Origin of the sequence: Arthrobacter crystallopoietes (assembly GCF_017603825.1) — a bacterium.
Classification (GTDB): domain Bacteria; phylum Actinomycetota; class Actinomycetes; order Actinomycetales; family Micrococcaceae; genus Crystallibacter; species Crystallibacter crystallopoietes_B.
In genome coordinates this window covers 1,081,905-1,139,575 of sequence record NZ_CP072014.1, presented here as the reverse complement: position 1 = coordinate 1,139,575, position 57,671 = coordinate 1,081,905, and the positions used below count along the sequence as shown (strand labels likewise).

General features: G+C 66.0%; 51 protein-coding genes and 4 riboswitches (2 of these 55 cut by a window edge). Of the genes, 21 read left to right on the top strand and 30 right to left on the bottom strand.

Translation table 11 applies throughout. From position 1 onward, the window contains the following. The 5 genes from J5251_RS05310 to J5251_RS05290 all read right to left on the bottom strand — a co-directional run. Positions 1-620, bottom strand: partial view of an LLM class flavin-dependent oxidoreductase gene (locus J5251_RS05310; RefSeq protein WP_208575417.1) — the start only. 787 nt of this gene lie to the left of the window's left edge; only the first 620 of its 1,407 coding nucleotides appear in the window; its start codon is at positions 618-620; its stop codon lies off the left edge, out of view. Positions 621-706: 86 nt separating this feature from the next. Further along, positions 707-796, bottom strand: a riboswitch (SAM riboswitch). Between the two features lie 59 nt (positions 797-855). Further along, entirely contained in the window at positions 856-2,292 is a 1,437-nt protein-coding gene (locus J5251_RS05305; protein WP_208575416.1) for an APC family permease, read from the bottom strand. Further along, positions 2,289-3,536: an acyl-CoA dehydrogenase family protein gene (locus J5251_RS05300; RefSeq protein WP_208575415.1), complete on the bottom strand. Its 1,248-nt coding sequence runs from the start codon at positions 3,534-3,536 to the stop codon at positions 2,289-2,291. The genes J5251_RS05305 and J5251_RS05300 overlap by 4 nt, the downstream gene beginning before the upstream one ends. A 29-nt stretch (positions 3,537-3,565) precedes the next feature. Further along, positions 3,566-4,807: an acyl-CoA dehydrogenase family protein gene (locus J5251_RS05295; protein ID WP_208575414.1), complete on the bottom strand. Its 1,242-nt coding sequence runs from the start codon at positions 4,805-4,807 to the stop codon at positions 3,566-3,568. Positions 4,808-4,882: 75 nt separating this feature from the next. Beyond that, positions 4,883-4,996, bottom strand: a riboswitch (SAM riboswitch). An 89-nt stretch (positions 4,997-5,085) separates the two neighbouring features. Next, positions 5,086-5,502 (bottom strand): CoA-binding protein, encoded by a 417-nt coding sequence (locus tag J5251_RS05290; protein WP_208575413.1) that lies wholly within the window; start codon positions 5,500-5,502, stop codon positions 5,086-5,088. 92 nt (positions 5,503-5,594) lie between these two features. Next, positions 5,595-5,709, top strand: a riboswitch (SAM riboswitch). An 11-nt stretch (positions 5,710-5,720) separates the two neighbouring features. Between J5251_RS05290 and J5251_RS05285 the strand changes: the two genes are divergently transcribed. The 5 genes from J5251_RS05285 (at position 5,721) to acs (ending at position 12,276) form a co-directional block, all read left to right on the top strand. Continuing rightward, complete coding sequence (locus J5251_RS05285) at positions 5,721-6,932, top strand: cobalamin-independent methionine synthase II family protein (RefSeq protein WP_208575412.1); 1,212 nt, start codon at positions 5,721-5,723, stop codon at positions 6,930-6,932. 375 nt (positions 6,933-7,307) lie between these two features. After that, the gene (locus J5251_RS05280) at positions 7,308-8,147 is read left to right on the top strand and encodes an ABC transporter ATP-binding protein (RefSeq protein WP_208575411.1); all 840 of its coding nucleotides are present in this window, start codon (positions 7,308-7,310) and stop codon (positions 8,145-8,147) included. A gap of 141 nt (positions 8,148-8,288) precedes the next feature. After that, positions 8,289-9,335, top strand: a complete 1,047-nt coding sequence (locus J5251_RS05275; protein ID WP_208575410.1) for an aliphatic sulfonate ABC transporter substrate-binding protein — start codon at positions 8,289-8,291, stop codon at positions 9,333-9,335. Further along, positions 9,335-10,261 carry an ABC transporter permease gene (locus J5251_RS05270; protein WP_244250799.1) on the top strand — a complete coding sequence of 309 codons (927 nt, stop codon included), beginning with the start codon at positions 9,335-9,337 and terminating at the stop codon, positions 10,259-10,261. Before J5251_RS05275 ends, J5251_RS05270 begins: the two co-directional genes overlap by 1 nt. Beyond that, entirely contained in the window at positions 10,252-12,276 is a 2,025-nt protein-coding gene (acs, locus tag J5251_RS05265) for an acetate--CoA ligase (protein ID WP_244250798.1), read from the top strand. The genes J5251_RS05270 and acs overlap by 10 nt, the downstream gene beginning before the upstream one ends. Positions 12,277-12,437: 161 nt before the next feature. On the opposite strand, the gene J5251_RS05260 is transcribed toward acs, so the two are convergent. Then, entirely contained in the window at positions 12,438-12,857 is a 420-nt protein-coding gene (locus J5251_RS05260) for an endonuclease domain-containing protein (protein ID WP_208575408.1), read from the bottom strand. Between the two features lie 573 nt (positions 12,858-13,430). Beyond that, a riboswitch (SAM riboswitch) is annotated at positions 13,431-13,525 on the top strand. A gap of 119 nt (positions 13,526-13,644) precedes the next feature. On the opposite strand from J5251_RS05260, the gene sfnG reads away from it, so the two are divergent. The 4 genes from sfnG to J5251_RS05240 all read left to right on the top strand — a co-directional run bounded on the left by sfnG (position 13,645) and on the right by J5251_RS05240 (position 22,889). Further along, positions 13,645-14,829, top strand: coding sequence for a dimethylsulfone monooxygenase SfnG (gene sfnG, locus J5251_RS05255; protein WP_208575407.1), 1,185 nt, complete (start codon positions 13,645-13,647; stop codon positions 14,827-14,829). Further along, the gene (locus tag J5251_RS05250) at positions 14,829-16,304 is read left to right on the top strand and encodes an O-acetylhomoserine aminocarboxypropyltransferase/cysteine synthase family protein (protein ID WP_240792920.1); all 1,476 of its coding nucleotides are present in this window, start codon (positions 14,829-14,831) and stop codon (positions 16,302-16,304) included. The genes sfnG and J5251_RS05250 overlap by 1 nt, the downstream gene beginning before the upstream one ends. Beyond that, positions 16,301-16,801 (top strand): CoA-binding protein, encoded by a 501-nt coding sequence (locus tag J5251_RS05245; protein ID WP_074700122.1) that lies wholly within the window; start codon positions 16,301-16,303, stop codon positions 16,799-16,801. The genes J5251_RS05250 and J5251_RS05245 overlap by 4 nt, the downstream gene beginning before the upstream one ends. 358 nt (positions 16,802-17,159) lie before the next feature. Further along, positions 17,160-22,889, top strand: a complete 5,730-nt coding sequence (locus J5251_RS05240; protein WP_139003946.1) for a peroxidase family protein — start codon at positions 17,160-17,162, stop codon at positions 22,887-22,889. A gap of 69 nt (positions 22,890-22,958) precedes the next feature. Here the strand turns inward: J5251_RS05240 and J5251_RS05235 are convergent, their stop codons facing one another. The 6 genes from J5251_RS05235 to J5251_RS05210 all read right to left on the bottom strand — a co-directional run bounded on the left by J5251_RS05235 (position 22,959) and on the right by J5251_RS05210 (position 28,348). Further along, complete coding sequence (locus tag J5251_RS05235; protein ID WP_208575406.1) at positions 22,959-23,918, bottom strand: hypothetical protein; 960 nt, start codon at positions 23,916-23,918, stop codon at positions 22,959-22,961. Next, on the bottom strand, positions 23,915-24,469 hold the full coding sequence (locus tag J5251_RS05230) for an RNA polymerase sigma factor (protein WP_208575405.1): 555 nt from the start codon (positions 24,467-24,469) through the stop codon (positions 23,915-23,917). The genes J5251_RS05235 and J5251_RS05230 overlap by 4 nt, the downstream gene beginning before the upstream one ends. A 249-nt stretch (positions 24,470-24,718) precedes the next feature. Further along, positions 24,719-25,525, bottom strand: a complete 807-nt coding sequence (locus J5251_RS05225) for a carbon-nitrogen hydrolase family protein (protein ID WP_208575404.1) — start codon at positions 25,523-25,525, stop codon at positions 24,719-24,721. 76 nt (positions 25,526-25,601) lie between these two features. Further along, positions 25,602-25,745 carry a hypothetical protein gene (locus tag J5251_RS05220; RefSeq protein WP_208575403.1) on the bottom strand — a complete coding sequence of 48 codons (144 nt, stop codon included), beginning with the start codon at positions 25,743-25,745 and terminating at the stop codon, positions 25,602-25,604. 43 nt (positions 25,746-25,788) lie between these two features. Next, on the bottom strand, positions 25,789-27,015 hold the full coding sequence (locus J5251_RS05215) for a pyridoxal phosphate-dependent decarboxylase family protein (RefSeq protein ID WP_208575402.1): 1,227 nt from the start codon (positions 27,013-27,015) through the stop codon (positions 25,789-25,791). Positions 27,016-27,058: 43 nt separating this feature from the next. Continuing rightward, on the bottom strand, positions 27,059-28,348 hold the full coding sequence (locus tag J5251_RS05210) for an adenylosuccinate synthase (RefSeq protein ID WP_208575401.1): 1,290 nt from the start codon (positions 28,346-28,348) through the stop codon (positions 27,059-27,061). Positions 28,349-28,580: 232 nt separating this feature from the next. On the opposite strand from J5251_RS05210, the gene J5251_RS05205 reads away from it, so the two are divergent. Further along, complete coding sequence (locus tag J5251_RS05205; protein ID WP_432264419.1) at positions 28,581-29,456, top strand: DUF72 domain-containing protein; 876 nt, start codon at positions 28,581-28,583, stop codon at positions 29,454-29,456. Here J5251_RS05205 and J5251_RS05200 read toward each other — a convergent pair. The 6 genes from J5251_RS05200 to J5251_RS05175 form a co-directional block, all read right to left on the bottom strand. Continuing rightward, positions 29,420-30,046: a thymidine kinase gene (locus J5251_RS05200; RefSeq protein WP_208575399.1), complete on the bottom strand. Its 627-nt coding sequence runs from the start codon at positions 30,044-30,046 to the stop codon at positions 29,420-29,422. The two genes, J5251_RS05205 and J5251_RS05200, sit on opposite strands and share 37 nt — an antisense overlap. A gap of 83 nt (positions 30,047-30,129) precedes the next feature. Further along, positions 30,130-31,275, bottom strand: coding sequence for an LPXTG cell wall anchor domain-containing protein (locus J5251_RS05195; protein WP_208575398.1), 1,146 nt, complete (start codon positions 31,273-31,275; stop codon positions 30,130-30,132). A gap of 238 nt (positions 31,276-31,513) precedes the next feature. Further along, positions 31,514-31,933 (bottom strand): DUF3151 domain-containing protein, encoded by a 420-nt coding sequence (locus J5251_RS05190; protein WP_139003937.1) that lies wholly within the window; start codon positions 31,931-31,933, stop codon positions 31,514-31,516. After that, entirely contained in the window at positions 31,934-33,010 is a 1,077-nt protein-coding gene (fbaA, locus tag J5251_RS05185; RefSeq protein WP_139003936.1) for a class II fructose-bisphosphate aldolase, read from the bottom strand. It abuts the gene before it with no gap. Between the two features lie 40 nt (positions 33,011-33,050). Next, the gene (locus J5251_RS05180; protein ID WP_139004212.1) at positions 33,051-34,145 is read right to left on the bottom strand and encodes an FUSC family protein; all 1,095 of its coding nucleotides are present in this window, start codon (positions 34,143-34,145) and stop codon (positions 33,051-33,053) included. 164 nt (positions 34,146-34,309) lie between these two features. Next, complete coding sequence (locus J5251_RS05175) at positions 34,310-34,915, bottom strand: TrmH family RNA methyltransferase (RefSeq protein WP_240792959.1); 606 nt, start codon at positions 34,913-34,915, stop codon at positions 34,310-34,312. Between the two features lie 212 nt (positions 34,916-35,127). On the opposite strand from J5251_RS05175, the gene J5251_RS05170 reads away from it, so the two are divergent. Beyond that, positions 35,128-35,922, top strand: coding sequence for an HAD-IIA family hydrolase (locus tag J5251_RS05170; RefSeq protein ID WP_139003935.1), 795 nt, complete (start codon positions 35,128-35,130; stop codon positions 35,920-35,922). 4 nt (positions 35,923-35,926) lie between these two features. On the opposite strand, the gene J5251_RS05165 is transcribed toward J5251_RS05170, so the two are convergent. From J5251_RS05165 to J5251_RS05155, 3 genes are all read right to left on the bottom strand, one after another. Then, on the bottom strand, positions 35,927-36,937 hold the full coding sequence (locus J5251_RS05165; RefSeq protein ID WP_139003934.1) for an alpha/beta fold hydrolase: 1,011 nt from the start codon (positions 36,935-36,937) through the stop codon (positions 35,927-35,929). Positions 36,938-36,976: 39 nt separating this feature from the next. Beyond that, complete coding sequence (gene pyrE / locus J5251_RS05160; protein WP_139003933.1) at positions 36,977-37,540, bottom strand: orotate phosphoribosyltransferase; 564 nt, start codon at positions 37,538-37,540, stop codon at positions 36,977-36,979. 217 nt (positions 37,541-37,757) lie between these two features. Next, positions 37,758-38,957, bottom strand: a complete 1,200-nt coding sequence (locus J5251_RS05155) for an ROK family transcriptional regulator (protein ID WP_244250795.1) — start codon at positions 38,955-38,957, stop codon at positions 37,758-37,760. Positions 38,958-39,072: 115 nt separating this feature from the next. Here J5251_RS05155 and J5251_RS05150 point away from each other — a divergent pair, with 115 nt between their 5' ends. The 10 genes from J5251_RS05150 to J5251_RS05105 all read left to right on the top strand — a co-directional run bounded on the left by J5251_RS05150 (position 39,073) and on the right by J5251_RS05105 (position 49,896). Beyond that, positions 39,073-40,728, top strand: coding sequence for a sugar ABC transporter ATP-binding protein (locus J5251_RS05150; protein WP_208575396.1), 1,656 nt, complete (start codon positions 39,073-39,075; stop codon positions 40,726-40,728). After that, positions 40,725-41,777, top strand: coding sequence for an ABC transporter permease (locus tag J5251_RS05145; protein ID WP_208575395.1), 1,053 nt, complete (start codon positions 40,725-40,727; stop codon positions 41,775-41,777). Before J5251_RS05150 ends, J5251_RS05145 begins: the two co-directional genes overlap by 4 nt. Further along, positions 41,774-42,910, top strand: coding sequence for an ABC transporter permease (locus J5251_RS05140; protein ID WP_139003929.1), 1,137 nt, complete (start codon positions 41,774-41,776; stop codon positions 42,908-42,910). Before J5251_RS05145 ends, J5251_RS05140 begins: the two co-directional genes overlap by 4 nt. Further along, the gene (locus J5251_RS05135; protein WP_208575394.1) at positions 42,910-44,127 is read left to right on the top strand and encodes a substrate-binding domain-containing protein; all 1,218 of its coding nucleotides are present in this window, start codon (positions 42,910-42,912) and stop codon (positions 44,125-44,127) included. The genes J5251_RS05140 and J5251_RS05135 overlap by 1 nt, the downstream gene beginning before the upstream one ends. Positions 44,128-44,183: 56 nt before the next feature. After that, positions 44,184-45,035 carry a sugar phosphate isomerase/epimerase family protein gene (locus J5251_RS05130; RefSeq protein ID WP_208575393.1) on the top strand — a complete coding sequence of 284 codons (852 nt, stop codon included), beginning with the start codon at positions 44,184-44,186 and terminating at the stop codon, positions 45,033-45,035. Between the two features lie 24 nt (positions 45,036-45,059). Beyond that, positions 45,060-46,241, top strand: a complete 1,182-nt coding sequence (locus J5251_RS05125) for a Gfo/Idh/MocA family protein (RefSeq protein ID WP_208575392.1) — start codon at positions 45,060-45,062, stop codon at positions 46,239-46,241. Positions 46,242-46,271: 30 nt separating this feature from the next. Continuing rightward, complete coding sequence (locus tag J5251_RS05120; RefSeq protein ID WP_208575391.1) at positions 46,272-47,267, top strand: sugar phosphate isomerase/epimerase family protein; 996 nt, start codon at positions 46,272-46,274, stop codon at positions 47,265-47,267. 65 nt (positions 47,268-47,332) lie between these two features. Then, positions 47,333-48,157 carry an ammonia-dependent NAD(+) synthetase gene (gene nadE / locus J5251_RS05115; RefSeq protein ID WP_139003924.1) on the top strand — a complete coding sequence of 275 codons (825 nt, stop codon included), beginning with the start codon at positions 47,333-47,335 and terminating at the stop codon, positions 48,155-48,157. A gap of 105 nt (positions 48,158-48,262) precedes the next feature. Next, on the top strand, positions 48,263-49,066 hold the full coding sequence (locus J5251_RS05110; RefSeq protein WP_139003923.1) for an exodeoxyribonuclease III: 804 nt from the start codon (positions 48,263-48,265) through the stop codon (positions 49,064-49,066). Between the two features lie 2 nt (positions 49,067-49,068). Next, positions 49,069-49,896: a hypothetical protein gene (locus tag J5251_RS05105; RefSeq protein ID WP_139004210.1), complete on the top strand. Its 828-nt coding sequence runs from the start codon at positions 49,069-49,071 to the stop codon at positions 49,894-49,896. A gap of 13 nt (positions 49,897-49,909) precedes the next feature. Here the strand turns inward: J5251_RS05105 and J5251_RS05100 are convergent, their stop codons facing one another. The 9 genes from J5251_RS05100 to J5251_RS05060 all read right to left on the bottom strand — a co-directional run. Further along, positions 49,910-51,154 (bottom strand): RNA polymerase sigma factor, encoded by a 1,245-nt coding sequence (locus J5251_RS05100; protein WP_208575390.1) that lies wholly within the window; start codon positions 51,152-51,154, stop codon positions 49,910-49,912. A 26-nt stretch (positions 51,155-51,180) separates the two neighbouring features. Then, the gene (locus J5251_RS05095) at positions 51,181-51,624 is read right to left on the bottom strand and encodes a YciI family protein (RefSeq protein WP_208575389.1); all 444 of its coding nucleotides are present in this window, start codon (positions 51,622-51,624) and stop codon (positions 51,181-51,183) included. Between the two features lie 140 nt (positions 51,625-51,764). After that, positions 51,765-52,778, bottom strand: coding sequence for a LacI family DNA-binding transcriptional regulator (locus J5251_RS05090; protein WP_208575388.1), 1,014 nt, complete (start codon positions 52,776-52,778; stop codon positions 51,765-51,767). 7 nt (positions 52,779-52,785) lie between these two features. Then, entirely contained in the window at positions 52,786-53,751 is a 966-nt protein-coding gene (locus J5251_RS05085; RefSeq protein WP_208575387.1) for a carbohydrate ABC transporter permease, read from the bottom strand. Continuing rightward, positions 53,748-54,713 carry a carbohydrate ABC transporter permease gene (locus J5251_RS05080; protein ID WP_208575386.1) on the bottom strand — a complete coding sequence of 322 codons (966 nt, stop codon included), beginning with the start codon at positions 54,711-54,713 and terminating at the stop codon, positions 53,748-53,750. The genes J5251_RS05085 and J5251_RS05080 overlap by 4 nt, the downstream gene beginning before the upstream one ends. An 87-nt stretch (positions 54,714-54,800) precedes the next feature. Next, complete coding sequence (locus J5251_RS05075) at positions 54,801-56,159, bottom strand: ABC transporter substrate-binding protein (RefSeq protein WP_208575385.1); 1,359 nt, start codon at positions 56,157-56,159, stop codon at positions 54,801-54,803. Between the two features lie 214 nt (positions 56,160-56,373). Further along, positions 56,374-56,985, bottom strand: a complete 612-nt coding sequence (locus J5251_RS05070; protein WP_208575384.1) for a hypothetical protein — start codon at positions 56,983-56,985, stop codon at positions 56,374-56,376. After that, a complete protein-coding gene (locus J5251_RS05065) occupies positions 56,982-57,614 on the bottom strand; it encodes a hypothetical protein (RefSeq protein ID WP_208575383.1) in 633 nt (210 codons plus the stop codon). Before J5251_RS05065 ends, J5251_RS05070 begins: the two co-directional genes overlap by 4 nt. Further along, positions 57,611-57,671: the 3' portion of a hypothetical protein gene (locus J5251_RS05060; protein WP_139003914.1), read on the bottom strand. Its footprint extends 332 nt past the window's final position; the window shows 61 of its 393 coding nt (coding positions 333-393); its start codon lies off the right edge, out of view; its stop codon occupies positions 57,611-57,613. The genes J5251_RS05065 and J5251_RS05060 overlap by 4 nt, the downstream gene beginning before the upstream one ends.

The following is a 57,671-nucleotide window of genomic DNA, read 5'->3' as shown; positions in this document are numbered from 1 at the left end:
TCGTGGCCGATCTCGTGCACCTTGGCCGGATCCACAAAGACACCGGCCTCCCGGTCCTTGACCACGGCGTCTTCTTCCCAGGAACCTTCAAGCAGCTTGTAAATGACCTCGAGATATTCGTCGGCGTGGGCGTACCGCTCGTCGTGCTCCATCTGGTCCGTCTGGCCCATGTTGCGCGCGGCCGAGGGCAGATAGCCGGTGACTACGTTCCAGCCGACGCGGCCGTTGGTCAGATGGTCCAGCGTGGCCAGCCGGCGGGCGAAGGGGTACGGGTGCTCATAGGCGGTCCCCGCGGTGACGCCGAAACCGAGGTTCTCGGTCACGGCGGCCATGGCGGAAACCAGCATGAACGGATCATTGACCGGGACCTGGGTACCCGCACGGAGCGTCACTTCGTTGGAGCCGCCGAACACGTCGTAGGTGCCCAGCACATCGGCGATGAAGAGGCCGTCGAAGAGGCCCTCTTCCAGCACCTTCGCCAGGTGCGTCCAGTAGCCGATGGTCTTGTAGTCGGCGGACTTGTCCTGGGGATGGCGCCACAGACCGGGCGATTGGTGTCCAACGCAGTTCATGTCGAAGGCGTTGAAGCGGATATGGCGCTGCGGTTGGTTGAGTGTCATGTCAGGCTCCTTTTCTTGAAGAGAAGAGCCCGCGCCGGCGATCGACAGCGGCATCTGCCTGCTGCGAACCAACGAGAGATCAAACTTCTCCATCGGTCCTGGCGGTAGCACCTTCCTCAAAGAGGGGGTTGCTGCGGCGTCAACGAGCCAGGTCTCTCAGCCGCTCTGGATGGTTACTTGACCATTCCACCGCAGTACGGCGGCGGGGGCGAAATCAATACGTCACACCGGGTAATCACCTGGCCGCTTTTTGTCCACTCCGGTGCCTCGAAGCGATGACGGCACCGGCAGCAAAGCAGACCAGGATGAGAACGACGACGGCGACCGCCAGTGCGGTGCTGTTACCGACCAGCGACGGCAGATTCTGCAGGATCAGCGCCAGAATTGCCAGGAGCCCCACGAATCCGAGCGCCGGGGCGACCGAGCGCTTCCAATCGGACACAGCTGCCTGCCGGCGCCGGAAGAAGACGAGCACCGCCACACTGGTCAATGTCATCAGGACCATGATCCCGAGGGAGGCGAAACCGGCAAACCACGTGTAGAACTGCACGATCGGATCCCAGCCAGCGACAACGGCGGCCAGCAGAAACAGGGCCACTACCGCGTTGTCTGCCATGGAAGCCAGGTGCGGCGAGTTGTGCCGGGCATGTGTCCCTGCGAGCTTCCGCGGAAAGACGTCCCGTCCCGCCAGCTGGAAGAAGTAGCGCGATCCGATGTTGTGGAACGACAGGATGCAGGCGAATAGGCTGGTGGCCAGCAGCACCTGGACGATGTGGCTCCCCGCTGTCCCAAGGTAGAGGGCGGTCGTTTCGGACAACAATGTGCCAGGCGCGTCCGTGGCTTTTTGCACGATCGTTCCGTCTCCCCAGGCACTGATGAGCAACCATGTAGAGAGGGCATAGAAGCCGCCCACCATGATCAAGGCGAGATAGGTGGCCTTGGGAATTGTCTTATCCGGATCGCGGGCTTCATCACGGAAAATCGCGGTGGCCTCGAAGCCGATGAAGCTGAGGATGGCGAACAGCAACGCGATGCCCGGGGCGCCGGACAGGACTGTGGACGGCGTGACGAACCCCGTTGACAGGCCCTCCGGACCACCTCCGCCGAAGACGATGAAGGCGTCCAGCGCCAAGACGATCACGACTTCGGCGACCAGCAGGACGGCCAGCACTTTGCCTGAGACTTCGATGTTCCGGTGTCCCAGCCATGCCACGGCTGCAAGGGCCGCGGCGGCCCAGAACCACCAGGGCAGTGACGGTCCACCGTAGGCGCGCACCACTTCGTCGACGGCTGGTGCGAACAGCCCGTAAACCCCGGCTTCCAAGGCCAGGTAGGACAGCAGCGCCACGAACGCGCCACCCAAGCCTGCGCGTCGGCCCAGCCCCCGCTCAATGTAACTGTAGAACGCACCGGCCGTGGGAACATGCGGCGTCATCGTGGTGAAGCCGACGGAGAACAGCAGGAGGATGCCCGTCGCCAGCAGATAAATGAATGGCAGCCCGGCCCCGTTGCCGCCGGCTATGGCCAACGGCACGGTGCCGCCGATGACGCCGAGGGGCGACGCGGCGGCTACAACGATCAAGACGATGCTTGCAACGCCAAGACGGCCGGACAACCGTGGAGTGTCTGTCTTTGTCTCCGGGACAATCGTCGGCGGGCTGGAAAAACTCACTTCGCTGCTCCCACATGGTTGGCTTCGGCACGCGTGGCCGTAGCTTCCCGGCCTGCATCGGCGCCGGCGACACCAATGGTCCAGACATAGGGCGGTTCGGTGGCGTTGACCTCCCAGTCGCCGACGATCCGCGACTTGTAGATGAACGGGTTGTGCGTCGCCACGGTACGGGCGTTGCGCCAGTGCCGGTCCAGCGCTTTCCCCGTGCTGGTCGAGGATGCACCCAGCACATTGAACAGGGCTCCCGCCGCGTCGGGCACCAGAGCGCTCAGCACAATCTGCGCTTGGCCGGATTCAAGTTCGACGGCGATGTTGGCCGCCTTTTCGGCGTCGTCGTTTTCCAGTCTTGAAGCGAAGACCCGGTCGAGGCTCTGGGCCACGCGGAGGGTGGTGGCTTCCGCAGCGTAGGCCTTGGCGCTGATTTCGCCGACAACCTGCAGAATCTGGGCGTCGTTGCGCACCAGCGGGGCGTTGCCGTGGCCGAAGACGCGCTTTCGCTCGCGTACGTTCGCCGCGACGTCGGTGACCACGGCCTTGGCGATGCCGGCCAGGCTGACCAGCAGGATGTGCTGGTAGAGGGCCGTCTGGTAGGGGAAGCGGTCGGCAAACGCAGCGACGTTGGCCGGGTCCACTTCGGCGTCGGTGAACACCGTGGTCCCGCTGCCCGTCAGCCGCTGGCCGAAGCCGTCCCAGTCGTCGAAGGTCTCAACGCCTGCGGTCTTGGTGGAGATGATGACGGAGACGTCGGAACCGTCCGGACGCTTGGCGGTCACGTCGATCCAGTCGGCGAAGATGGTGCCGGTGGTGTAGAACTTGCGTCCGTTCAGCACCAGCTTGCCGGAGGCTTCGTCGAGCAGAGTTCCGGTGCCGCCGGCGCCGGGCTCGGTCCACGCGTTGCCGGCCAGCTGGCCGTTGGCGAAGCGCTGCAGCCAGACGCTGCGGTCTTCGCGGTGATGGTGGTAGAGGTGTTCCTCCGTCAGGGCGATGTGCGCGCGCAGGGCCTGCGGGATGTTGCTGTCGGCGGCCGCGAGCTCGATGAGCAGCTGGGTGAATTCTTCCCAGTTGAGGCCGTCCCCGCCGAATTCCGCAGGGATGCGGGCGGCGCCGAAGCCGGCTTCCTTCAGCCAACCGATCTGCTCGAACGGGAGTTCCCTGGCCTGTTCACGGTCCAGTGCGCCGGTGGCAATGCGGGCGAAGATCGGCCGGTACTTGGCTGCGGCCTTGGCGAATGCGTTCTCGGTCATGATGTGCTCCTGGGGCTCGTTCGGATCGTTTAGGTGTAGAGGGAGATGGGCTGAACTTCGCCGAGCAGGTAGTTCGCGCCCACCTCGACCTTTTTGTAGTCCACCGGGTCGTGCAGGGTGTGGGTGCGGACGTTGCGCCAGAAGATGTCTAGCCCGGTTTCCGTCTTTGCGGAGGAGGAGCCAGTGACCTCGAAGATCCTGTTGGCCACCTCGACTCCCACTTCGGTGGAGACAACCTTCAGTTGCGCGATGCTGATGGCGATGCGGGTGCGTTCTTCGGCGGTCAGTTCATTTCCGCGAGCAATGACGCCATCGAACTCCGTACCGATCTTGTCGGCGAGCGCCTCGACCGCGGCAATCCGCGAGGAGAGTTCCCCGTACACCCGCTGGGTCAGCGGATCCTGGGCATAGGTTTCCACGGAACTGAGGAACCAGGAGTTCCTGCGGGCCAGGGTGATCTGCCGGCCGCGCTCAAGCGCCCCTTCGGCGATGCCCAGATAGAGGTTGCCGAACGCCAGCTGGATGTACGGCGTGACCAAAGTCGAGAACGGCTCATCCCCCACTTCGCCGATGATGTCGGCCGAGGTGACGCGCACGCCGTCGTACTTTACGGAGCCGCTGGCCGAGAGGCGCTGGCCGAGCGCGTCCCAATCACCGAGGAACTGAACACCTTCGCGATCATGTTCCAGCGCCAAGGCGAGGAACTTCCCGTTATCCGCGCCGCCGTTGACAACGGCGTTAACCAGGATGGCGTCCCCCACCGATGCCCCCGTGGAGAAATGCTTGACCCCGGTGAGCCGGTAGCCGTCGCCTGCCGGTACGAGCTCCAGGTTCGGGTCGACGGGGTTGACCGAGTCACCCCAGGACCAGCGGCCCAGGGCCGAACGGCGAAGCCAGAGCTCCTGCACCTGCGGGCTGCCGTAGAAAACGACTGCGCCCAGATTTGCGTAGTGGTAGGCAAGGATCTGGCCAATGGAGGCATCTACCCGGCTAAGGATCCGCACGGCGTGCAGCGCGCTTTCCCAGTGACCGCCCTCGCCGCCCCATTCGCGCGGAATGATGAGGTTGATCAGGCCGGAATTGCGCAGCAACTCCACCTCGGTGTGGGGGTCTTCGTTCCGGCGGTCGCGCTCCAGCACGTCCGGGCTCAAGGCCGCCGCGACTCCTTGGGCGATCTGGCGCCAGTGGGCCAGTTCTTCCTTGCTTGCTTGTCCGGACCAGGGCGAACGCTGGACGGTGTGCGCGGTCTTTTCGATAACAGGGGAGGTCATGATGTGCTCCTGGGCAGAGGCTCCCGCCTGCCTGCGGCGCGCAGCAACCCAAAGGAAGGGGACGCAGCCGGGAGGGGGCCGTACTTGCCGGACACGGTTTGTGCACGGCCAGATCCTCATCTGGGGCACCCCACTACGGGAGAGGGTTGCCGCCCAACCAGCCAGAGCTTGTCGTTGGGACTCTTGATCTTGGAGTTCAGTATGCCGAGGAGCCGGGCTCCCCGAAACAAAGATGAAGTTATGTGAATCGGGCAGCCGCCCGCCGCAGCTGCACGCCGCTACAAGCCGAGGTACGGCGCCTCGATCTTCGGGCAGGTGTCCATCACGACGTCGAGCCCGGCGGCCTTGGCCCGTTCCGCTGCGGCTTCGTCGATCACGCCGAGCTGCAGCCATACGGCCTTCGCCCCGACCTCGATCGCCTGGTCCACCACGGGGCCGACCTTCTGCGAGTTCACAAAGCAGTTCACCACGTCGATCTCGCCCGGGATCTCCGCCAGCTTTTTGTACCCTTTTTGCCCGTGGACGTCGTCGCCCTTGAGGCTGACCGGAATGATCTCCATGCCCAGCCGGTCCATCATGTATCGGGACACGCTCAGCGCCACGCGGCGCGGGTTGTTGGAGAGGCCGACCACGGCCCAGCGTGCCGGGGTGCTCAGCAGCCGCCTGATGACTTCGGGATCATTCTGATGCGCCATGCCGCCAGCCTACCTGCGTCACATTCACTCGGGAATGGCGGGGCGCGGTTGACGGACTTGCGCCGGCAACTCGAAATGCCATTTAGTGGGAGGACCCATCCCGAGCGGCCGAGAGACCTGGATCGATGAAGCCGCAGCAACCCGCCCCCTTGAACGAGCCGTCAGGCTGAACACGGGCAACGGTGCTACTGCCAGGACCGATGGAAAGGAACTCCACCATGTCCTCAAACACCGACCACATCCGCGTCACCCACGCCGGTTCGTTGCCCCGCACGCCCGAGCTGCTGGCCGCCAACGAAGCCAAGGAAGCCAACGGAATCACGCCGGAATTCCTGGACCTGCTGGAAACCTCGGTGATCGACGTCGTCGCACGCCAGCGGAACCTGGGCATCGATATACCGAACGACGGCGAGTACGGGCATGCCATGGCCAGCTCGGTTGATTACGGCGCCTGGTGGAACTACTCCTTCGCGCGCCTGGGCGGACTGGAGCCGACCAATGTGGACCGCTGGGCCGACGCCGAAGTGCACCGCTCCTCCCCCGGCAACATTGTGCTCACGTCCTTCCCGGACCGCCGCGACCGGCAGAAGTTCAACGACGCCTACAACGATCCGTCCTCCGGCATCCTGGCGCACCGCAAGTCCGTCACCCAGCCCAAGATCGCCGGCCCGCTGACCTACACCGGGCATGATCTAGTGAAGTCGGACGTGACTAACCTGAAAAAGGGACTTGACGCCGCCGGGCTGTCGGAAGGCTTCGTGGCCGCGTTGTCCCCCGGGTCCTGCGCCCGCGTGGCCAACGAGTACTACAAGACGGACGAAGAGCTGCTGTACGCCTGCGCCGATGCCATGCGTGAGGAATACAAAGCGATTATCGACGCCGGCCTGACGGTCCAGCTCGATGACCCGTCACTGGCAGAGAGCTGGGACCAGATCAACCCGGAGCCCAGCCTGGAGGACTACCTGAAGTTCATCCAGCTGCGCGTCGAGGCCACCAACTGGGCGCTGCGCGACCTGCCGCAGGAGCAGATCCGGTTGCACGTCTGCTGGGGTTCCTGGCACGGCCCGCACACCACCGACATCCCGTTCGCGGACATCATCGATTCGGTGCTGCAGATCGACGCCGGCGCCTACTCCTTCGAGGCCGCCAATGTCCGGCACGAGCACGAATGGCGCATCTGGGAAGACACCAAGCTGCCCGAGGGCAAGTCCATTATTCCGGGCGTGGTCTCCCATGCGACCAACGTCGTCGAGCATCCCGAACTGGTGGCAGACCGGATCGAGCGCTTCGCCCGCCTGGTGGGCCGCGAAAACGTCATTGCCTCCACCGACTGCGGACTCGGCGGACGCGTCCACCCGCAGATCGCGATCGCCAAGCTTGAGGCGCTGGGCCAGGGCGCGGAACTCGCCACCAAGCGCCTCTGGAAGTAGCCTCCGCCGGAGCACGACGACGGCGTCTCCTTCCGGGCGGGAGGAGGCGCCGCCGTCGTTAGTCTTTTAGTCCCAGCAGAAGCAGAACGGATTCCCGGCGGGGTCCGCGTACACCTGGAACGCCAGCGCGCTTTTGTTACGCGGCATTGTTACAGCCGCCTTGCCGAATGGGCCCTGCGTGCAGTTTAGTTGGCCTTGACCATCCCGAGCGGCCGAGAGACCTGGATCGATGAAGCCGCAGCAACCCTGGTCGTTGGAAACCTCCCCCGGTTCCCGGCGATAACGAGGTGACAAGCCACGGGAACGGCTAAGCGAAAGCTGCGCCGCAAGGCTTGATCCGTAGGGTGCTACTGCCAGGATCGATGGAGTGATCTCATGACTGCAGTAATCCCGTCCGTGCGGCCGACGGCATCTTCCAGCAGCGTTGACCCGGCCCACCACGCCTCGGCCTTGCCGGTTTCCTTCCGCGGGCTGCGCCGCACCTTCGGCAGCGGGAACGCCGCCCACACCGTGCTCCGCGACATCAACTTCGACGTCCGGCGCGGCGAAGTCCTCGCCATCCTCGGCCCCAGCGGCTGCGGCAAGTCCACGCTGCTGCGCGCCGCGGCCGGGCTCGACGCCCCCAGCGCGGGCTCCGTGGACATCGACGGCACGCCGGTCCAAGGCATCGATTCGCGCTGCGCGTTCGCCTTCCAGGAACCGCGCCTGCTGCCTTGGCACACGCTGCAGGCCAACGTGGCTATCGGCCTGCCCACCGGCACCAGCGCGAAGCAGGGCAAGTCCAAGGTCGCCCGCCTGCTGGAGCTGGTGGGGCTGGACAAGTTCGCCAAGCACCGTCCGCGCGAGGTCTCCGGCGGCATGGCCCAGCGCGCCTCACTGGCCCGTGCCCTCGCCCGCAACCCGGGCGTGCTGCTGCTCGATGAACCGTTCGGCGCCTTGGACGCGCTGACCCGGATCAAGATGCAGGACCTGCTGCTGGACGTCCACGCCGCCGAACCAACCACTGTCCTGCTGGTCACGCACGACGTCGACGAAGCCCTGCAGTTGGCCGACCGGATCATCGTGCTGGGCAAGGAAACCGGCAAAGAGCACGACGGCGCCACCATCGTGCGTACGGTCGATGTCCCCGGCGACCGCCCGCGTGACCGTGGTTCCGTGGAGCTGGCCCGAATGCGCAGCTCACTGCTTGCCAGCCTCGGCGTCGACGGCCACTAACGCCGCCCGACTGGTGCGGCGGCCGGCCGCGCCGTTGTACTCCCCCTGCTTCCCCTGAGCTATGCCGGGTCCGTTGCGGCCCGGATCCACCCGTGTTCCGCGGAACGTCTCCTGTTCCGCACTACTTTTGAAGGATCAATCATGTCGCTTGCCAGCCGCTTTTCCCGCCGTTCCCTCTTCGGTGCCGCCGCCGTTGCCGCCTCCGCTTCCCTGGCCCTGACCGGCTGCGTGGCCGGCGAGGATTCCGAAGCCACCGCTGCCGCAGGTGCCGCCGGCGACGGTGTCCTGAACATCGACTTCGCCACCTACAACCCGTTGAGCCTGATCATCAAGGAAAAGGGCTGGCTCGAAGCCACCCTGGCGGAGGACGGCGTTGAGATCAACTGGATCCAGTCCGCCGGTTCCAACAAGGCCAACGAGGCGCTGCGTTCGGGCGCCGTCGACGTTGGATCCACGGCCGGTTCCGCCGCCCTGCTGGCCCGTGCCAACGGTTCGCCGATCAAGACCATCGATCTCTACTCCCAGCCGGAGTGGTCCGCCCTGGTGGCGCTGCCGGAATCCGGCATCGAGTCGGTCGAGGACCTCAAGGGCAAGTCGGTGGCCGCTACCAAGGGCACCGATCCGTACTTCTTCCTGCTGCAGTCGCTCGAGGAAGCCGGGCTGACCCCCGAGGACGTGACCGTGCAGAACCTGCAGCACGCCGACGGCTGGAGCGCGCTGAACAACGGCTCCGTGGACGCGTGGTCCGGCCTGGATCCGATCATGGCCGGCGCCGAGCAGGAGGGCGCGGAGCTGTTCTACCGGAACCTCGACTTCAACACCTACGGCTTCCTGAACGCCACCGAATCCTTCCTCGAAGAAGAGCCGGAACTGGCGCAGACCGTGGTCAACGCGTACGAGAAGGCGCGCGCCTGGGCCGCCGAGAACCCGGAAGAAACCGCGCAGATCCTCGCCGACGTGGCAGGACTGGATCTCGAGGTAGCCACCACGGTGATCACGGAGCGCAGCAACCTGGACGTCGACCCGGCGCCGGGCGAGGTGCAGCGCGCCGTGCTGGAGAAGATTGGCCCGGCCTTCGTCGAAACCGGCGACGTGGCCAGCCAGAAGCAGATCGACGACGCCGTCGACACGCTTCTCGTAGACTCGCTGGTGCTCAAGGCTGACCCGTCAGCCATCAAGGAATCCTGATGACGCATCTCGGAAATCCTGGAGCCACCGGCAACAGCGTTATCGCCACCAATAAAGAAGGCCTCGAGGCTACTGCCGTGACGATAACAACCGCAGGCGCAGCCCAGCCGGGTCCGGAGGGTCCTTCACAGGACCGCTCCCCGGCAAACGGATGGTCCCCGGCCGGGGTACTGGACAATGGCTGGGCGCGCCTGTTCCTTGGACTGCTCATTCCCGCCGCGCTCATCGCGGCCTGGCAGTGGAGCACTTCCGCGGGCCTCTTCAGCGTGGTCCAGCTGCCGCCGCCGGCCATGGTGTTCGAGGCCGCGGCCGACCTGATCCAGCGCGGCGAGCTGGCCATGCATATTGCGATCTCGACCCAGCGCGTGCTGATCGGCTTCGCCTTCGGTGCCGCTCTGGGCCTGGCGTTCGGCGCACTCGTGGGACTCTCCCGCTGGGCCGACGTCCTGCTGGCGCCGCTGATCGGCGCCCTGCGTGCGGTCCCTTCCCTGGCGTGGGTCCCGCTGCTGATCCTGTGGATGAAGATCGGCGAGGATTCCAAGGTCACGCTGATCCTGATCGGCGCCTTCTTCCCCGTCTTCACCACGGTGTCGCTGGCGCTGCGCCACGTGGACCGCAACCTGGTGGAAGCCGGCCGGGCCTTCGGGCTCAAGGGAGTGAAACTGCTGACCACGGTGCAGCTTCCCGCCGTCGTTCCTTCGGTCTTTTCCGGACTTCGGCTCGCGCTGGCACAGGCGTGGTTGTTCCTGGTGGCGGCGGAACTGATCGCGTCCTCGATGGGACTAGGCTTCCTGCTGACGGACTCACAAAATAATGGCCGCACGGACCGGTTGCTGCTGGCAATCGTCCTGCTGGCTGTGATTGGAAAGATAACCGACGCGCTCCTGGGAGTCGCGGAGAAATGGGCAGTAAAACGATGGGCATAAACGTAGCCGAAACCACCACCGGACAGACCCCCGCGCCGGAGCTCCCGGCCACCGTCTGGACTGAGCCGCAGACCGAGGCCGAGCGCATCGCCTTTTGGGAGGCGTCCGCCCGGCGCCTGGACTGGGCCGAGCCCTGGCACACCGCGCACTCCTCCACCCCCGTGGACACCGAGGCGCGCCGCGGGCCGGAGCTGCGCTGGTTCGACGGCGGCAAGATCAACGCCGCCTACAACTGCGCCGACCGCCACGTGGAGGCCGGCCGCGGCGACAAGGTGGCCCTGCACTTCGAGGGCGAGCCCGGCGACCGCCGCACCATCACCTACGCCGACCTGCAGCGCGAGGTCTCCAAGGCGGCCAACGCCCTGCTGGCCCTGGGCATCACCAAGGGCGACCGCGTGGTCATCTACCTGCCGGTGATCGTGGAGACCGTGGTCATCACGCTGGCGTGCGCCCGGATCGGCGCCGTCCACTCGCTGGTCTTCGGCGGCTTCTCCTCCGAGGCACTGAAGTTCCGTGTGGAGGACACCCGCGCCAAGCTGCTGGTCACCACCGACGGCCAGTTCCGCCGCGGCCAGGCCGTCCCGGTCAAGGCCAATGCCGATGAAGCCGTTGCCGGGGACAACGCTATTGAGCACGTGCTGGTAATCAACCGGACCGGCCACACGGACATCAACTGGGTGGAGGGCCGCGATGTCTGGTGGCACGACGTCGTCGACACCGCCTCTGAGGTCCACGAGCCCGAGGCGTTCGACGCCGAGACCCCGCTGTTCATCATGTACACCTCCGGCACCACCGGCCAGCCGAAGGGCCTGGTCCATACCACCGGCGGCTACCTGACCCAGGCCTCCTTCAGCCACGAGTACCTGTTCAGCAACCCGGATCCGGCCCAGCGCGACGGCGACGTCCACTGGTGCACCGCGGACCTGGCCTGGGTCACGGCGCACACCTACGAGATCTACGGCCCGCTGTCCAACGGCGTCACGCAGGTCATCTTCGAGGGCACGCCGAACACGCCGCACCCGGGCCGCCACTTCGAGATCATCCAGCGCTACGGCGTGACTAGCTACTACACCGCTCCCACGCTGGTCCGCTCCCTGATGGGCTGGTTCCCGGACGGCATCCCCGCCGACTACGACCTCAGCTCCATCCGCCTGTGCGGCACGGTCGGCGAGGCCGTGAACCCCGAGGCGTGGCGCTGGCTGCGCACCCAGGTGGGGCGCGATTCGCTGGTAGCCGGCGATCCGGCGTCGGGCGTTCCCATGGTGGACACCTGGTGGCAGTCCGAAACCGGCGCGACCATCCTCTCGCCGCGCCAGACGGACGCGTCCTTCAAGCCCGGCTGCGCCACCCGCGCCCTGCCCGGCGTTGCCACCGATATTGTCGACGACGCCGGTGCCCGCGTGGGCGCGAACGTCCAGGGCAACATCGTGGTCACCAAAACCGGGCCCTCGATGGCGCGGACGGTGTGGGGTAATCCCGAGCGCTACTTCACGTCCTACTGGGAGAAGTACGCTGACCAGGGCTGGTTCCTGGCTGGCGACGGCGCGCGTTTCGACGACGACGACGACACCTGGATCCTGGGCCGAACGGATGACGTGATCAATATTTCCGGCCACCGCTTGTCCACCATCGAGATCGAGTCCGCCTTGGTCTCGCACCCGGCGGTGGTGGAGGCCGGCGTGTGCCCCACGTTTGACGCGAAGACCGGCCACGCGGCCACCGCGTTTGTGGTGCCGGCGGACAAGTCATTGATCGCCGCGTCCACGGCCGCGGAGCCAACGGCTGAGCAGGCTGCGGCGGCTGCGGAGTTGCGCGCTCATGTTGCGACGCAGATCGGGCCGATCGCCAAGCCGCGCGAGATCGTGTTTGTTCCGGACGTGCCCAAGACCCGGTCCGGCAAGATCATGCGGCGCCTGCTGACCCAGCTGTTCGAGGGCAGCACGTTGGGCGACACCACGAGCCTGCAGAATGAGCCCTGCATCGCCGACATCAAGGAGATCTGCGAGGCGCGGTAGCCCCGGGGCCGGGCGTGGGGCCGGCCCCACGCCCTGCTCGGGCCCATGTTTTGAAGGAGGCTTTTGCATCATGCCTGATCAGAGAGCCAACGGATCCCAAAACATGGACCGTTACGCCTGAACTTGGGCTCGAGTATGCATCGTTCGCGCGTCAACTGGCTTCAGGCCGCTCGACGAACTGCCGCCTTCACTTCCGCCACGACTTTCTCCGGTGTGAATACCAGGTCCTCGAACACATAGCGCAAAGTAGGATAGCCGCTCAGGACTCCAGCATTGTTTCGCTTTCGGTCTTTTCGAAAGGATGCGCGGTCCCAGTGAAAGTCGAAGCCGTCTAGCTCGACGATGAGGCATCTTTCGACAATCATGTCCACGCGTCCAAGGCCACGGATTTGCACCTGCGTTTCTACATGAAGTCCTGCCGTGCGGAACAGATCCCGGGCAATGACTTCAAGCGGTGAGTCGGCATCGTCCCCGATGCCACAAACCACTTCCCGGCGGACACCGTTCCGTTTACCTGGCAAGAGTTCCAACAACTGATCTCGGGTTACTGCTTTTCGCCGCACCGCCGACTCTGCAATCACCAGTGCTTCCAGCCGGGGACGGCAACGAATGGCATGAAGGACGCAGTCGAGGACCGCGACGTAATTGCCCGGCCCTCGCTCGGCCAACAGTTGGCCACGGTGCTTGACGAAGGGGCCGGCGTGCCGTCCGTTGTGTGTCCAGACGTGAACCTGGCTCGGATCCTTAAGGGTCCATAAGCCGAGCTCCTTGGCGGCTGAGACGCAAGTGAGCAACCCGCCAGGCATTAGCGCAGCCCGGAGGACCGGGTCAGCATTTGGCGTTCCAACTAGTCCCCTCCTCAGCACAACGATGGCCCCACTCGCGATGGCCGCCCTGATGCGATCCGGCCCGAAGCCTGCCTTGGCCAAGTCCGCAACCTGGAGAGTACCCCCGTACCGGGTCACATGCTCAGCGATGGGATCCAACGTCTGCATGCATATGAGCATGGACTGAGGGGTAGTTCCACGGCCAGCACCTCTTCGGAAGTGTGGAAAACGGCAGAGGCCTGTCCAACGTTTTCGGCAAACCCACGGGAGAACGCAATGCGACTAAACATTCTTGGTAGCGCGCCGTAACAGTTGCGAGAATAGTCGGGACCATCCCGAGCGGCCGAGAGATCTGGCTCTTTGACGCCGCAGCAACCATCCGGACTCCACCGGAGAGGTGCTACCGCCAGAAGCGATGGAGAGAGCGCAAGCAATCTTTGATCCGGATGGCGCAAGGCTGTCCGGCCTGGCGCCCGATGGATCGTCATTGCCCGGGATTCCCGCACATCGCGCCGCGGCGCAGACTCTGAAGGAATTCGCCATGAGCACCAACACCTCGGTCAGCCAGGTAGCTGATCTCGAAACCCCGCTGAAATTCGCCTACTGGGTCCCGAACGTTTCCGGCGGGCTGGTGGTTTCCACCATTGAACAGCGCACCAGCTGGGACTTCGACTACAACAAGAAGCTGGCCCGGATCGCCGAGAACTCCGGCTTCGAATACGCCCTGACCCAGACCCGCTACGCCGCCAGCTACGGCGCGGACAAGCAGCACGAGGCCACCAGCTTCTCGCTGGCCCTGCTCGGCGCCACCGAAAAGCTCAAGGTCATCTCCGCTGTCCACCCGGGCATGTGGCATCCGGGCGTGCTGGCCAAGTTCATCATCACGGCGGACCACATCTCCGGCGGTCGGGCGGCCGTCAACGTTGTCTCCGGCTGGCTCAAGGACGAGTTCGTGAACTTCGGCCTGGAGTGGCTTGAGCATGACGAGCGCTACGTCCGCACCGAGGAGTTCATCCGTGTGCTGCGCGGCCTGTGGACCGAGCAGGAGTACTCGCAGTCCGGCAAGTACTACAACATCAACAACTTCACCCTGAACCCGGCGCCGCTGGACATCCCCGGCCGGGCGCACCCGGAGATCTTCTTCGGCGGCAACTCCACCGCCGCCCAGGCCGCCGCCGGCCGCACCGCCGACTGGTACTTCTCCAACGGCAAGGACCTGGCGGGCTTCGAGGACAACATCTCCGGCGTCACCGCCGCTGCGGCCGCCGTCGGCCACACCCCGAAGTTCGGCCTGAACGGCTTCGTCATCGCCCGCGACACCGAAACCGAGGCCAAGGACACCCTGCGCGAAATCGTGGAGAAGGCACACCGCCCCGCCGTCGAAGGTTTCCGCGCCGCAGTCCAGGAAGCCGGTGCCTCCACCAAGGACGGCAAGGGCATGTGGGCCGATTCGAGCTACGAGGACCTGGTCCAGTACAACGACGGCTTCAAGACAGGACTTATAGGTACGCCGGAGCAGATCGCCCAACGTATCGTGGACTTCAAGAAGATCGGCGTGAACCTGATGCTGACCTGCTACCTGCATTTCCAGGAAGAGGTCGAAGCCTTTGGCCGCAACGTCCTGCCGATCGTCCGCGAACTCGAGGCAGACCTGGCCCGCAAGAACGGCACGGAGCTGAACACGGACCTGCTGCCCGAAACCAACTTTGAAGGAGCCACTGTTTAATGGCTGAACGCACATTCGGCTTCCGCACCCGTGCCCTGCATGCGGGTGGAACTCCCGATGCCGAGCACGGTGCCCGCGCCGTACCGATTTACCAGTCCACGTCCTTCGTCTTCAAGGACACCGACGACGCCGCCAACCTCTTCGCGCTGCAGAAGTACGGCAACATCTACTCGCGGATCGGCAACCCCACGGTGGCCGCGTTCGAGGAGCGGATCGCCTCGCTCGAAGGCGGCATCGGCGCCGTCGCCACGTCCTCCGGCATGGCCGCGGAATTCATCACCTTCGCCGCACTGACGGGTGCCGGGGACCACATCGTGGCCTCTTCGAAGCTCTACGGCGGGACGATCACCCAGCTCGACGTCACCCTGCGCCGCTTCGGTGTGGAGACCACGTTCATCGACAGCAATGATCCGGCAGATTTCGCCGCGGCAGTGCAGGAGAACACGAAGGCCGTCTACACGGAGATCGTCGCCAACCCGTCCGGCGACATTGCCGATCTTGAGGGCCTGGCCAAGGTAGCGCACGACGCCGGGATCCCCCTGATCGTCGACGCCACCTTGAGTACGCCGTACCTGATCCGTCCGATCGAGCACGGCGCGGACATCGTCATCCACTCGGCCACCAAGTTCCTTGGCGGCCACGGCACCACGCTGGGCGGCGTCGTCGTCGAAAGCGGTCTTTTCAACTGGGGCAACGGCAAGTTCCCGCAGATGACGGAGCCGGTGCCCTCGTACGGCAATGTCTCCTGGTGGGGCAACTTCGGCGAGTACGGCTTCCTGACCAAGCTGCGCTCGGAGCAGCTGCGCGACATCGGGCCGTCGCTGTCGGCGCAGTCCGCGTTCCAGCTGCTGCAGGGCGTGGAGACGCTGCCGCAGCGGATGGACGAGCACCTGAAGAACGCCCGCCGGGTCGCTGAATGGCTCGAGGCGGACGAGCGCGTCTCCTGGGTCAACTATGCAGGCCTGCCTTCGCACCCGCACCACGAACGCGGCCGGAAGTACCTCCCGCAAGGTGTCGGATCGGTGTTCTCCTTCGGGGTCAAGGGCGGCCGCGTTGCGGGACAGAAGTTCATCGAGTCCCTGCAGCTGGCCTCCCACCTGGCGAATATCGGCGACGCGCGGACCCTGGTCCTGCACCCGGGCTCGACCACGCACCAGCAGCTGACCGGCGAACAACTGCTGGCCGCCGGGGTGCCCGAGGACCTGATCCGCATTTCCGTGGGTCTCGAAGACGTGGACGACATCCTGTGGGACCTGGACCAGGCCCTGGCCGAGTCCCAGCATGCCGGCGCCGAGCATGGCCCCAGCCGGGACCATGAAGACGACGTCTTCGATACCTCGGAGTTCGCGTCACCTGCCTATGCCGGTGAATCCTGCACCGTTCCGGCGGCCCGCAGTGCGCACACCGAGCCGGGCACGCGGGTGGTCGAGTCGGTCGAGGATCTCGTCGAAGCCGAAGAAGGAGCTGCCAAGTGAGCGTATCCGCGCCAGAGCGCAAATGGGTCGGGCCGTCCGCACCGGAGCGCCTGAACATTCTGCGCAACACCAAGACCATCGCCATTGTGGGCGCCTCGGACAAGCCGAGCCGGGCCAGCTACTTTGTGGCCACCTACCTGCTCTCGTCGAGCAAGTACAAGGTCTACTTTGTGAACCCGGTAGCCAAGGAGATCCTGGGCCAGCCGGTCTACGCCTCGCTGGCGGACCTGCCCGAGGTTCCGGACCTCGTGGAGGTCTTCCGCAAGCACGATGACCTCCCCGGCGTGCTGGATGAGTCCATCGCCGTGGGCGCGAAGACCATCTGGCTCCAGCTCGGTTCCTGGCATGAGGAAGTTGCGGCCAAGGCGGAGGCGGCCGGGCTGAACGTGGTCATGGACCGCTGCGTCAAGATCGAGCATGCACGCTTCCATGGCGGTCTGCACCTGGCCGGTTTCGATACCGGAGTTATCTCCTCGAAACGCCAGCTGACAGCCTGATTAACCCATCTGGAGGGGGCAAGCGGTGCCTGTGGCAACCGTTTGCCCCCTCTGTGTTTCCCTACAATCCAACCCGGAACGCGCCGGTCCCCTTATTTAGGGGATGCCGCAGACCCCCCATCTCTAGGTTTTTACCAAGGTCCTCCCTCGACGATTAACTCCGGCCCATTAACAATCGATGAAGTCCGCGTCGACTGATGAGCCGCTAATCGAGACCGAGGGGTCTTAGATGTTCACTCACAGGGTTATGGGGAATAAGCGGGAGGATGCGCGGGGGCGCAAGTCGTCCTCCCGTGAAGCTGGTGCCGGGCAACCGGCCACGAAACAAACTGGGTACCGGCGCCGCGGCGTCGCCGGTATGCTCGCACTTGTACTAACCACGTCGCTGGGCCTTCCCGCCCTTGCAGGTCCGGCCCACGCTGGGGTGGTGGGCCAGGGATTTACCGTTACGCCAGCGGATCTGGCGTTCATTCTCAAGCAGATCAAGATTTCCGAGGCCCATGTGGCCAACACGACGTCCGCCACGGGTCCCTGCGGAGCGCTGCTCGGCAACGGCCCCAACCAGGTGCCGGGCCCACTGGTCTCCTACGGCCTGCGCACAGTGGACGGTTCCTGCAACAACCTGCAGGAGGACCGCGAAAACTTCGGTGCGGCGCAGGAGAAGTTCCCGCGGCTCACCACGCCGGACTTCCGGCCGGCCGAAGACAGCACCTCGCCGTTCGTTACCGCCGCTGGCGACCCTGGATATGCGTCCAAGAAGGACGTTTGGGACTCGCAGCCACGCGTCATCAGCAACCTGATTGTGGACCAGACGTCCACCAACCCCGCAGCCGTCAAGGCGGCGGGCTTTCCTTTGCGCAGCCAGGGCACCGACGGCGTTGTCCCCTGCACCACCGATCCAACACCGACAACGGCGGGCCTTCCCGAGGGCTGTGTTCCATCGGGGGAAACACTGTTCATTCCGAATGTCACCACCGACGTCGGACTCTCGCCGCCATACAACGGGCTGTTCACACTCTTCGGACAGTTCTTCGACCACGGCCTCGACCTGGTCAGCAAGTCCGGCGGCACGGTCTATGTCCCGCTGAAGGACGATGACCCACTGATCCCCGGACGCGACGGGAAGCTGAACACGGCCGATGACCTGCCGCCGCATCTGCGCTTCATGGCAGTGACCCGGGCCACCAACCAGCCCGGCCCCGACGGCCAGATGGGCACCGCCGACGACATCCAGGAAGCCACCAACCGGACCAATCCCTACGTGGACCAGTCCCAGACCTACGCTTCCCATCCGGCACACCAGGTTTTCCTGCGCACCTATGCGAAGAACACCGCCGGCAAACCCGTCTCCACCGGCGAGCTGCTGACCTCGGCCGACGGCGGCATGGGCACCTGGCAGCTGCTGAAGAAGCAGGCTGCAGAGCAGCTCGGCCTGAAGCTGGTCGACGCCGACGCACTGAAAATCCCGGTGATCCTCACCGATCCGTACGGCAAATTCGTGCCGGGTCCCAACGGCCTCCCGCAGTATGTGACGGCGACCGGACTCGTGGAAGGCAACCTCGCCGCCCCCGTGCCAGCGCCCACCAACGTTGACCGCGTCAGCGAAGCCTTCATCGAGGACATCGCGCATAACGCGGTTCCCGCTCCGGGACTGATCGCGGACACAGACACCGCCATCACCCCGGCCACCGCACGCCAGACCGCCGGAACGTACGACAACGAGATGCTGGACCGGCACTTCGTCGCCGGCGACGGCCGCGTCAACGAGAACATCGGCCTGACCTCGATCCACCAGATCTTCCACTCAGAGCACAACCGCCTGGTGGATGACATCCAGAAGGTCCTCACCGAAGACACCGGCAATGCCCGGGGCGACGCCGCCCTCAAGGAATGGCAGCTGGCCGCCGGCGCTGGTGGCTGGCACGGCGAGCGCCTGTTCCAGGCCGCCCGCTTCATCACCGAGATGGAATACCAGCACCTGGCCTTCGAGGAGTTTGCCCGCAAGGTCCAACCGCTCATCGAACCGTTCTCCGGCTACCACGACGACGTGAACTCCGCGATCAGCGCCGAGTTTGCCCACGCCGTGTACCGGTTCGGCCACTCGATGCTCACCGACACGATCGCGCGCACCAACGAGGACGGCTCATCGAACGATACGCCGCTGCTGAACGGCTTCCTCAACCCGGTGGCCTATACCGACGGCGGTTCCGCCGGCGTCCTGGACTCCAAGTCCGCGGCCGGCAGCATCGCCATGGGCATGTCCAACCAGGTGGGCAACGAGCTCGACGAGTTCGTGACCGACACACTGCGCAGCAACCTGCTGGGCCTGCCGCTGGATCTGGCCGCCATCAACATGGCCCGGGCCCGGGAAACCGGCCTGCCCTCGCTGAACGACCTGCGCAAGGAGCTGTACGGCAAGACCAATGACAGCCAGCTGATGCCCTACAAGAACTGGATCGACTTCGGGCTGAACATCAAGCATCCCGAGTCGCTGGTGAACTTCGTTGCCGCCTACGGCACGCACGAAACCATCACATCCAAGACCACGCTGGCTCAGAAGCGGGAGGCCGCCCGGCTGATCGTGGATCCGCCGTTCGACACCGCGCCGGAATCCATTCCCGCCGATGCAGGCGACTTCATGGGCGCCACCGGAACCTGGGCGGACAAGCCAACCGGCCTGGACACCGTAGACCTCTGGATGGGCGGCCTCGCCGAACGCACCAACCTGTTCGGCGGCCTGCTGGGCTCGACCTTCAACTACGTGTTTGAAAAGCAGATGCTCGACCTGCAGAACGGCGACCGGTTCTACTACCTGGTGCGTACGCCGGGCATGAACCTGTTCTCCCAGCTGGAAGGCAACTCCTTCGGCGAGATGATCATGCGCAACACCAACGCGCACTCCATCACGGCCGACGTGTTCTCCACCGCCGACTGCAAGTTCCAGCTGGCCAACCTGGGCGGCACCGGCACGAACATCGCGGATGACCCGGCGTCGGAATGCAACGAGACCGAACTGCTGATCCGGATGCCGGACGGCACCATCCGCTACCGCACGATGAACTCGATCGACCCTCCGGGCATCAATGGCCAAAGCGTCTTCAACGGTACCGACGGCAGGGACCTGGTCTGGGGCGGCGTCGACAATGACACGTTCTGGGGCGGCCCGGGCAATGACCGCATCGAAGGCAACGACGGCGCCGACACCGCCCTCGGCGGCGAGGGCAACGACATCATCACGGACGCGGCCGGGGACGACGTTCCCAAGGGCGGCCCCGGCAATGACGCGATCGATGCCGGACCAGGCCTGGACATCATCCTGGGCGGCGACGGCAAGGACCTCCTCAACGGCGGGGCCAACACCAACGAGCACTTCGGCGGACCGGGCGATGACTTCATCATCGCCGGCGGCGGAGCAGACACCGTGTTCGCCGACTCCGGCGATGACTGGATCGAAGGCGGTGACGGGGCCGACCTGCTGCAGGGCGATTCCGGCGCTCCCTTCTTCGACGATCCCAACAAACCGGGCCACGACGTCATCAACGGCCAGAACGGCGATGATGATTACGACGCTGAAGGCGGAGACGACATTATGCTCGCCGGCCCCGGCATCGAGCGCAACGCGGGAGCGGCCGGGTTCGACTGGTCCAGCTACGAGTTCGACGAACTGCCCGCGGATGCGGACCTGGAGCTGAAGCTGCTGGGTGTCCCGCTTCCGGTGGACGTCCTGCGCGACCGCCATGCGGAAATCGAAGGGCTCTCGGGCGGCAGCAGGAACGACATCCTGCGCGGCGACAGCGTGGTGCCCCGGACCGCGGTGGCCGAGGGCTTCTCCGGAAGCAATTGGCTGGACGCTGACAGCGTCAAACGCATCCGCGGCTTGGAAGCCCTGCTGCCCGCCGGTGCAACGTCCGGCACGGCGGTCTGGGGCGAAGGCAACATCATCCTCGGCGGCGGCGGCAACGACACCATCGAGGGACGCGGGGCCGACGATATTCTCGACGGCGACAAGGAACTGAAAGTCCGGCTCAGCGTCCGGACCAATGCATCCGACGCAGCCACCGAGATCGGCTCGGCAACAGGCCTGACAAAGCCCTACATGGCCGGCAGCACGGAGACCCTGCAGCAGGCGGTCTTTGCCGGCAAGGTGGATCCGGGCAACATCGTCGTCGTTCGTGAAATCGTGGACAGCGCGACCCCGGGTAACGCGGACGTAGCGGTGTTCAGCGATATCAGCAGCAACTACACCGTCACCACCACCCCGGCCGGGGCCCAGCCGGGCGCGGCGGGCAGCGTCACCACCGTCACGCACAACGTGACTGATGGAGATGACGCAGCCCTGACCGGCGACGGCACCGACACCCTGCGCAACATTGAGCGTCTGGTGTTCGCCGACACGCAGGTACCGGCGGCGCCCACCGGCGTCACGGCCACCGGCGGCAACGCTTCGGCGACCGTGGGCTGGTTTGCACCGGCAGGTTCCTCCATCACCGCTTTCGATGTCCGGGTCCTGGATGCCAACGGTGCCCAGGTCGGCGCGCTTCGGCGGGTCGATGCCACCACGACGTCGCTGCTGGTGGACGGCCTGACCAACGGGACGGCGTACCGCTTTCAGATCCGCGCGGTCAACGAAGCAGGCGCTGGCGCCTACTCCGCTCCGAGTGCGCAGGTGACCCCGGCTCCGGTTGCGGCCGCTGCCCCGGCCATCGGCACCGCCACCGCCGGCGACCAGCAGGCCACGGTCCGCTGGAGCGCTCCGGCAACCAACGGCGGCTCGGCAATCACGGGCTACACCATCAAGGTGATCGACGCCGCCAATGCCCAGGTGGGTGCCCTCCGGAACGCCGGAGCCACCGCCACGAGCATGGTGGTCACCGACCTGCCGGCCGGCAGCTCGCTGCGGTTCCTGGTCGCCGCGGTGAACGCGGTGGGCACGGGAACCTTCTCCGCAGAGTCGAACGCAGTCACACCGGTGGAGACAGTAGCTCCGACGGTTACTGCCAAGACCCCGGCGGATGCGGCAACGGGAATCCTGATCGGCACCAATCCCACGGTGACCTTCAGCGAACCGGTGACCGGCGTCAACGGCACCACCATGGTGCTGCGCAACGCCGCCACCAACGCAACCGTAGAAGCCACCGTGACCTACACCGACGGGAACATGACGGCGGTACTCGATCCGGTTGCCGACCTGGCTGCCAACACCCAGTACCAGGTCACGGTGACTGGCGGCGCCACGGCCATCCGGGATGCCTTCGACAACCCGGTGGCAACCACCGCCTGGAGCTTCACCACGGAGGCCGGCAAGCCTGCCACGGTCAAGAACGTCGACTTCACCAGCGACGGTTTCGCCGATCTGGTGGCGCGCGACGGCAACGGCCGGCTGTGGCTGTACCGCAGCGACGGCGAAGGCAACCTGCAGGCCCGAACCGTGCTCGGCGCCAGCGGCTGGAACTCCATGAACGCCATCGCCAGCCCCGGCGACTTCGACGGGGACGGCAAGGCGGACATCATCGCCAAGGACAGCGACGGCTCCGGCCGGCTCTGGCTCTACCCCGGCGACGGCGAAGGCAGGCTCGGCACCCGGATCCTTATCGGCTCCAGCGGCTGGAACTCCATCAACGCCGTCTTCAGCGGCGGCGATTCGGACAACGACGGCGACACGGATCTGATTGCCCGTGACACCTCGGGCCGGCTCTGGTTCTACCCGGGCAACGGCGCGGGCCGCTTCGAGCCGCGCGAGCTGATGGGCTCCAGCGGGTGGAACTCCATCACCAGCCTGCACAGCCCCGGCGACTTCGACGGGGACGGCAACTCGGACCTGGTGGCACGGACCACGGACGGACGGCTGTGGATGTACCCGGGCACCGGCACCGGCAGGCTGGATCCGCGGATCCAGATCGGGACGGGGTGGAACTCCATGAGCGCCATCTTCAGCCCCGGTGACCTCAACGGCGACACCAACCCGGACGTGATCGCCCGGGATGGTGACGGACGGTTGCTGCTCTACCCCGGTAACGGGACCGGCAGGCTGCTCAGCCCGCAGGTCATCGGCAACAGCGGCTGGAATGCGATGAGCATCCTGTTCTGAGCCGAACCGGCCACCTAAAAAGCCAGGCTCCGGGAAACCGGGGCCTGGCTTTTGCCTGAGTTCTGCGGCTCAGTCCCTGTCTGCTACGTTGCCCATGGTTCTGCCCAACCGATCCGCGGTTGGGTCCACGCCTTTTTCCACGATCTTTTCGACCGGACCGGACTGCTTTTCCGCCGCTCCGCTGCCCTTGTCCTCGGCCTGTCCGGGCGCCTGCTTGTCCTGGCCCCTGTTGACGAGCGGGGCACCCTCGACGGCGCGCCGCACGAGCCGCTTCACGGGCTGCTGCGCCTTCCCGGCGTTCGGCACGGCGTTTCGGACTGCTTCGTCGGCAAGCTTCTGGGGCTTGGTTTCGGGCTTGTTGGCCTTCGGTTTGTCGTGGGCGTTGTCATCCGCCTTGGCCTTTTCCTTGGCCTGGCCGCCGGCCGGCTGGCCTTTGCCGCCCGAAGCCTTCGCTGCCGAATCCGGCACAGCGGGTGCGGCGGGAACAGCGGGCGGCTGTCCGCTGGCTCGGACCCGCGAGTCGGTACCGTTGCCGCGCGGGTTGCCCGGTTCCTTGGCCGCGGCCTGCACCGGACCGCCGGAGCGTTCTACGCGTTGCCCGGCTCCGGCGGAGAGGTCCGCTCCGCCCGGCGTAGCGACCACGGGCGGAAGTGCCGGCAGCGCATTGTCGGAGGCACCGCCGTCGTTAGCTTGGTTGGCCGGCTGGTGCTGCTCATCCGGCTGCACCAGCTCCACCGCGGTGTCCACGGCGGCGTACAGGTTCTCGCGGACCTCCTCGTTGGCTGCCACGGCACCCACGCCCAGGCTCATGGAGGCGGCGACGACGACGCCGACGATCGCGCCCCGGCGCTTGCGGCGCAGCGGGACGACTTTGGGCTTGAAGAAGGCGGCGAGCTCCGGGGACGGCTCGGGAGCGGGGCCCTGGCCGAGATCGCGGAGCTCGGCCAGCAAGGTATGCAATTCCGGATAGTCGCCTGCGTCGGCGAGCAGATCCGCATCCGGCGCTGTGCCGGGACGTTGCTGGTTCATGATGCCCCTCCTACCTTGCTGCCGATGACCATGTCCTTGAGTTTCGCGAGTGCCCTGCGCTGGAGCTGCTTGACCGAGCCCTCCGACTTGCCCATGACCCTGGCTACCTGGTCGATGGGCAGGTCCGCCACAATGCGCAGCGACAGGACGTCACGCTGGTCCGGATTCAGGGTCTGCAACAGCTGGACGACGTCGCCGCCGGAGCGGTCCACCACGACCTGTTCGGCCGAGGCGACCGTCCGGGTGTCGAAATCCGGGTCGTACTCGGCGAGATGGGGGTGGCGAGCACGGGCGCGGGCGGCGTCCACCACTCTGGCGTGGGCTATCGAGAACGTGAACGTCTTCAAACCTGCTACACCCCCGGTGACCTTGTCGAGTTTCTGGAATACCGTCAGGAAGACTTCCTGGGCGACGGCTTCGGTGTCCTCAACGCCCCTGGCCTGCAGGTACCCCATCACCGCGGGCGATAAAGAGCGGTAAATCTTCTCGGCGGAACGCCCGTCTCCGGAAACAGCGGCCAACAGATCCTCATCTGTCAGCAACCCATCCACGGTTTTTCCTTTAAGTAGCGACTGGCCCGGCGTCCCTTATCATAGCCGTGCCACTCGCTCCGCGCTGGATGCAGCACCCGGCATTCGGCCGGGCCCATCCAAAAGATGTGAAAGCCGCGCCACAGCTCGTTGGGGGGGAAGCTGTGGCGCGGCCTCTACATATAAGTAATCGAACCGGCTTGGGGAAAAGTTACGCGGTTTCAAAAAACTTTCTAAAAACTTTTTCCGGGCCGTTCCCGGTGCCTGGCTTTAGTGGGCCTCAACCACGTCCACCGTGCTGGCCAGGCGCCGGTTCCGCAGGACCGGAAGGAACTCGCGGACCTCGTCGATGCGGCGGCGGGTTACGTCCACGGTCACAATGCCGCGCGGCTCGTCGTTGAGGTAGTCCTGCACAATGCCCATCGGATCCAAAATCGCTGAATGCCCCACGGTGTGGCTGCTGGAGGTGCCGGCCGCGGCCACCCAGCAGGTGTTCTCGATGGCGCGGGCCTTGAGCAGCGTCTCCCAGTGCTCGATTTTGTGGTCCCCTTTGAACCAGGCGGCCGCCACGCAGATCAGATCCGCCCCCTGGTCCGCCAAGCCGCGGGCCATCTCCGGGAAGCGCACGTCGTAGCAGGTCATCACGCCCACGCGCAGCCCGCCGATCTCCACGAGCTTCAGGCCGCCGTCGCCCGGTTTGATCTTGGTGGACTCCTGGTAGGAGAACGCGTCGTACAGATGCAGCTTCCGGTAGGTATCCACAATCTGGCCGGTCGCGTCCACGATCACGAGCGTGTTGTAGGGGCGCTCTTCCCCGCTGGCCTCATAGCCGCCGGCGATCAGGGCGATGCCGGTCTCCGCAGCGATGAACGAGAGCTTCTGGACGAAGGCGCTCCAGTGCTCGTTGACGGCGGAGATCAGATTCCCTTCGACCTTGCCGACGGTGAACATGGACTCTTCGGGGAACAGGATCAGTTCGGCGCCCGCGGCCTTGGCCTCTTCGGCCTGTGCACGCATGACGCTGAGGTTTTCGTTGACGTCCCCGGAAGGATCGAATTGCCCAACACTGACCTTCATGATGCGCTCCCGTCTCGATGGCGGCGTGTCTCATTCCAGACTACATAACCCGCGGCACGGAATCTCTAAAGGGTTGTCAACGTCCGGCGCAGCGCAGGATCGCCTCCACGGAGCGGTCCGCGTCCTCCAGGGTGGTCGACCAGTTGCACACACTGATCCGCATCGCGGTCATGGCGTGCCAGGTGGTGCCGGAGAGCCAGAGCGTGCCGTCCTCCTGCACGCGGCGTACGACGTCGTGGGTAAAGTCGTCCGCGCCGGCGCCGCTAATGTTTCCATCCCCGCGGGGGGATAAAGCGGACCAGCACTTGGTTGAGCACCACGTCGTTGAGGATTTCGACGCCGTCGACCTGGCCGAGCTGGGCCGCCATGTGCCGGGCCAGCGCGCAGCAGTTCCCAACCATCTCCCGCACGCCGTCCCGGCCGAGGGTGCGCAGCGCCGCGTAGATCGGGAAGCCCCTGGCGCGGCGGGAGAACTCCGGCACCCAGGACACTTCGTCCCGTTCCTGCCCGTACTCAAGGTAGGAGGCCTGCGGCGGCGCCATGGCCTTGACGTGCGCATCGGCGTCGGCGACAAACGCCAGGCCTGAATCATAGGGGACGTTGAGCCACTTGTGCGCGTCCGTGGCCCAGGAATCGGCCAGTTCCACTCCATCGAGCAGGGGCCGCAGTCCGGGGCTCACGGCGGCCCATAGCCCGAAGGCACCGTCCACATGGACCCACGCTCCCTCGCGACGGCGGACCAAGTCAATGGCGGCGCGGATCGGATCAAAGGAGCCGGTGTTCACGTTGCCGGCCTGCAGGTTCACGATCAACGGATCCCGGTGCGGAATCCGCGCGAGGACCTTCTCGAGCTCCCGCAGGCGAATCCGGCCCTGGCTGTCCGTGGCCACGGTGTGCACCCGGTCGCGGCCGAGCCCCAGGTACTGCAGGGCGGACAGGACTGTGCTGTGCGCCTCGTCGCCGACTACCACTTCTACCTCCGGCGCGCCGAAGAGCCCGCGTCCGGTGACGTCCCAGCCCGCCCGCTCCAATACGGCGGTGCGGGCGGCGGCCAGGCAGGTGAAGTGCGCCATCTGGCAGCCGGTCACCAATCCGAATCCGCTGGCCGGCGGCAGGCCGAACAGCTCCAGCAGCCAGGCGCCCACGGCTTCTTCCACCACCGACGCTGCCGGCCCACCCGCATAGAGCCCGGCGTTCTGGTCCCAGGTGGAGGTCAGCCAGTCCGCGGCCAGGGCCGGCGGCAGGGAGCCGCCGATGACGAACCCGAAATAGCGCGGTCCCGCCATGGCCACCGCGGCACGGCCGCCCACCTCCGCCAGATGCTCGATCACGGCCTGTGGTTGCTCGCCAGCCTCGGGCAGCGCGGTGATCAGTTCGCGGCGCAGGTCCGCCGCAGCCATGCCGCTCTTGACCGGGCGCTCGGGCAGGGCACGCAGGTACTCGGTGGCAAGCTCGGCAGTGCGCCGCAGGATGCCGTAGTCATCCGCCATTCCTGCATGCTACGCCCAAACCCGGAGGCCGGACAGGGTACCGCTATTCGGCGATAAGGTCCCGCACCACGATGGTCTGGTCCCGGTCCGGGCCCACGCCGATGGCGGAGATCCGGGTGCCGGAGATGTCCTCGAGCGCCTTCACGTAGAGCTGGGCGTTCGGCGGCAGATCCGCGATACTCCGGGCGCCGGTGATGTCCTCGGTCCAGCCGTCGAAGTACTCGAAGATGGGCTTCGCATGGTGGAACTCGGTCTGGGTCATCGGCATCTCGTCATGCCGGACGCCGTCGACGTCGTACGCCACGCACACCGGAATCCGCTCGATCCCGGTCAGCACGTCCAGCTTGGTCACGAAGTAGTCCGTGAAACCGTTGACCCGCGAGGCATGGCGCGCCAGCACGGCGTCGTACCAGCCGCAGCGGCGAGGGCGACCGGTGTTCACGCCGAACTCGCCGCCGGTCTTCTGCAGGTACTCGCCCATCTCATCGAAGAGCTCGGTGGGGAACGGTCCGGCGCCCACGCGGGTGGTGTAGGCCTTGATGATGCCCACGGCACGGTTGATCCGGGTGGGACCAATGCCCGAGCCCACGGACGCGCCGCCCGCCGTCGGGTTGGAGGAGGTGACAAACGGGTAGGTGCCGTGGTCCACGTCCAGGAACGTGGCCTGGCCGCCCTCCATCAGCACCACCTTGCCGTCGTCGAGCGCCTCGTTCAGTACGAAGGTGGAGTCAATCATCATCGGGCGCAGCCGCTCCGCGAAGGACAGGAAGTACTCCACGATCTCTTCGACGTCGACGTCGCGCCGGTTGTAGACCTTGACCAGCAGCTCGTTCTTCTGGTGCAGCGAGCCTTGTACCTTCTGGCGCAGGATGGACTCGTCGAACACGTCCTGCACACGGATGCCCAGCCGGGCCACCTTGTCCATGTAGGCGGGGCCGATGCCACGACCGGTGGTGCCGATGGCCCGCTTACCCAGGAAGCGCTCCGTCACCTTGTCCATGGTCTGGTGGAACGGCGCCACCAGGTGGGCGTTGGCGGAGACGCGGAGCTTGGACGTGTCGGCGCCGCGTGCCTCCAGGCCGTCGATCTCCTCGAACAGGGCTTCCAGGTTCACCACGCAACCGTTGCCGATAATGGGGGTGGCGTTGGGGCTGAGAATGCCGGCGGGAAGGAGCTTGAGCTCGTACTTCTCACCACCAACGACGACGGTATGGCCGGCGTTGTTGCCGCCGTTCGGCTTGACCACGTAGTCCACGCGGCCGCCAAGCAAGTCCGTTGCCTTGCCTTTACCTTCGTCGCCCCACTGGGCTCCGACGATCACAATTGCTGGCATGGGATCCTCCCCCATTCGATGCGGCGGAAACCCTGCCAAGGGGAGAGGCAGGAAGCATCTGCCGCGCATGAGAACGCCCCGACTCCGGAGGAGTTCTGGGGCTCTTACCTGCCAAGTTTAGCCGATGCGCCGATTAACCGCGGATTCCTCCAGCCGCGGGAAGTCGCAATGGGTGTCCGGGCGGCTCTGGCCTCCCGTGTCCCCGCGGAGTAGCGTGCTGAGCGTGGGGACTTTGAAACCAGTTGCGAGGGTCGGCATCTCCGGGTGGCGTTACGCCCCGTGGCGCGGAACGTTCTATCCCAAGGGCCTCCCCCAGCGGCAGGAACTCGAATACGCCGCGACCCACCTCGACTCGCTGGAAATCAACGGCTCCTTCTACTCCCTGCAGCGCCCGTCCAGCTGGCTGCAATGGCGCGACGCCACACCGGAGCACTTCGTCTTCGCGGTCAAGGGCGGCCGCTTCATCACCCACATGCGCCGCCTTCGGGAGGCCCGCGGGGCGCTGGCGAACTTCTTCGCCTCGGGCGTGCTGGCGCTCGGCGGCAAGCTCGGCCCGTTCCTATGGCAGCTGCCGGAAAACCTCAAATACGACCCCGACGTCGTCGAGGAGTTCCTGACGCTGCTGCCCCGAACAACGACGGCGGCGGCCCGCCTTGCGTCCGAACATACGGACTTGATGCGGGACAGGACCTGGTTCGACGTTACCGAGGAGCGGCCGCTGCGCCATGCCATGGAGGTGCGCAGTTCCACCTTCGTCACCGAGGACTTCTACGCGCAGCTGCGCCGGCACAACATTGCCCTGGTCGTGGCCGACAGCGCCGGGACCTGGCCGATGGTGCACGAGATCACGGCCGACTTCGCCTACGTCCGGCTGCACGGCAAGGACGAGCTCTACGTCAGCGGCTACGGCGATGCCGACCTGGATCATTGGGCGGACACGGTCCGCGGCTGGCTGGACGGCAGCGGCTGCCCCGACGGGGTGGGCCGGGACGCCTACCTTTACTTCGACAACGATGTGAAGGTCCGCGCACCTTACGACGCGATGGGCCTGGCGAAGCGGCTGGCCGACTCTCAGCTGCCGAGCCGGCCGCCGGACGCCTCAAGATAGCAGTTCCCGCACAACGATTCGTACGCGATGTCCTGGCCGTCGATGGCCACCTGCTCGCCGTCGAAAACAATCTCGTTTCCGATCCGCCGGGTGTTGAAGACCGCTTTCCGCCCGCAGCGGCAGATCGTCTTCAGCTCCTCCAGCGAATGGGCCAGTTCAAGCAGCCGGCCGGCGCCGGGGAAGGCTACCGTGCGGAAGTCGGTGCGGATGCCGTAGGCGATCACCGGCACGCCGTCCAGCACTGCGATGCGGAACAGATCATCCACCTGGCCAGGTGTCAGGAACTGCGCCTCGTCCACCAGCAGGCAGGCTACCGGCTTGACCTCCACATGCTCCAGCAGGGCATCCGGATCATCCCCCGAGGCGACCTTCCCGAACAGCTCCCGGACGTTATCGCCCGGGCGGATCAGGAAGTCCACCTCCCGGGTCATGCCCAGGCGGGAGACGATCGCGGTGTCGCCCTTGGTGTCGAGCTGGGGTTTGGCCAGCAGCACGCGCTGCCCGCGCTCCTCGTAGTTGAAGGCAACCTGGAGCAGTCCGGTGGACTTTCCGGAATTCATCGCGCCGTACCGGAAATAGAGTTTGGCCAAAATCGTACCTTTCAAAGCGGTCCAGCAGTCGATTCTACTGATCCGCCATGACGGTCCGGTTCAGCCGCCGCAGCGCTGGACGTTCAGGCCGTCCGGCGTCGCAATGCAACCAGGGCGACGCCGAGCAGCAACAATCCTGCCCCGCCGGTGGCCAGCCAGACGGTGCCTGTGGCACCGGTTTCTGCCAGTTCGCCTGCCGGGGCGGTCACGGGCGCGGCAGGCTGTTCGGCGTGCCTCGAAGCGGGCACGACCGCGGCCGGAGCCACCTCGACGCTGGCCGGGGAGACGGCTGATGGTTCGGTGGCCGGCGGCGCGGGGAAGATCTCCTCGCCCATCGGCCATTCCCCGAAGTTGTCTGGCCATTCTCCAAAGCCGGCCGGCCATTCTTCGAGCCACTGGAACCATCCGTCCAGCTCCCGAATCAAGTCTTCCGCGGCAGCAGGATCGGAGGCGCCCAGTTCGCGGATCAGGGCTTCCAGACCTTCCCGGTCTCCCGTTTCGAGATAGCCGATCATGAGGTCAACGATGTAGATCATGCCCTCGGACTCGAGGACAAGGTCAATATTCTCTTCCATCCAGCGGGCGATGGTCTCCTCGTCGCTGGCGGCGATGTCATCGGGGATGTTGAAGTCTGTGTGGGTCAGGGTGCGGCCGCCCACAACGATGGACTCGAAGCCGGCAGGAACCGGGGTCTGAGGAGTAGAGGGCGTGGGGCCGGACGGGGTGCCGGGCCGGACCACAGGTATGGCCGGAGCAGGTTCAGCTTCGGCCACGGGCGCCGGGTCAGCTTCAGCAGCGGGATCCTCCCCCGCACCGCTGGCCGGTGCGTCGACCGCGCCGTCTTCCAGCGGGTCGACGGCCCCTCCAGCGCCACCGTCAACATCCTCAAGCGATTCCTCGACTGACCCGGTGGGCGTCCCGCCGTCGTCGTTGGTCTCGGTTTCCTCCACCAGCACGGGAATGACTGCGTCGGCCAGCAGCTCTTCCGGCTGCACCGGAGCAGGTGCGGGTTCGGCCGGCACAACTTCGGTGGCCGGGGCGGGTTCGGTGGCAGGTGCAGCTTCAAGGTCAGTGGCGACCAGGCCCGCAGCAGGCGCGGGGGCGGTTTGTTCCGCGGCGGGAAGGCCTGACGGATCCTGCTGGTCGTCGGCCTGGGCCGGTGCGGCCCCGAGGGCGAGTGTGGCGGCAACGGCGCCGGTGAGCAGCGCTGAGCGCAGTCGTGATGTCACGTGGATGTCCTGTCCCCAACTTGGCTGTGCAGGCAGGGCAGCACTCGCGCCAATCCGATGAATTCCGCGCCCTGCGGCCGGCTTCATCCGGACCTAAGCAGAAATATAAGTGATCCCGGACATATGCGCCAGTCGGAACGTTTTTCCTTCCGATTCACCTGTGTTAACGAGTGGCGGGAACAGGGGCGCTTTGTGCGCCGCTGCTCCCGCCTTTTCTCCACTTATTGCATCAGGAAGCTCAGGAGGCCTCGATGGCAGCCTTCGCCTCGGGGTCCGATTCATTGAGGAACTTGTCGATCCGGGCTACTTCCTCACCCTCGCCGATGGCTGCGGCCGCCCGGCCCAGCGCATACAAGGCGCGCAGGAAGCCGCGGTTCGGCTCGTGCTCCCACGGAATGGGTCCGGCGCCCTTCCAGCCGGCCCGGCGCAGGGCGTCCAGGCCACGGTGGTATCCCACGCGGGCAAACGCGTAGGACTCGATGGTCCGGCCCTCGCCGTAGGCCTCATCGGCCAGGATGGCCCAAACCAACGACGACGTCGGGTGCTTTGCTGCGAGGTCAAGGGCCTCGTCGCCGGCGTCCAGCCGCGCCAGGACTTCGGTTTCCTCCGGCAGCTTGGTGGCGTCCGGGCCCAGCAGGTTCCTGCGGAACTCGGCCATTTACTTCACGGACTTTCCGGCCGAACCCAGCCGCTGGGCGGCTTCGACCACGCGGGCGGCCATGCTCTTCTCGGCGGCGGCCCCCCAAACGCGCGGGTCATAGGCCTTCTTGTTGCCAACGTCGCCGTCCACCTTGAGAACGCCGTCGTAATTAGCAAACATGTGGCCGGCCACCGGGCGGGTGAACGCGTACTGGGTGTCGGTGTCCACATTCATCTTGATCACGCCGTAGGAAACAGCGTCCGCGATTTCCTGCTCGGAGGAGCCGGAGCCACCGTGGAAGACCAGGTCGAACGGCTTCTCCTTGCCGATCTTCCCGCCGACCTCGTCCTGGATCTGCTTGAGCAGCTCGGGGCGCAGCTTCACGCCGCCCGGCTTGTAGACGCCGTGCACGTTACCGAAGGTCAGGGCGGTGATGTAGCGGCCCTTCTCGCCCGCGCCGAGCGCCTCGATGGTTTTCAGGCCGTCGTCGACCGTAGTGTAAAGCTTCTCGTTGATCTCATTCTCGACGCCGTCTTCCTCGCCGCCGACGGTGCCAATCTCGACCTCGAGGATCATCTTGGCCGCGGCGGTGCGGGCCAGCAGCTCCTCGGCGATGCGGAGGTTGTCTTCCAGGGTCTCAGCCGAGCCGTCCCACATGTGGGAGTTGAAGATCGGGTCCTCGCCGCGCTTGACGGCTGCCTCGGATTCGGCGAGCAGCGGCAGCACAAAGCTGTCCAGCTTGTCCTTGGGGCAGTGGTCCGTGTGCAGCGCAACGTTGATCGGGTACTTCTTGGCAACCTCGCGGGCAAACGCCGCAAAACCCAGGGAACCGGCAACCATGTCCTTGACCCCTGCGCCGGACCAATAAGCGGCACCGCCGGTGGACACCTGAATAATGCCGTCCGAGCCCGCATCGGCGAAGCCCTGCAGTGCCGCGTTCAGCGTCTGCGAAGAGGTGACGTTGATTGCAGGGTAGGCGAAGCCGCCGCTCTTGGCGCGGTCAATCATCTCGGTATAGATCTCAGGGGTTGCAATAGGCATGCGGACTCCTTGATAGATAAGTGAGTTCTCGAGGGAGGTGGCCTCTGTCTCCATCCTATCCAGTCGCCCCCGGCAGCGGGCCACCCGGAGGGGTCTATGAAGCCGCCCCGATGTCCTTGCTGCCGCCTGTATCCACCCGACCGGAGCCCGCGGCACTCCGCCGCGCGTGGACGGTGACCACCACGAGGATGCCGATCGCCGCGCCCACAAGCGTTTCCACACCGCGCTCGGTGACCAGCAGGAGCGGGTCCTCCGGGAACGCCAGCTGTGTCATGAGCAGGATGACCGGGGTGAAGGAGACCATGGCGAGCCCGTAATGCCGGGTCATGAACAGTTCGGTGGTGAATTGGAAAATGATCACCAGGACAGCCAGCACGGCGGCTTCCCGGCCGGGAAAGAACTGCAGCGGCGAGGCGGGACCAGGAAAAAGTACGACGGCGACAACCGCCAAGCCGAGGAAGGTGCCGACAATCCGGTGCAGTCCGCGATGGACGCTGCTGGGCAGATCCGCGCCGGCCAGGGGGACGGCGGCCGCGGCCATGGCCCAGTGCGGATGCCCGCTGCCGCTCAGAACCCCGATGGCTCCCGCGGCGCCGACAGCCAGCACGTAGCGTGCAGCGTGCACCACGGTCTTCTGCCGGCCCAGGGGCGCCGCAGCCCGGACGGCAGCCGGGTTCCAGGTCCGCAGCCTGATCCAGCCGCCGAAGCCGATCGCGACGGAGAACGCGGCGGACCCGGCGCAAATCAGTACGGCGGCGAGCATCGGAACGGTGGTGGGAATGGAGGCACAAGCGCCCAGGGCCAGGATGCCGAAGAACGGCCCGTTCGGCCGGAGCCGCAACCTGTCTGCTACCACGGAGCCGACTCCGGCGAGCAGTGCCTCGACGACCACCAGGCCCCATGAATGGATGTGGGCGACCGACAGCAAGACTCCGACGGTCACGCCGGACAGGAGGAACAAAGCTGCCTGTGTCTGGTGCTTGAGCCGAAGCTGGTGCGGTTCGTTCCTGCCGTACATGCCCGTCAGCGCCCCGAAAACGGCGTAGATGATCAGGTCCGGCCACCCCAGGAACAGCAGGACGAGCGACGGCACGGCCACGCTGACGGCGACGCGGAGTGCCGCCAGATGATCGTTGCTGGCCGGACCGAGGGAATGAAGCGTGCGGACGTGGTGCTTGACCAGCTTCACCCGCACATCCCCTCTTTGAACCAACTATCGGAAGTTAGCAGAGCGCACGGCGGGCCACTACCGGCTCGTCATACAAGGTCCCAAAGCGACATAAAGCGCCGTGCCAAGTGCCTACCAGATCCCCTGGACGTGCGATGCTCGCCCGGGTGTGCCTGGCCTACCCCCTAGACGTGCTGCGCGAAGACGTGGCGGCGTACCCACGCGTGCATGGCGATGGCGGCCGCAGCCGAGGCATTGATGGACCGGGTGGAGCCGAACTGCGCGATGGACAGCGTGGCATCGGCCACCTCGTGGACCTCCGGCGTCAGGCCGGGGCCTTCCTGGCCGAACACCAGCACGCAGTTTTCCGGCAGGTCGTAGGTTTCCAGCGGCACCGAGTCGGGGAAGTTGTCGATCCCGATCACCCGCAGCCCCTCCTCCTGCGCCCAGCTGACGAAGTCTTCCACCGTGGGGTGGTGGCGGACGTGCTGGTAGCGGTCGGTGACCATGGCACCCCGCCGGTTCCACCGCCGTCGTCCGATGATGTGCACTTCCTTGGCCAGGAAGGCGTTGGCGCAACGCACCACGGAGCCGATGTTCAGGTCGTGCTGCCAATTCTCAATCGCCACGTGGAAGTTGTGCCGGCGGGAATCCAGCTCCGCCACGATCGCCTCGTGCTTCCAGTAGCGGTACTCGTCCACCACATTGCGGGTGTCCCCGTGGGCCAGCAGCTCCGGATCCCAGTGGTCGCCTTCCGGCAGCGGACCTTCCCATGGGCCGACGCCGACCACCGGGGCAGCCGGGGCAGCCGGGGCAGCCGGTCCGGTCCCAACGGTCGCTGCGGCAGTATTCCCGGAGTCATTCCCGGTGTCATTCCCGGGGTCCGCCGTCGGCAAGGCCACGGTGAGCTGGTTGTTCGTCTCTTCCACCTCTCAAGGGTAGGTGACAGACTGAGGCCAGCCACAAAGCGAATACCGCCCGAGCATCAAGGAGTCCTGCACCTATGGCCAAAGCCGAGAGCCGAAAGCCCGCCGACATCGAATGCTGGCTTACGGATATGGACGGCGTGCTGGTGCACGAGAACTCGGCCATTCCGGGTGCCGCCGAGCTGATCCAGCGCTGGGTGGACACTTCGCGGCGCTTCCTCGTGCTGACCAACAACTCCATCTACACACCCCGGGATCTGGCGGCGCGGCTGCGCCAGTCCGGCCTGGAGGTACCCGAGGAGAACATCTGGACCTCCGCCTTGGCCACCGCAGAGTTCGTCAAGGACCAGATGCCCGGCGCGCGCGTCTATGTCATCGGCGAGGCAGGATTAACGACGGCGCTGCACGCCGCGGGCTTCATCCTCACCGACCAGGACCCCGACTACGTGTTGCTTGGCGAGACCCGGACCTACTCGTTCGAGGCCATCACCAGGGCTATCCGGTTGATCGGCGAAGGGGCACGGTTCATCGCCACGAACCCGGACGCTACCGGTCCGTCGAGGGACGGCGTACTGCCGGCAACCGGCGCCGTCGCGGCCCTCATCAGCAAGGCCACTGGCCGCGCGCCGTACGTGGTGGGCAAGCCGAACCCGATGATGTTCCGCTCCGCGATGAACCAGATCGAGGCCCACTCGGAGACCACCGCCATGATTGGGGACCGGATGGATACGGACATCATCGCCGGCATGGAGGCGGGCCTGCACACGGTGCTGGTTTATACAGGCATTACCCGGCCCGAGGACGTCTCCGCGTTCCCGTTCCGGCCCAACCAGACGCTCAAGTCCGTGGCGGACCTGCTCCCCCAGCTTTAGGAACTCAGAAGAGCATCCGCCGCCCGCCGCCGGTTGGCAGCGGGAAGTGCTCTTCCTCCACCTGCAGGATCAGCGGCTGGTAAACACCGGGGTTCCACTGTGGCGAGGCGTGCGCCGGCACTGCGCCTGTGGTCACCAGGTCGGCGGTAAGCATGCACGAAGCGTAGTTCACGCTCCAGCTGCGGCGGGCGGTGTTGTAGTCCACGGTGCCGTCGTTCGGGTTCCCCATCCAGGAAATCATGGTGTCCCCGATGCTTTTCTGGAAGCGCTTGGCATCGAAGTGGTAGATGTACGAGGACTGGGACTGGACCAGCGTGCTGGAGACGGCCAGCGGGGAGAGTTGTTCCAAGGTCTGGTCCATGATCTGGCGCCAGCTGCGCTCGTCCTTGTGCACAATCCGCTCGCCCAGTTCGTACGTGCCGCGCAGGTAGCTTGGCACGCGGTAGCCCGCCTCGTAGAAGAACACCACGCTCTCGAACATGGCGCGGTCCAGCACATCGAACCGGCTGTAGGGGGTGCAATCCATCATGATCAGTTCAACCGGGATGCCCTTGGCCAGCATGCGTGCCGTCATCTCCACCGCCACCATGCCGCCAAAGCTGTGGCCGTAGAAGTAGAGCTTCTCCAGCCCGCGCTCTGCGACGTGCCGTTCCAGCACCTCGGCCATGTGCTGCAGATCCAGTCCCCGGTTGGAGTAGCCGGCCATCGCCATCTGTCCGCGCTGGGTCAGGGCCGGGCGCAGCGAGTTCAGGATGAACAGGCCCTCTTCCCAGCTTGTCTTGTACCCGGGGAACAGCACCCAGCTGGTCTTCGGGAAGCGCGTTTCGGCGTATTCGTCCGGGAGCGTGAGGATCTGCGGCAGTTCGCGCTGCTCCTGAATGGCCCGCGTGACCGTCAGGTCGGCCGCGGTGGCCAGGCCGAAGGCGGCACTGACCAGGAAGGACCGCCGGGAGACACGGTGCATTCCGGCGGCCAGTCTCAGCTGGTGGGCGTGCTCGCTGTCATGAATGTTCATCGTGCCGCCGGCCCGGCTCGTTGGCCGGGCCTCCCGGGCCTAGTCCAGGCCCAGCTCGTCCTTGCCGAAGACGAACAAGTAGGGAACGCCGGCTTCCTTTTCGATCCGCTCCTTGGCGCCGGTGTCCCGGTCCACGATGACGGCAACGGCCCTGACATCGCCGTCGGCCTTGCGCACGCCTTCCACCGCGGTCAGCGCGGAACCGCCCGTAGTCGAGGTGTCTTCCAGCACGACGACGCTGCGGCCGGAAACTCCCGGCCCTTCAACCTGGCGGCCCATGCCGTAGGACTTCTGTGCCTTGCGGACCACAAACGCGTCGACGGCGCGGCCTGCGTCACCCGCGGCGTGCATGACAGCGGTACCGACCGGATCGGCACCCATGGTCAGTCCGCCTGCGGTTTCGAACTCGATGCCGGCTTCATCCAGCATGGCGAGCATGACCTTGCCGACGAGCCGGGAGGCTTCGTGGTGCAGAGTGACCCGGCGCAGATCAATGTAATAGTCCGCCTCGGCGCCGCTGGAGAGGGTGACCTTCCCACGGACGACGGCGAGTTCTTTGATCAGTTCGAGCAGGCGGGCGCGGTCCGCGGAAGTCTGGGTCATGGGCACCAGTGTAGTAGGCGGGGGTCCGGCGACGGATTCGCGAGACGTGGGTCACTGCGCCCGGCGTTCGAGCCCATGTTTCGTTTCCCCCTCCGCGGGATTCCGCGGTTTTCGGCAACAAAACATGGACCGAAACGCCTAAACATGGGCTCGAAGCGGCAACCAGGCCCCCAGAAGCCGTGCGGCGGCCACGCCCACGCGACCGCCGGCGGATGCCTCAGCGCGCGGCGGCTTCGATGGCCTCCGGCGAAAGCACGTGGCTGATCGCCAGCGACGCGGCCCCCACCACTCCGGCCCGCTGGCCGGCGACGGAGGGCGCGATCCGCAGGTGCTCGGTGGCCAGCGGCAGCGAGCGCCGGTAGACCACCTCGCGGATGCCCGCCAGCAGGTGCTCACCGGCCTGGGCCAGACTGCCGCCGATCACGATCACGGACGGGTTAATTAGGTTCACGCAGGTCGCCAGGACGTCGCCGATGTCCCGCCCGGCCTGCCGCACCACCTGGATCGCCTGCAGGTCCCCGGCCCGGACCAGGTCGATCACGTCCTGGCTCGTCGACGCCGTCCGGCCTTCCCGGGACAGCACCGCGGCGAGCGCGGGGCCGCCGGCGAGCGCTTCGAGGCAGCCGGTATTCCCGCAGCGACACTGCACATCTTCGCCCCGCGGCACCCTGACGTGCCCCAGGTCCCCGGCCGTGCCCTGCGCGCCGCGCTGCAGCTGTCCGTTCGAGATGATCCCGGCGCCGATGCCCGTTGCCACTTTGATGAACATCAACTCCGGCACCTCGGCCCAGGCGGTGGCCTGCTCGCCGAGCGCCATGATGTTCACGTCGTTGTCCACCAGCACGGGCACGGCGAAATGCCGCTGCACCAGCCCCGGCACATCCACTCGGTCCCAGCCGGGCATGATCGGCGGATTGATGGGCCGGCCGGTATCGTGCTCCACCGGTCCGGGCAGACCGATGCCGATCGCGCCCAATTCCCGCGCCTCGCGTCCGGCTGCGTTAAGCAAGCGGCCCACCGCCGCGGCAAGCCACCCCAGCACCTCCTCCGGCCCGGCGGCGATGTTCAGGGCGGCCCGCTCTTCAGCCAAGACTGTGCCGGCCAGATCAGTGAGGATGACCAGCGCGTGCGTGGCTCCGAGGTCCGCCCCGACCACCACCCGCGCTCCGGAATTCAAGGCAAACAACGACGGCGGCCTGCCGCCGGTGGAGACCGCCCCGCCGTATGGAGCAATAAAGCCAAGCTTCATCAGGGTGTCCACCCGCAAGGCCACGGTGGATCTGGCCAATCCGGTCAGCTGCGCCAGCTCGGCCCGGGTCCGCGGCTGCCCGTCACGCAGCAACTGGAAAACGTCGCTGGCGCCGGGAGCCGGAACGGCTGCGTTTCGCGGCGGAGAAGCCACCTGGGAGTTCGACACACTTTCAGTAAAGCATGCAGTACTTGCGTTCGTCTCTACTCGACTAATAAATGTTTTGCACGCAACTTTTGCCAAACTATCGACAGAAGTATGTGAGCCATGCCACTCTTGGAGCGTGGGTGAAATCATCAGCAAACATGCCGGTCCCGGCGCCCTGTCTTCACCGGCAGGAACCGGTTCCAGGCCGGAAGCCGGCCCTGTTCTGGAAGTCCGCGGACTGACCAAGAGCTTCTTCGGCATTCCCGTGCTCGAGGACGCAGCACTGAAACTCCATGCCGGCGAGGTACACGGGCTCGTCGGCGAAAATGGAGCCGGCAAGTCCACCCTGATGAAAGTCCTCGCAGGCGTCTACCAGCGCGACGCCGGCACCATCCTGCTGGACGGCAAAGAGGTCCACTTCAGCCACCCCACCCAAGCCCACGAGGCAGGCCTCTCCACGGTCTTCCAGGAGTTCAACCTGCTGCCGGACCGCACCGTGGCCGAAAATATCTACCTCGGCCGGGAACCGCGCAAGGGTCTGCTGGTCAACAAGGCCAGAATGAACGCCACCACCGCCGAGCTGCTCGAATCCCTGGGCATCACCAGCATCCGGCCGACGACGGCGGTGCGTTCCCTTTCCGTAGCCGAGCAGCAGATCGTGGAAATCGCCAAGGCCATCAGCTACGACGCGCGCATCATCTCCATGGACGAGCCGACCGCTGCCCTGGCCGGACCCGAGGTGGAACTGCTCTACCAGATCGTGCGCCGGCTACAGGAACGCGGCACGGCCATCCTCTACGTCTCCCACCGGCTGCGCGAGATCTTCGATCTGTGCGACACCATCACGGTGCTCAAGGACGGGCGCATTGTCGATACCCGTCCCGCCGCGGAGCTCGACGACGCCTCCCTTGTCCGCCTCATGGTGGGACGCCCGATTTCCGCCTACTTCCCGGACAAACTCCCGCGCGACGAGGCCGCCGAGCCACAGACCGAGACCCCGCTGCTGGAACTGGACAACGCCGGCAACCACCAGCTGGACGGCATCAGCCTGAGCATCGCGCCCGGCGAGATCGTCGGCGTCGCCGGGCTGCAGGGCTCGGGCCGGACCGAGCTGGTCCAGGGTATCTTCGGCGCCGCCCCGTTCACCCGGGGCACCATGCGCCTGGACGGCACGGAACTGCTGCCCAAGTCGCCCCGGCAGGCCATCCGGGCCCGGATCGCGCTGATCACCGAGGACCGCAAGGCAGAGGGCCTGAGCCTGAACCAGTCCATCCTGGACAATGCACTGGGCGTCATCCGCTCGGTCTTCCCGCGCAGCACCAGCGCGGTCAAACAGGACATTCCCGGTGTGTTCTCCGCGCTGGAAGTCATCGCCCGGGACCTGGACCAGGAGGTGCAGTACCTCTCCGGCGGCAACCAGCAGAAGGTCGTGCTGGCCAAGTGGCTCGCCATCAGCCCCCGCGTAGTCCTGCTGGACGAACCCACCCGCGGCATCGACGTCGGCGCCAAAATCGCGGTCTACCGGCTGATGCGGCAGCTCGCGGCCGAGGACAAGGCCGTCCTGATGGTCTCCAGCGAACTGCCCGAGGTCATCGGCATGTCGGACCGCATCATCGTCATGCGGGACGGCCGTATCGCCGGGGAACTGCCCGCCGGCGCCACCGAAGAGCAGATCCTCCAGCTCGGGACGGGCGCGAGGCCGGCAGCCAACAGCACAAATAACGACGACGGCGTCGGCGCGGCCGGAAGCATCCAGCCCGCAGAGAGCAACGGAACCGGGGAGAGCGCATGAACAAGGCCAGTGGCGGCGGCAGCATTTTCAGCCGGTTGTCCTCCACGCACATTGTCTACTTGGTCGCCCTGCTGACCCTCGCCGTCGGATCCGTCCTGGTGGCCACCGCCGGACGCAGCTTCTTCAGCCCGGGCAATATCTCCAGTATCCTCACCGGCACCAGCGTGCTGGGCTTCATTGCGATCGGGCAGACCCTGGTCATCCTGGTCGGCAGCCTGGACCTGTCCGTCCCCTATGTCACCAGCCTGGCGAGCCTGATCGCCGCGGGAGTCATGGCGAACAACAGCGCCAACGTGCTCGCCGGCGTGCTGCTGGCGCTGGGCGTTTCGGCCCTGATCGGCCTGTTCAACGGACTCATCGTGTCCGGCCTGAAGGTCCACGGCTTCATCGCCACCCTCGGCATGGGCCTGATTATCAGCGGCTACCTGGCCACGAACTTCAAGGGCAGCTTCGGCCAGACGCCGTTTTCGTTCCGGCTGGTCGGCGCCACGGGATTGGGCCCGGTGCCGATCTCCACGCTGATCATGCTGGCCTGCGCGGGGCTGGCCATGCTGCTGCTCCACCGCACCCGGGTAGGCCACCAGATCTACGCCGTCGGCGGCAACCCCAGCGTCGCGAGGATGTCCGGCATCCGCATCCAGACGCCGGTCATCACCGCCCACGTCATCTGCTCGCTCATGGCCGGTATGGCGGGGCTGCTGCTGGCCAGCAGGCTCGGCGTCGGCAGCCCCACGGTGGGCTCCCAAGGCGGTTACGATCTGCTGTCCATCGCCGCGGTGGTACTCGGCGGCACCCTGCTGGCCGGCGGCAAGGGCAGCATCACCGGCACCCTTGGCGGCGTCCTGATCTTCGCCATGATGGACAACATCATGTCGGTCATGCAGGTCAATCCGTTCCTCAAGGACGTGGTCCGCGGGATCGTGATCGTGGTGGCCGTGGCGGTCTATGCGCGGCGCAGGATTGTGAACCGGCCGCCGCGCTTCGGGCACGACGGACACAGCCGGCAGGAAATGCCCGGCACGGAGGAAATCCAGGAGGTGCGGGCATGAGCCGGACCCTGGCCCCCAGCGACCGCAGCGCGGTGCTGCAGCAGAACCGGGCCGGCCGCGGCGAACGCTTCCTGCGAGCGCTGCGCACCCCGGGCGGCGCCGTTTTCGTCCTGCTGGTCGCGCTGCTGGCAGCCATCATCGCGGTCAACCCGTCCTTCGGGGAACCCGATTCCTTCATCCGCTTCATCGGCCGCACCGCGCCCATTGCCATCGCCGCCATCGGGCAGTACTTCGTCATCGTTTCCGGCGAGTTCGATCTGTCCATGGGCTCCGTGGTCACCATGCAGGTGATCACCGCCGGCAACCTCATTGGCGACGACGACGCCAAAGTCATCCCGGTCCTGCTGCTCATGTTCGTGCTCGGGGCCTTCATCGGGCTGGTCAACGGCCTGGTCACCACGCTGCTGCGGGTGCCGAGCTTCATTGTCACGCTGGGCATGATGCTGGCATTGCTGGGGCTGGTGCTGTTCTGGACCGGCGGCGCCGCGCAGGGCAATCCGGCAGACAGCTTCCGGCAGATCGGCCGCGGCGGTATCGAGGGCGTGCCGGTGCTGGAGGTCATCCCGTATCCGGTGATCATTCTGGCCGCGGTGGCCGCACTGGCCTTCTGGCTGATGAGACGTCCCTACGGGCGCACGCTGATCGCGGCCGGCGACAACCCGACGGCGGCGGCGTTGACGGGAGCCCCGGTGTGGTGGATCAAGACCCGCGCCTTCATGCTCTCCTCGCTGGCGGCCACCGTTGCGGGCATCCTGCTGGTCGGCTATGCCGGTGTCCACCCGTCCGTAGGGCGGGGTTATGAGTTCACGGCGATCACCGCCGTCGTACTTGGTGGTGTTGTCCTCGGCGGGGGACGCGGCTGGGTACTTTCCGCCGCGGCCGGTGCGTTTGCGCTGGAGTCGCTGTTCACGCTGCTGAATTTCGTGGGCGTGCAGTCGACCTGGCGGGACAGCGTGCAGGGCGCCATCATCATCGTCGCCGTGGCCGCCGCCGCCAAGACCTGGCAGCGCAAACGCAAGGGCACGGCAGCGCCCGCCCACGAAGCGCCGCCGCCGCAGAAGCCGAACAATCCGAACATCACAACGGCACCACCGCCCGCTGAGGGCACCGAACAGGGAGGAAACAGATACTGATGCGCAATCAAAGTATCCGTACCGCGGTAACGCTCGCAGCGGCAACATCGTTGCTGGCGCTGACCGCCTGCACCACCGATCCATCCGTGACCGAGGACCCGGGCGGCAGTGCGGCAGCGTCGCCGGAAGCCACCGAACAGGAGTGGTTCGACCAGGCGCTCTACGACGAACAGTTCGAACAGCGTACAGCGGAATTCGAGGGGGATCCGGAGCAGCCGTACCTGCAGTACATCGCCGGCGAGATGAAGGACACCTCGGACCTCGCGGTGGAGGGCGAGCAGAAGGTCTGCTTCGCCAACGCCTCCATTTCCAACCCATGGCGGCAGACCGGCTGGATCACCATGAACCAGCAGCTCAAGGTGCTGCAGGACTCCGGCGTGATCTCCGAGATGGAAACCCGCGACGCGAAGGACAACGACAACACGCAGATCGCCGACATCGACTACTTCATCAACGAGGGCAACTGCGACGCGTTCATCATCTCGCCCAACTCCACCGCGGCACTGACGCCGGCCGTGGAGCGTGCCTGCGACACGGGCAAGCCCGTGGTGGTCTTCGACCGCGGGGTGGAAACGGACTGCGCCACCACCTTCATCCATCCGATCGGCGGCTTCGCCTGGGGCATCGACACCGCGACATTCCTCTCCGAGCGACTGCAGGAAGGCGACAAGGTAGTAGCCCTGCGCATCCTGCCCGGCGTGGACGTGCTGGAACACCGCTGGGCCGCCGCGGAGAAGATCTTCACCGAGAACGGAATCGAGGCCACGGACTACTTCACCGGCGCCGACCCGACCGAAATCAAGAAGATCATCTCCGACGAACTGGCCACCGGGGACGTCCAGGGCGTTTGGATGGACGCCGGCGATGGCGCAGTGGCCGCGATCGAAGCCTTCGAGGACGCGGGCAAGGACCTGCCGGTGATGACCGGCGAGGACGAGATGAGCTTCCTGCGCAAGTGGAAGGAAACGGGCATCGACGCGCTGGCGCCGGTCTACTCCAACTTCCAGTGGCGCACCCCGCTGCTGGCGTTGGAGAAGATCTTCAAGGGCGAGGAAGTCCCGGCCGAATGGGTGCTGCCGCAGGAGCCCATCCCCGCGGATGAACTCGACCGGTGGCTGGAGCTCAACGAGGGCATGCCGGACGGCCACTACGCCAAGTTCGGCGGCGAGGACCTGCCCGGTTACCCGGAGGTCTGGCAGGAACGCCAGATGCCCTGACCGTTCCCGGACAGGCACAAAACCAGCACCATCCAGAACAGCAAAGGAGGCAGGACATGGCTACCCGGCTCATCGGAGTGAACACATGGGTGTGGGACTCCCCGCTGACCGACGCCAACCTGCCTCCTTTGCTGGAGAAGATCGCTGCGCTGGGCTTCGACGCGGTGGAACTGCCGCTGGAAAACGCGGGCGACTTCACCGCGGCAACCACCCGCGAGGCACTGGCGGCGACGGGACTCAAGCCCTTCATCGTGGGGGCGATGGCGCCGGGACGGGATCTTGTCGCGGCCGACGCCGCAACCGTTTCCGCCACCCAGGACTACCTCGCCGCCTGCATCAGGATGGCGCACGACGTCGGTGCGCCGGCTGTGTGCGGACCGTTCTACTCGGCCACGGGGAGAGTTTGGCGGCTGAGCGAGGCCGGACGGGCTGAGGCGTACCGCGAACTGCGCCGCAATCTGGCGCCGCTCGCCGCCCAGGCGGCGGAGGCCGGCGTCGTTCTTGGGATTGAACCGCTGAACCGGTACGAGACCTCGCTGGTCAATACCGTGGAGCAGGCGCTCGTCGCGCTGGAGCCGCTGCTGGGCCACGGCGTGGGGCTGGCGCTGGACAGCTACCACCTGAACATTGAGGAACGCTCCAACGCCGCAGCCATCCGCGCGGCCGGCCGGCACCTGGTGCACCTGCAGGTCTGCGGCAATGACCGCGGGGCGCCGGGCGGGGACCAGACCAACTGGCCGGAACTGGTGAAAGCGCTGGACGACGTCGGCTACACCGGCCCGCTGAACATCGAGAGTTTTACCGCGGACAACGCCGCCATCGCCACCGCCGCGTCCATCTGGCGGCCGCTGGCGCCCAGCCAAGACCGGCTGGCCGCGGATGGACTGGCCTTTCTGCGCGGGCTGTGACGCGCACGTGAGAAGAGGAAAAAGATGACCACAACCGTTCCGGATCCCGCTCCGGCGCGCTCCCCTGCCGCGGCCACCCCTGCGGCTCCGTTGGGGGTAGCCGTACTGGGGTATTCGTTCATGGGCAAGGCGCACTCCAACGCCTGGCGCAATGTGGGCGCGTTCTACGACACTCCCCCGGTGGCCCGGCAGGTGCTGGTGGGGCGGGACCAGGACCAGCTGAGTGCCGCCGCGCAACGCTACGGCTGGGCGGAAACGGCCACCGACTGGCGCGCGGTGCTGGCGCGGGACGACGTGCAGATTGTGGACATCTGCACGCCGGGTCATCTGCACGCGGAGCAGGCCATCGCCGCGTTGGAAGCGGGCAAGCATGTGCTGGTGGAAAAGCCGCTGGCCAACTCCGTGGCCGAGGCCGAAAAAATGGCCGCCGCCGCCCGGGAGGCATCCACCCGGGGCGTCATCGCGATGACCGGCTTCACCTACCGGCGGATTCCGGCCCTGGTGCTGGCGCGGCAGCTGATCGCGGACGGAAAGCTGGGGCAGGTCCGGCAGGTGCGCTTATCCTACCTGCAGGACTGGCTCGCGGACGAGGCCGCGCCCATGACCTGGCGGCTGCGGAAGGAAACGGCCGGTTCCGGCGCCATCGGGGATCTCGCCTCGCATGCGGTGGACCAGGTCCAGTTCCTGCTCGGCGAGCACGTGGCCAGCGTCTCCGCCACCATCAACACGTTTGTTCCGCAGCGCACCGGCCCCGCCGGTCCCGAGCCGGTGACGGTTGACGACGCCGCCTGGGCCACGCTGCGGATGCCCTCCGGCGCGGTGGCGAGCGTGGAGGTCAGCAGGTTCGCCACTGGTCGGCGCAACGCGCTGCAGATCGAGGTCTACGGCTCGGGCGGGCACCTGCGCTTCGACCTCGAGAACCTGAACGAACTGCATTATTACGACGCCGGGGCGCCGGCAGCGCTGCAGGGTTCAGCACGGATTCTGGTCACCGACGCGGAGCACCCCTATCTGGAGGCCTGGTGGCCGCCCGGACACACCCTCGGCTGGGACCACGCCTTCACTTCGCAGGCGGCGGACTTCCTGACCGCCATCCGGACCGGCACCCCGCCCGCGGCATCCTTCGAGGACGGCCTGGCCGTGCAGCGGGTGCTCGACGCGATGGAACGCAGCGCCGCCCAGGCGAGCACCGCCGTCGTTATGTGATCCTTGAGTCCAGACAGAAAGCGAGCAGCCATGGCACGCAACTACACGCTCTTCACCGGCCAGTGGGCGGACCTGCCCTTCGAAAAGGTGGCCGAACTGGCCGCCGGTTGGGGATACGACGGCCTGGAGATCGCGGTGTCCGGGGACCATCTGGACGCGTGGCGCTGGGACGATGACGCCTACATCCAGGACCGGCTGGACATCCTGGCGCGCAACGGGCTAAAGGTCTGGGCCATCTCCAACCATCTGAAGGGGCAGGCGGTGTGCGATGACCCGATCGACTTCCGGCACCGGGACATCGTTGGCCCGCGGGTGTGGGGTGACGGCGATCCGCAGGGCGTCCGCGAGCGCGCCGCGGAGGAAATGAAGCTCACCGCACGGCTGGCACAGCGGCTCGGGGTCAAGACCGTGGTGGGGTTCACCGGCTCGTCCATCTGGCAGTACGTGGCGATGTTCCCGCCGGTGTCCGCCGAGGTGATCGACGCCGGTTACCGGGACTTCGCGGACCGCTGGAATCCGATTCTGGATGTGTTCGACGAGTGCGGGGTCAGGTTCGCGCACGAGATCCACCCGTCCGAAATCGCGTACGACTACTGGTCCACGGTGCGCGCCTTGGAGGCGATCGGCCACCGGGAGGCCTTCGGGATCAACTGGGACCCCAGCCACATGATGTGGCAGGACATCGACCCGGTGTCGCTGATCTGGGACTTCAAGGACCGGATCTACCATGTGGACTGCAAGGACACGAAGCTGCGGATCACCGGCCGCAACACCCGGCTGGGCTCGCACCTGCCCTGGGGCGATCCGCGCCGCGGCTGGGACTTCGTCTCGGCTGGGCGCGGCGATGTCCCGTGGGAAGCGAGCTTCCGGGCGCTGAACGCCATCGGCTACGACGGGCCGATCAGCGTGGAATGGGAGGACGCCGGGATGGACCGGCTGCGCGGCGCGCCGGAAGCGCTGGCGTTCCTGAAGCAGTTCGACTTCACCCGGCCCGAGGCTTCCTTCGACTCCGCCTTCAAACAGTAGCGTGCACCGGTTCAATGTCGGCGCGGGCAACACGCCGGAAACAGAGTGCAGGTAGGCTGGCTTCCATGCGTGAACTCCAGGCGAAAATCATTGCAGAAATGGGCGTGCGGCCCTCCATTGATCCCGAGGAAGAAGCCCGTCGGCGGGTCACCTTCCTGAAGGACTATCTGAAGGCCAGCCGCACCAAGGGCTTTATCCTGGGCATCAGCGGCGGGCTGGACTCCACCGTGGCCGGAAAGCTGGCCCAGCTGGCCGTCGACGAGCTCGAAGCCGAAGGCGTGGAGGCCAACTTCGTAGCGGTCCGCCTGCCCTACAAAGTGCAGCATGACGAGGAAGACGCCCTGGCGGCGCTGAAGTTCATCGACCCGAAGACGTCGTGGACCTTCAACGTGGCTGCGGCGGTGGACGGTTTCGAAACCGAATTCACCACCACCACCGGTGAAAAGATCACCGACTTCAACAAGGGCAACATCAAGGCCCGGACCCGGATGATCGCCCAGTACGCCCTGGCCGGCCAGCACAACTACCTGGTCATCGGCACCGACCATGGCGCCGAATCAGTCACCGGCTTTTTCACCAAATTCGGTGACGGCGGCGCGGATATCCTGCCGCTGTTCGGACTGAACAAGCGCCAGAACCGCCAGCTCCTTGAACACCTCGGCGCCGAGGAACGGCTGTACAAGAAGGCACCGACGGCGGACCTGCTTGATGACCAGCCCGGCCGCACGGATGAGGACGAACTCGGCCTCTCCTACGACCACATTGACGACTACCTCGAGGGCCGCGATGTGCCGGAAGAAGTCGCCGAGGCGATCGAGCACCGGTATCTGATCACCCGGCACAAACGCACGGTTCCGGTGACCATCGCGGACGACTGGTGGCGGAACTAAACTCCGAGCTGGCCGGCTACCGCACCCTGCCGGTCGATTTTTTCGACCCCGTCGGTCCCGGCACCCGATGAACAACCCGGCTGCCAGTTCGGTAACGTAGTCAGCGTGAAGATTGCTACGTGGAATGTTAACTCGATCCGTGCCCGCGCCGACCGTATCGAGGCATGGTTGCTGCGCTCCGACGTGGATGTGGTGGCCATCCAGGAAACCAAAGCCACCGATGAGAACTTTCCGTGGGAGCTGTTCGAAAATAACGGCTACGAGGTGGCCCACTTCGGGCTGAACCAGTGGAACGGCGTCGCCATCGCCTCCCGGGTGGGGCTCGATGACGTGGAGCGCACCTTTATGGACCAGCCGCACTTCGGCAAGACCGATGATGCCGTCCATGCCGAAGCCCGTGCCATCGCGGCCACCTGCGCTGGGGTCCGGATCTGGAGCCTTTATGTACCGAACGGCCGGGCGCGCAATGACCCGCACATGGCATACAAACTGCAATGGCTCGACGTGCTCAAGAAACACGCCGCGGACTGGCTGCAGGCTGACCCGCAGGCACAGATCGCCCTGACCGGGGACTGGAACATCGCCCCGCGGGACGAGGACGTGTGGGACATCGAAAAGTTCCAGCGCGAAGAACTGACCCACGTCAGCGAACCCGAGCGCGCCGCCTTCCGCGCCTTCGAGGAAGCCGGCTATATCGACGTCGTCCGCCCGATCCACCCGGGTCCGGGCACCTATACGTACTGGGACTACACCCAGCTGCGCTTCCCGAAGAAGGAAGGCATGCGGATCGACTTCGTGCTGGCCTCGCCGGCGCTGGCCTCGCGCGTAACCGACGCGATCATCGACCGCGAGGAACGCAAGGGCAAGGGCGCCTCCGACCACGCGCCCGTGATTGTGGAACTGGACTAATGATGACCAGCTTCCCGTACGTTTCCTACCTTCGGGTCTTCGAGCCCCTGGATGCCTTCTCCGATGATGAGCAGCTGCTCATCATGGAACAGCGCAGCCGGGACCGCCGGATCACCGAGGAGCTGGACCGCGGGGAGTCGCTGCGCCGCATCACCCGGACGGTCTCCGACCCGTTCCCGCACGACAGCGAGGATCTGGTGCGCGTGCTGCACTACCCGTCGCCGGAGGGCCTGACCACGCCGTACTACTGCCCCAACCAGCTGGCCGTGCGCAGCACGTTGGCGGCGGAGTCTATTTCGCACAGCCTGCACAACCCGCTGCTGGGCTTGCTGCTGCCGGAAGCGGCGCGGGATGCCCAGCAGCAACGGCTGGATCCGGACACCTTCGCGGATTCACTGGCCAAGCTGCACACCAGAAGTTCCACCTGGGGCATCCCGTTCGGCTGGTTTGTCCTCTTCCGCGAAGACGACCACGCCGAAGTGATCGAGGGCCGCCACGGCGTGGAAACCGTGCGGCTGAGCGCGCCGCTCATGCAGTGCATCGACCGCGCCCGGTATGCCGCGGCCAGCCTCGCGGTGGCGGCGCCGGGACTTGACCTGCTCGACGAACTCACCGAAATCACGGAGTGGATGGAAACGTTCACACTGACGGGCATGCTGGAACTGGACTACGGCCGCGTGGCGGACATGGTCTACCCGGACGATTCGCCCTCCGATGTCCAGGCCGGCATCGAATCGCTCGCTGAGGGCGATATGACCGGGGCCGCTGCCGCTTACCGGCGCCTGGCCACCCGTTGGATCAAGATCCGGCAGCTGGCGCGCGCCTCCTGAGCCTTCCGGGCCGTCAGACCTCGGCGGCCTTGCCTTCCAGAACCGCTCGTTCACGGTCATTCCTGGCCAAAGCCGCGGCCACGGTAAACTCCGCGCGGGCCTCCTCCCGCCGGCTGAGACGGGCCAGCAGTTCGCCGCGGACGCTGGGCAGCAGGTGCGATCCGCGCAGCGCGCCGTCGGAGCTGAGCCGGTCCACAATGGCGAGCGCCGTTGCCGGCCCGGTAGCCATCGATACGGCGACGGCGCGGTTGAGTTCCACCACGGGACTTGGCGCGATCCGGCCGAGCGCCTCGTACAGCAGCACGATGGCCGGCCAATCTGTGTCATCGACGCTCGCTGCAAGGGCGTGGCACTGGGCTATCGCGGCCTGCAGGGCATAACTGTTCCTTCCCCGGCCCATTGCATCGGCCCGTGCCAAGGCGGTTTCGCCCCGCCTGATCTGGGCCCGGTCCCACCGGCTCCGGTCCTGGTCTGCCAGCAGGACCGGGGTCCCGTCCGGCCGGGTGCGGGCGGCGAAACGGGAGGCCTGGAACTCCATGAGCGCCACGAGAGCATGGGCCTCGGGCTCACGCGGCACCAGCCCTGCGAGGATGCGGCCGATCCGCAGTGCCTCGTTGGCGAGGTCCGGCCGGAGCCAGCGGTCGCCCGACGTCGCTGCATACCCCTCGGTAAACATGAGGTACACGACGCCGAGGACCGCGCCGAGCCGTTGGCCCCACTCGTTCGGCTCCGGGACCTCGAAGGGAACCCGGGCGGCCGCGAGGGTCTTCTTGGCGCGCACGATCCGCTGCTGGATAGTGACGACGGGCACCAGGAACAGCCGCGCGATCTCCTCCGTGGTCAGGCTCCCGACAATCCGCAGCGTCAGGGCCACCTGCGCCTCGCGCGGGAGGACGGGGTGGCAGGCGGTGAATACCAGCCGCAGCACGTCGTCGTCCAGCGGTTCCCAGGCCACCGCGTCCTCGTCCTGCAGCCCGCGGGCTATCTCGCGGTAGCGCTCGTCGAGCCGGGCGGCCCGGCGCCACCCGTCGATGGCCTTGCGTTTGGCCACTGTGGTGAGCCAGGCGCCGGGATTGCGCGGAATGCCGGATTCGGGCCACTGGGCCAGGGCATCGGTCACAGCCTCCTGGGCCAGGTCCTCCGCGAGCCCGACATCCCCGGTCGCCCGCGCCAGGACCGCCACGATCCGAGCGCCTTCGATCCGCCACAGCGCATCAATCCGGCGCTGGACCTTGTCCGCTTCCTCCGCACCAGGCATGACGGGCTCCCGCCGCGCGGCTTGTCCTAGCCGATCTCGCTGTTCAGGTCCGCTTCCTGCTTGCGCCATTCGGATTCCTTCTGGATGTATTCGTTTTCGGCAAAATCGGCGAAATCTGCCTCCTCGGTGATCCGGCGGACTTCGAGCTTGGAACCGGGACCAAGCGGGCAGCGGCTCGCCCACTCGACGGCCTCTTCCTTGGACGAGACCTGGATGATCCAGAACCCGTTGAACAGCTCATGGGTCTCTCCGTAGGGGCCGTCCGTGACGACCGGCGGTTCACCCGAGAAGTCGACAACGAAGTTCGCGTCCTCGGACACGTCGGCCAGACCGTCCCCGCCCAGCATGACTCCGGCCTTGATGAGCGATTCGTTGTAGGCGCCCATCTTATTGATCATCTCCTCGAAGGGGATCTCCTTCGAGGCCGCAAGAGTTTCGGCGGTGCTGCGCATGATGAACATGTATTTCATGGTTCTCTCCCTATCTGGATGAAGGCGCCGTGCGCGTCCTTCTACTATTGCGTCGAACCGGGCACGTGGGAATCGACACGGCGCCGAAAATTTCTTTGACGTCTTTACGTCGCCGTCTCTTCGGCCACGCCGGACAATGATTACGACGACGGCGGCGGTGCGGTGGAGCGGCGGATGATCAGCTCATGCGGCTGGTAGGGCGGCGTGTCCAGCCGCGGCGCCCCCCGTAGTTCGCCGAGCAGCAGCTCCGCCGCGTAGCTGCCCTGGCTTTCGGGGCTTTGGCGCAGCGTCGTCAGGCCCATCGGCTCGGCAAACTCATGGTCGTCGATACCGATGACGGACAGTTCCTCGGGGACACGGATGCCCCGCTCCTGCGCAGCCAGCAGCACACCGAAGGCCATCTCATCCGAGGATGCGAAGACTGCTGTGGGGCGCTCCGCCGGCTGGTCAAAGAGCCGGGCGGCAGCCAGCTTGGACTCCCGGACCCTGAATTTTCCGGTGATCAGCCACTGAGGCCTGGCCTCCAGCCCGTGGCGTTCCAGCGCTGCCCGGTAGGCTTCTTCACGCTGCTTCGGGACGGCGAACTCGATCCCGTACTCACCGCCTCCGCGCACATGGCCGATCCGGGTGTGGCCCAGGCTGATCAGGTACTCCATGGCATCCGTGGCCGCGCCGCGGTCGTCGATGCTGACGTTACGCAGCCCGTCCACGTAGCCGCCGATGGTGACATTGGGATAGTCCAGCTGCTGCAGCGCCGCCAGCTCTTCAGGGGTGAGCTCCATGCACATGACCAGCAAGGCGTCGATCCGCTTGCGCAGCATGGTGCGGTGGAAAACTCGGTCCCGGTTCAGGCCGGTGCCGCCGAGGCTGAAGACCACCATGTCATAGCCGGCGGCCCGCAGCGCCCGGTCAACACCCTCCAACGCGGAGGAAAAATACCAGCGGTCGATCAGCGGAAGCAGCACACCCATGGCCATGGTCCGTCCGGAGGCTAGATGCGCGGCCGAAGACGAGGCCACGTAGCCCAGCTCCTCCGCCTTCGCCAGCACCTTGCCGCGGGTGGCCACCGAGACCCCGGGCAACCCGCGCAGCGCACGGGAGACCGTGGCCGTCGAGACGCCCAGTGCCCGGGCGACGTCGTCGATCCCGGTCATGGCAGCCTCACCCCTTGAGGCCACCAGCGAGCAGGCCGCGGACAAAGTAGCGCTGCAGGCCGAAGAACACCGCCAGCGGAATGATCATGGAGACGAAAGCGCCCGCGGTGAGCCGGTGCCATTCGTTGCCCCGTGTGCCCGTCAGCTCGGCCAGCCGCTGCGTAATCGGGGCGACATCCGCGGTGCCGCCGGAGAAAACCAGCGCGACCAGGAGATCGTTCCACACCCATAGGAACTGGAAGATGCCGAAGGAGGCAATCGCCGGCACCGAAAGCGGCAAAATGATCCGCCAGAAAATGGTGGCGTGGCCCGCGCCGTCCACGCGTGCCGCCTCGATCACCTCGCCCGGGATCTCGGAGATGAAGTTGTGCAGCAGGAAGATGGCCAGCGGCAGGGCGAAGATGGTGTGCGCTATCCACAGCTGCGCGTACGTGCCTGCTGGCAGCAGCTGGAATTCGCCGATTTTCAGGTTGATGAACAGGGACAGCAGCGGAATGAGGGCCATTTGCAGCGGAACAATCTGCAGGGCGAAGACGAAGATGAACAGCGTATCTTTGCCCCTGAACCTGCCCCAGGCGAAGATGTAGGCTGCCATGGACGCGAGCACCAGCGGGAAGATGGTTCCCGGGATAACGATGGCCAGCGAGTTCAGGAAATACTGGCCCAGGTTGGGCGACGAGCTTCTGCCCGAGGCCAGCACGTCGCCATAGTTCTCCAACGTGAACTGGAAGTCCCCGAGGAAGTTCCACCAGCCGCTGTTCTGGATGCTGTCTTCGGGCCTGAAGGAGGAAATAAACAGGCCGAAGGTCGGAATGGTCCAAATGGTGGCGATGATGATGGCGGCCGCCGTGGCGCCGCGGGAAGTTAGCCGCTGCCGAACCCGCCGGGCCATGGGTTCCGGCCGGCCGGTCTCGATGGCATCTTCGGTCGCCACCGCCGTCGCCGCGGACGCATCTGCTGGTATGGCGCTCATCGGATCTCCCTCTGCATCTTCAACTGCCGTGCGTTGTAGACGACGATCGGCAGGACCATCAGGAACAGCACCAGCGCGAGCGCGGCACCGCGGCCGGGCTCGTTGGCGCGGAACGCCTGGGTGTACATCTCATTGGCGATGACCGAGGTTTCGAAGTTGCCGGCGGTCATGGTCCGGACAATATCGAACACTTTCAGTGTGCCGATCGTGATGGTGGTGATCACGACGATCAGCGCGCCGCGGATGGACGGGATGGTGATGTTGCGGAACTGCTGCCAGGCGCTGGCACCGTCCAGCCGGGCCGCCTCGACAATCTCGTTCGGGATGCCCTTGATCGCAGCGGACAGGATGACCATGGCAAAGCCGGTCTGGATCCAGATCATCACCGCGATCAGGAAGAATGTGTTCTCCGGCGCGTCCAGGAGGAACTGTTTGGGCTCGCTGCCGGTCCACACCAGGATCTGGTTGAGCAGGCCGATCTGTTCCTGTTCCGCGCCGCGGTAGGCGTACATGAACCGCCAGATCACGCCCGCACCGACCATCGAGATGGCCATCGGCATGAAGACCAGCGCCTTCAGGCCTTTTTCGCCCCGGGCCCTGTCGATAAAGACCGCATAGGCGAGCCCGATGGCGGTCGAGAGCAGCGGCACCAGGATGACCCAGAGCACCGTATTGCGCAGCGTGACCAGGGCCTCGGGCTGCGTGAACATCCAGACGAAGTTGTCCAGCCCGTTGGGGTCGCCATTACGGTCCGTAAAGGCCAGGAAGGCCGTCAGTACGGCCGGGCCGACCAGTCCGATTGCCAGCAGAACGGCCGCCGGGGCAAGGAATCCGATGATCGTGGCCTTGTCCCGGAACGACTTGGGCGCCCTGTCGACCAGCAACATGATCAGACCGATGATCGCGGCGAAGATGGCAAGGGCAATCACCACCTGGAAAAACTTCTCGCCAAGATCCTCCATGGCGCAGCCTCCTTGATGCGGGGAATGAAGCGGATGAGGCCCGGCCGGCGCAGCTGTTCAGGCGGACCGGCCGGGCCGTGGACTCAGTTACTCACTGGGCCAGCTGGATTCGATGGAATCCAGTACTTCCTCGGTGGACTTGCCGTTGATCCACTCGACGATGCCGCTCCAAAAGGAGTTGGCTCCGACCGCTCCGGGCATCAGGTCCGAGGCGTCAAAACGGAACACCGTGTTTTCATCCTGCAGCAGCTCAATGGACTGCTGGTCCAGCGGGTTCTGCGCCAGCGACGCGTCCAGACCCTTGTTGGCGCTGATGGCCGCTCCCTGCTGCACGCGGTTGTTGGCAAATTCCGCCGAGGCCATGTACTGCTGGAACGCCGAAACTTCTTCGCGATCCGCGTAGGCAGCAACAAATTCGCCGCCTCCGGTGATCGCCCCGGCGCCGGCTTCCTCACCGGGAGTGATGAAGGCCCAGACGTCGCCGTCCTCGGCCACGGTGGTTCCCTCCGGCCAGTTGGCGGCCTGGAAGGTGGCCTGGTGGTGCATGGCACAGCTGCCGTCGAGCACCGGCTGGCCGCCTTCTTCGACCGTGGTGGAGAGGATGGAGCGGACGTCGCCGAAACCGCCGTTGACGTAGTCGGGGTTCTTGACGATGTCGCCCACTGCGTTGAAGGCATCAGCGATCTGCGGGTCGTTGAACGGGATCTCGTGGCTGATCCACTGGTCGTAGACCTCCGGGCCCGCCTGGCGCAGTACGGCGTCCTCGACCCAGTCCGTGCCCGGCCAGCCGGTGGCCTCGCCGGCTTCGAAACCCGCGCACCAGGGCTTCATGGTGCCCTCGTCAGCAATGGTCTGCGACAGGGTCATCATTTCGTCCCAAGTCTGCGGGACTTCCCAACCCTTCTCCTCGAAGGTGGACGGTACGTACCAGACGTACCCCTTGACGCTGGCCAGCATCGGAGCGGCGTAGAACGTGCCGTCCACGGTTCCGTAGCCCTTCCAGTCCTCGGACCAGTTTTCATCCACGAGCGCCTCGACTTCCGCCGGAGCCGGCTTCAGATAACCTGCCTTGGCATGGGCGGCAAGGAGGCCGGGCTGCGGAATGATGGCGACGTCCGGCGGATTACCGGCCTGGGCGCGCACCCCGATCTGGGTCTCGAACTCGTTGGAGCCTTCGTACACCACGTCGATCCCGGTGCACTCTTCGAAGTCCACCCAGGAGTTCTCAAGGCGCTCCCCTTCGAGATCGGTGATGGTTGAGTAGACGCTGACTTCGGCGCCGTCGAACGTTCCGTAGGTCTCGTAGGTACTGCAGTCCGCTGCCGCCTCCGAGCCCCCTCCGCCCTCTTCCGAGCCGCCGCCTGGGCCGCAGGCGGAGAGGATGAGGGCCAGCGCACTGAGCGTTGCCAATGGCAGAACTGCCTTTTTCGAGCGGACAAATCCCATGATGTGACTCCTTTGTCAGGTGGCCGCGAGTGAACTGGACAAAGCAGCAGTAAGCCACCAGGTGTGGATCGGGTATCTGAAACGTAAACGCTTACGCTACGCAAGACAAGAACGTTTTACCGACCGGTAGGCTTTGATGCCGAATTGTGACCCAGACCATCCGCACCGGCGACGGGCACTTCGGCAGGATCCGGAAGGACTATTAGCGGGAGGATCAGTGAACGCGTTCAGGGCGCCCCAGCCGGGCGCGTGCGCTGGTACCGATGCTGATGACCACTGGAGTCTCCCGGCCGATCACCAGGTCCAGCGCTTCCACCAGATCCGAGACCTGCTCGGCCACAAGGTACGGCGGCACGCCCTTGCGCGGCAGCACCCTGATGCGCAGGCCCGGTGTGCCCCGGAATACGTAGGTAGTAATGGTTGCGTGCAGGATCTCCTCGCGTTCCAACAGCGCAGCCTTCAGCGCCTGCTCCGCAACCGCACTGCCCAGTTCAACGGCGCCCGGCCCGCCGTCGTCGTTGTAATCGGCTGCCAGGGTGCCTACCCGGCCCTTGCCTTGCTGCGCCACCCAGGCGATCATCAGCACGATCAGCACCAGCATCACCAGCGCCAGCACAATCCACAGCCAGCTGTCCCGCTGGCCCGGCAATGTGGTCGCGTCCAGCACGCTTTCGATGCCCACCCCGGCCCCCCGCGTCAGCGCATGCCAGCTGCCGGCCAAGGCCGGAACCGCGGCCAGCGCCACGGTGGTGGCGCCCACGCCGATCAGCAGCAGTCCGATCAGGGTCAGCAGCACGCGGTTGAGTACCCGCGGAGTCTCATTCATTGGCCCACCACCCCCGACGTCGAAACTCTGACCCGGACCTCGGGCATGGGATCGATGTAAGAGCGCTGCAACTCGTCCTCCACTGCGGACTGGATGGCGGATTCCTCCACGGGAATGCCGGAAGTGGGACGCAACTGGACCTCCACGAGTGTGCGTGAAACCGTCACGAGCACCTGTTCCTCGGTGACATTCGCACGGGTCCGCGCCCGGAGCGCCAGCGACGAGGCCAGAACTTCGTCGTCGACGACGGCGATTCCGCGCCGGCTGGGAAGGACGTGGCGGTGCAGATGGCCGGGCAGAACACCCTGCAGGAAGAAGAACAGGCCGGCGAAGAGGATCAGCACGCCGCTGGTGCCCAGGATCAGCGTGGGCACGTTCTCCGGCAGCTGGTTCAGCCAGGCTGCGAAGTCCCGGGGCTCAAGCAGCCAAGCGGGTTGCCCGATGGCTTTCAGCGCGGCTTCGAGCAGGATGTAGAGACAGATCAGCGAAACCAGGACCGCGGCGACGATCGCAGCCGGGGCACGGGAGCTGCGGGTTTCACGCAGGGCCAGCCGGTCGTTGAAGCGGTCCCCCGCCTCGTAGGCGCTGGCCCGGCCGTCATAGTCTTCGCGGTAGTCGGTGCCGCTCATCGGACGCGGCCCCCGTCCTGGATCCGGATTCCGGTCACGCGGATATCCACCCGGCTC

Excerpts from the sequence above, each read along its gene's own strand:
- J5251_RS05075 (WP_208575385.1), bottom strand. The coding sequence starts at position 56,159 with ATGGGATTTGTCCGCTCGAAAAAGGCAGTTCTGCCATTGGCAACGCTC.
- J5251_RS05135 (WP_208575394.1), top strand. The coding sequence starts at position 42,910 with ATGCGCAATCAAAGTATCCGTACCGCGGTAACGCTCGCAGCGGCAACA.
- J5251_RS05225 (WP_208575404.1), bottom strand. The coding sequence starts at position 25,525 with ATGAAGGTCAGTGTTGGGCAATTCGATCCTTCCGGGGACGTCAACGAA.
- J5251_RS05070 (WP_208575384.1), bottom strand. The coding sequence starts at position 56,985 with ATGAATGAGACTCCGCGGGTACTCAACCGCGTGCTGCTGACCCTGATC.
- sfnG (WP_208575407.1), top strand. The coding sequence starts at position 13,645 with ATGAGCACCAACACCTCGGTCAGCCAGGTAGCTGATCTCGAAACCCCG.
- J5251_RS05285 (WP_208575412.1), top strand. The coding sequence starts at position 5,721 with ATGTCCTCAAACACCGACCACATCCGCGTCACCCACGCCGGTTCGTTG.
- nadE (WP_139003924.1), top strand. The coding sequence starts at position 47,333 with ATGCGTGAACTCCAGGCGAAAATCATTGCAGAAATGGGCGTGCGGCCC.
- pyrE (WP_139003933.1), bottom strand. The coding sequence starts at position 37,540 with ATGACCCAGACTTCCGCGGACCGCGCCCGCCTGCTCGAACTGATCAAA.
- J5251_RS05145 (WP_208575395.1), top strand. The coding sequence starts at position 40,725 with ATGAACAAGGCCAGTGGCGGCGGCAGCATTTTCAGCCGGTTGTCCTCC.
- J5251_RS05130 (WP_208575393.1), top strand. The coding sequence starts at position 44,184 with ATGGCTACCCGGCTCATCGGAGTGAACACATGGGTGTGGGACTCCCCG.
- J5251_RS05295 (WP_208575414.1), bottom strand. The coding sequence starts at position 4,807 with ATGACCTCCCCTGTTATCGAAAAGACCGCGCACACCGTCCAGCGTTCG.
- J5251_RS05080 (WP_208575386.1), bottom strand. The coding sequence starts at position 54,713 with ATGGAGGATCTTGGCGAGAAGTTTTTCCAGGTGGTGATTGCCCTTGCC.
- J5251_RS05170 (WP_139003935.1), top strand. The coding sequence starts at position 35,128 with ATGGCCAAAGCCGAGAGCCGAAAGCCCGCCGACATCGAATGCTGGCTT.
- J5251_RS05090 (WP_208575388.1), bottom strand. The coding sequence starts at position 52,778 with ATGACCGGGATCGACGACGTCGCCCGGGCACTGGGCGTCTCGACGGCC.
- J5251_RS05140 (WP_139003929.1), top strand. The coding sequence starts at position 41,774 with ATGAGCCGGACCCTGGCCCCCAGCGACCGCAGCGCGGTGCTGCAGCAG.
- J5251_RS05270 (WP_244250799.1), top strand. The coding sequence starts at position 9,335 with ATGACGCATCTCGGAAATCCTGGAGCCACCGGCAACAGCGTTATCGCC.
- acs (WP_244250798.1), top strand. The coding sequence starts at position 10,252 with ATGGGCATAAACGTAGCCGAAACCACCACCGGACAGACCCCCGCGCCG.
- J5251_RS05240 (WP_139003946.1), top strand. The coding sequence starts at position 17,160 with ATGCTCGCACTTGTACTAACCACGTCGCTGGGCCTTCCCGCCCTTGCA.
- J5251_RS05100 (WP_208575390.1), bottom strand. The coding sequence starts at position 51,154 with ATGCCTGGTGCGGAGGAAGCGGACAAGGTCCAGCGCCGGATTGATGCG.
- J5251_RS05125 (WP_208575392.1), top strand. The coding sequence starts at position 45,060 with ATGACCACAACCGTTCCGGATCCCGCTCCGGCGCGCTCCCCTGCCGCG.
- J5251_RS05165 (WP_139003934.1), bottom strand. The coding sequence starts at position 36,937 with ATGAACATTCATGACAGCGAGCACGCCCACCAGCTGAGACTGGCCGCC.
- J5251_RS05085 (WP_208575387.1), bottom strand. The coding sequence starts at position 53,751 with ATGAGCGCCATACCAGCAGATGCGTCCGCGGCGACGGCGGTGGCGACC.
- J5251_RS05280 (WP_208575411.1), top strand. The coding sequence starts at position 7,308 with ATGACTGCAGTAATCCCGTCCGTGCGGCCGACGGCATCTTCCAGCAGC.
- J5251_RS05120 (WP_208575391.1), top strand. The coding sequence starts at position 46,272 with ATGGCACGCAACTACACGCTCTTCACCGGCCAGTGGGCGGACCTGCCC.
- J5251_RS05275 (WP_208575410.1), top strand. The coding sequence starts at position 8,289 with ATGTCGCTTGCCAGCCGCTTTTCCCGCCGTTCCCTCTTCGGTGCCGCC.
- J5251_RS05250 (WP_240792920.1), top strand. The coding sequence starts at position 14,829 with ATGGCTGAACGCACATTCGGCTTCCGCACCCGTGCCCTGCATGCGGGT.
- J5251_RS05105 (WP_139004210.1), top strand. The coding sequence starts at position 49,069 with ATGACCAGCTTCCCGTACGTTTCCTACCTTCGGGTCTTCGAGCCCCTG.
- J5251_RS05190 (WP_139003937.1), bottom strand. The coding sequence starts at position 31,933 with ATGGCCGAGTTCCGCAGGAACCTGCTGGGCCCGGACGCCACCAAGCTG.
- J5251_RS05210 (WP_208575401.1), bottom strand. The coding sequence starts at position 28,348 with ATGCCAGCAATTGTGATCGTCGGAGCCCAGTGGGGCGACGAAGGTAAA.
- J5251_RS05215 (WP_208575402.1), bottom strand. The coding sequence starts at position 27,015 with ATGGCGGATGACTACGGCATCCTGCGGCGCACTGCCGAGCTTGCCACC.
- J5251_RS05065 (WP_208575383.1), bottom strand. The coding sequence starts at position 57,614 with ATGAGCGGCACCGACTACCGCGAAGACTATGACGGCCGGGCCAGCGCC.
- J5251_RS05095 (WP_208575389.1), bottom strand. The coding sequence starts at position 51,624 with ATGAAATACATGTTCATCATGCGCAGCACCGCCGAAACTCTTGCGGCC.
- J5251_RS05235 (WP_208575406.1), bottom strand. The coding sequence starts at position 23,918 with ATGAACCAGCAACGTCCCGGCACAGCGCCGGATGCGGATCTGCTCGCC.
- J5251_RS05300 (WP_208575415.1), bottom strand. The coding sequence starts at position 3,536 with ATGACCGAGAACGCATTCGCCAAGGCCGCAGCCAAGTACCGGCCGATC.
- fbaA (WP_139003936.1), bottom strand. The coding sequence starts at position 33,010 with ATGGAGACAGAGGCCACCTCCCTCGAGAACTCACTTATCTATCAAGGA.
- J5251_RS05290 (WP_208575413.1), bottom strand. The coding sequence starts at position 5,502 with ATGGCGCATCAGAATGATCCCGAAGTCATCAGGCGGCTGCTGAGCACC.